Below are 57,265 nucleotides of genomic sequence, written 5' to 3'. Positions count from 1 at the left end.
GGAGTGGTACTGGTAGAAGGCGCGCCGGGCCGAGTCCATGGAGTCGTGGTTCTCCCACGCCTCCGGGATCATCATCAGCACGGAGTGGGGCAGCGAACGGCCGCCCAGGTGCAGGAGTTCGAGCACCTCGTCGAACGAGGCCGAGTCGGAGGCGTCCGGCGTGCAGACCGGGAAGACGCGCTCGATGTCGCGCTCCCCGAAGAGGTCGGACATCAGCTGGGACTCGCGGGCGCGCATCCAGTTGCGGTTGCCCTTGACGGTGTTGATCTCACCGTTGTGCGCGACGAAGCGGTACGGGTGCGCCAGCGGCCACGACGGGAAGGTGTTCGTGGAGAAGCGCGAGTGGACGAGCGCGACGGCCGACGCGAAGCGGCGGTCGGACAGGTCCGGGAAGAAGGGCTCCAGCTGACCGGTGGTCAGCATGCCCTTGTAGACGATCGTCCGCGCGGACAGCGACGGGAAGTAGACACCGGCCTCGCGCTCGGCGCGCTTGCGCAGCACGAAGGCCTTGCGGTCCAGCGCGATGCCCTCGCTGGCGCCGTCGGTGACGAAGATCTGCCGGAAGGCCGGCATGGTCGAACGGGCGGTGGCGCCGAGCAGTTCGGGCGCGACCGGGACCTCACGCCAGCCGAGGACCGTCAGGCCCTCCTCGCCGGCGATCGTCTCAATACGCGAGACGATGTCCTGGGTGCCCTCCTCCGGAAGGAAGGCGATGCCGACGGCGTAGGAGCCCGCCGCGGGGAGTTCGAATCCGGCCACCTCGCGGAAGAAGGCGTCCGGCACCTGCGAGAGAATGCCCGCGCCGTCGCCGGAGTCGGGCTCGGAGCCGGTGGCGCCGCGGTGCTCCAGGTTGCGCAGAACCGTGAGTGCCTGCTCGACCAGCGCGTGGCTCGCCTCGCCTGTGAGGGTGGCCACGAAGCCGACGCCACAGGCGTCGCGCTCGTTGCGGGGGTCGTACATACCCTGCGCAGCAGGGCGAGCATCCATGAACGACCAGTTCTGGCCATTCGCGGAATGCTGGGACGGCTGGCGCGGCGTACGCATCGGCTCTCCCGTCGTCGTCATGTGGCATGTGCTGGTGCCGAGGGACGACGTTGGCCCTCTGCGAAGTGCGAAATTTCGTGCAGGTTACATGATGGAGTGGTGCTCGGGAACCGGATACTCCGTTCCAACATGCGGACGCCAGGGGGTGCGGCGAGGGTGCCGCGCACGGGCGGCGGAAGTGTGTGGGGACCGAACGGACAGGATCGATCAGATCGGCGTCGTACGGCCCGAAGGGCGGCGGGGGAGGCGCCATCGCCCCTCCCGCGGGTGCGCGGCAGGCGTCATTGCCCGCAGCGCTTACGGCTCATGCCCATTGGTTAAGCATTCGAAACCAGTGAGTAACGGCTACTTATGCGGCCCAACGCATAGGTAGCGGTCGACCTATCCTACGGCCGTTCCGAACAGGCTGCCCAGGGCGTACGTCACACCGGCCGCGGCACCGCCGAGCGCGAGCTGCCGGAGCCCGCTGTACCACCAGCTGCGCGCCGTCACCTTGGCCACCACGGCACCGCAGCCGAACAGCCCGACGAGCGCCAGCAGCAGGGCGGGCCACAGGGCGGTCGCGCCCAGCAGATACGGCAGCACGGGCAGCAGCGCGCCCAGCGCGAAGGAACCGAACGACGACACGGCCGCGACCAGCGGCGACGGCAGCTCGCCGGGGTCGATGCCCAGCTCCTCGCGGGCGTGTATCTCCAGGGCCTGCTCGGGGTCCTTGGACAGCTGCCGGGCCACCTCACGGGCCAGCGCCGGCTCGACGCCACGGGCCTCGTACAGCGCGGCCAGCTCCTCCTGCTCGTCCTCCGGGTGCTTGCGCAGCTCCCGCCGCTCGACGTCGAGCTCCGCCTCGACGAGCTCACGCTGCGAGGCCACGGAGGTGTACTCGCCGGCCGCCATCGAGAAGGCACCGGCGGCAAGACCGGCGAGCCCGGTGATGACAATGGTCTGATGGCTCACGGAGCCGCCCGCGACACCGGTCAGCAGGGCGAGGTTGGAGACCAGGCCGTCCATGGCACCGAAGACGGCGGGGCGCAGCCAGCCGCCGTTCACATCCCGGTGCGTGTGGTTGTCGCGGTGCGCCACGTGCAGCGACGCCTCGGTGTCGATGATGGCCATACGGGCTCCCCCAATGAGCTTAGGCAAAGCTAACTTTTAGACTGGTTCTACTTTTCGATAACACTGAACCTACGCCTCGAATTTCCATTCCGCCAGCAAGGAAAGGCTGGGCTAACCTGCGGCTTTACCTCGAAACGCTCATCCGAGTTGGCATATGCACATATGTCGACCGGGTGATGCTGGGGCTCGAGAGGCTCAGATGAGCCGCTCAGGTGGCAGACATCCCCGCATGGCATCCATCGCCTGCATTCCCCCGGTCCCGGCGCCGGGGAGCGCCGCCGAACTCCGCGAACGGGCGCGCGGCGCGCTGCTCGGCCTGGCGGTCGGGGACGCGCTCGGCGCCCCGGCGGAGAACATGAAGCCCTCCGAGATCCGCGCCCGCTGGGGCCGTATCACCGGATACGTCGCCGAGAAGCCGTCCGGCACGGACGACACCGAGTACGCGATCTTCTCGGGGCTGCTGCTCGCCCGGCACGGCTCCGCGCTCACCCCGGCCCATGTCGAGGCGGCCTGGCACCAGTGGATCGCCGACCGCGACGAGGGCCCCTTCCGCGGCGCGGGCTTCAGCGAGCGCGGCACCCTGGAGAACCTCCGGCGGGGCCTGGCCGCGCCCATCTCGGCCCAGCACCGCCACGCCTGGAGCGACGGCCTCGCGATGCGGGCGGCCCCCTTCGGGGTGTTCGCGGCGGGCCGCCCCGCCGAGGCCGCCCGCCTGGTGGCCATCGATGGCTCGGTCAGCCACGACGGCGAGGGCATCTACGGCGGCCAGGCGGTGGCGGCCGGGGTCGCGGCGGCGATGGCGGGAGCCCCGCCGAGCGTGGTCGTCGCATCCGCCCTGGCGGTCGTCCCCGACGACTCGTGGACGGCCCGTTCGCTGCGCCGCGCGGTGGCGTCGGCCCACCGCGGGGAACGGGCGGTCCGCTCCGCCGTGGTCGTCGGCGGCTATCCCTGGACGGACCTGGCCCCCGAGGCGGTGGCCCTGGCCTTCGGGGCGTACGCGGCGGCCGACGGCGACTTCCGGGAGGCCGTCCTCACCGCGGTGAACATGGGCCGCGACGCCGACACCACGGCCGCGGTGGCGGGCGCCCTGGCCGGCGCGACCCAGGGCGTGGCCGTGATCCCGGCCGACTGGGCCGCGGCGATCGGCCCGGCCCGCGGCAGCTGCCTGCCCTCCATGGCGGGCCACCACGTGCTGGACGTGGCGGAACTGCTGGTGCCGGGCGAGGGCGGCAAGTGGGGCGCCGACGTGGTCGTACCGGACTATCTGCCGGGGGTGGTGCGCGATTACCTGCCGGAAGTGGTGCCGGACCATCCGTCGGGAGTGGTGCGGGAGCACCTGCCGGGAGTGGTACGGGATCAACTGCCGGAGGTGGCGCGGGATCACCCGCCGGGAGTGGTACGGGATCAACTGCCGGGGGTAGCGCGGGATCACCCGCCGGGAGTGGCGCGGGATCACCCGCCGGGAGTGGCGCGGGATCACCCGCCGGGGGTAGCGCGCGATCACCCGCCGGGAGTGGCGCGGGATCACCCGCCGGGGGTAGCGCGCGATCACCCGCCGGAAGTGGTACGGGATCAACTGCCGGAGGTGGCGCGCGATCACCCGCCGGGAGTGGTACGGGATCATCCGCCGGGAGTGCTGCCGGCCGGCGTCGACGAGGTCCTGCCGTGAGCCGCCGTGTCGAAGGCCTGCTGCTGGGCCTGGCCGCGGGCGACGCCGCCGGCTGGCCCGCCGCCCGGCACCGGGCCGCACGGATGCCCGAGTGGACCCGGCGCCTCACCCGCGAGCTGGACACCTTCGCCGAGCAGAACGCGACCACGACCCTGCCCGTCCCCATCGCGCTCAACCAGCCCCCCGAGCCGCTCCGCCTCGGCCCCTCCGACGACGCCGAGTGGGCGGTGTTCGCCGCGGAGGCGGTCCTGCGAGCCGGGGACGACACCGTGCTCGGGGACCTCAGCCGGGAGCGCAGGACCCGGGCCGCCATCGATCTCACCTGGAGCGCCGTCGCCTCCGAGGTGGCGGCGGCCGCCGACCGCGCCCCCGAGGTCGAGTCGGCGGTACTGCCCCTGCGCGCCCGCATCTCGGTGCGCGCCGGACTCGGCAACCTCGCCACCGGCCTGCGCCCGCCCGCCACCGGCCACGACAACCCCCACTACTTCGACGACGCGGCCTGTGTACGTGCCTGTGTCCTGGCCGTGGCCCACCCCGGCGACCCCCGCGGCGCAGCCGACCTCGCCGAGTTCGACGCCCGCTACACCCAGGACGGCGACGGGGTGCACGGCGCCCGGGCGATGGCGGCGGCACTCGCGCTGGCCCTCACCGGGGCGGACGCCGACGCGTGTGTGACGGCCGCGCTCGCCGAGCTGCCCCAGGAGACGGAGATCGGCCGCAACGCCCGGCAGGCACTGGCCCTCGCGCGGGAGACGGACACCGCCTTCGCCCTCATCCCGCTCCTCGAACACCAGATCGTCGACCACGTCTACAGCTATGGCATCGCCGCCGCCGAGACGGTCCCGGTCGCCCTCGCCCTGGCCACGGCGGCGCACGGCCGGATCGCCGAGGCCGTCCCCGCCGCGGCCTGTCTGTCCCGGGTCGCCGACTCGGCGCCCGCCCTCGCCGGTGCGCTGACCGGCGCCCTGGGCGGCGGCGAGTCGATCCCGCCCGCCTGGCGGGAGGCCTGCCGCACTCTCCCCGGCTGCACACTCCCCCGTCTCACCGGCACCGACCTGGTGGAACTCGCCGAACTCCTGGAAGCGGCACAACCGGCCCGACCAGGAGGATGATTCGGGGCATGACGCCCAAAGGAGAAGAAAACGGTGGGCCGGGCCTGGACGAACGGATCACCGGGGCACTCGTCGGAGCCGCCGTCGGCGACGCGCTCGGCGGTCCCGTCGAGGGCTACTCCCCCGACCAGATCCTCGAACGCCACGGCGGCCGCGTCACCGGCGTCGTCGGCCCCTGGAACGGCGACGCCTGGCGCACCGCCCGCCCCATCGCCCCGTACCACAAGGGCGACGGCCACGTCACCGACGACACCTTGATGACGCATGCACTGGTCCGGGTGTACGCGACGGTGCGTGACCATCTCGACGCGTACGCGATCGCCGACCACCTGGTCCCGGACCTCATGACCAACCCGCGCTGGATCCCCGAGCTGGAGGCCGAGGCACTTTTGCTCCAGCGCGTCTTCCTCGCGGAGAAATGGCTGGTGGCGAGGCTGGCCTACGGTCATGTGGACCCCCGCGAGGCCGGCACGGGCAACATCGTCAACTGCGGCGCGGCGATGTACATGGCCCCCGTCGGGCTGGTCAACGCCGCCAACCCCGCCGCCGCGTACGCAGAGGCCCTGGACGTCGCGGGCGCCCACCAGTCGTCGTACGGCCGTGAGGCGGCGGGCGTCTTCGCGGCGGCGGTCGCGGCCGCGTGCGCGCCGGGGGCGACACCGGAGTCGGTGGTGACGGCCTGTCTGTCGCTGGCGAAGGACGGCACGCGGGAGGCGATCGAGCGGGTCTGCGAAGTGGCGGCCGCGCACCGGGACTTCGAGTCGGCCCTGGTCCCGCTCCGGGAGGCGGTGGCGCCCTACGACACGGTCGGCCCCGACTACCGCGCACCCTCCCTCGCGGCCCGCCGCCCCTCCCGCCTCCACTCCATCGAGGAACTCCCCATCGCCCTGGGCATGCTGGTCGTCTCCGGCGGCGACCACCGCCGGGCGGTCCTGGGCGCGGTCAACTACGGCCGTGACTGCGACTCGATCGCGACGATGGCGGGGGCGCTGGCCGGGGCCCTGGGCTCACCGGTCCCGGACGACTGGTCGAAGACGGTCGCCGAGGCCAGCCGCCTGGACCTGTGGGAACCCGCGCGGACGCTCACCGAGGTGACCCGCGAGATCTTCGAGCGGGACGTACGGCGCCGGCGAGCGCACGAGCGGGCGATCGCCGAGCTCGGGGGCCCGCGTTGCTCCGACTGACCTGGGTCCAGCCGGAGGACCTGATCGGCCACGAACTCCGCCAGGCGAGCCAGGACGGCCGCGAGCCCTGGGCGATCGCGGCACGGTGGCGGGCGGCGGGAGGCACGGAGGCTCCGGCGCGGGCGGGCGCTTCGACGGGGCGGGCGTCGCGCTATCTCCGGCAGCTGGCGGAGGACTTGCTGGACGAACTCGCCGACCTGCCAAGCAGGTTGACGGACGAGGAACCAACAGACCTCACAGAGATCAAGGCGCTCTGTCCGGCTTGGCCCGCCCAGGCTGCGCAAGCGCGGGCGAGCGTCCCCACCCCCACGCCGGCCCCCGCCCCGCTCGGCCTGGAAGCCGCCTGGCTCGGCCGAGCCGCAGGGTGCCTCCTCGGCAAACCCGTGGAAAAGCTCCCCCTCGCCGGCATCCGGCAACTCGCCAAGGCCACCGGCAACTGGCCCCTGACCACCTGGTTCACCGCAAAGGGCGTCCCCGAGGAACTCCTCGCCGCGCACCCCTGGAACCGCCGCTCGGCCCCCACCTCCCTCGCCGAGAACATCGACGGAATGCCCGAGGACGACGACCTCAACTACCCCCTCCTCAACCTCCTCCTGCTCCGCCGCCACGGCCGCGCCTTCACCACCACGGACGTGGCCCGGCTCTGGCTCGACGAACTCCCCGCCGGCCGCACCTTCACCGCCGAGCGCATCGCCTACCGCAACCTCCTCACCGGCGTCGAACCCCCGCACACCGCCCGCCACCGCAACCCCTTCCGCGAGTGGATCGGCGCCCTGATCCGCGCGGACGTGCACGGCTGGACCAACCCGGGAGACCCGGCGGCCGCCGCAGAACAGGCCCACCGCGACGCCACCCTCACCCACACCGCGAACGGCGTGTACGCGGCGATGTTCATCGCGGCCGTCATCGCCACCGCGGCCACCGGCACCCATGACATCCACGCCTGCCTGCGCACCGGCCGCACGGTGATCCCGCCCCGCTCCCGGCTGGCCGCGGCAATCGACCACGCCATCGAATTGGCCGAATCCCACGAGGACTTCGACGCCGTCGTGGACGGACTCCACGCCGTCCACTCCCCCACCCACCACTGGGTCCATGCCGTCCCCAACACCGCCCTGATCGCCGCCGCCCTCACTCACGCGGACGGCGACTTCACCGGCTCCGTCTGCCGGGCGGTGTCGGGCGGCTGGGACACCGACTCCAACGGCGCCACGGCGGGGAGCATCGCCGGCCTCCTCGCCGGGAGCCCCACCGCCCTCCCCGACCGCTGGACGACGCCCCTGAAGAACCGGCTCGCCACGTCCGTCGCCGACTTCGACGGCACCGGTTTCGACACCCTGGCCCACCTCACCCACCTGGAGGCGACCCGCCCATGACCCATATCGCCGTACTCGGCAGCTTGAACATGGATCTCGTCGCGTACGTCGAGAAGGCCCCACAGCTAGGAGAGACCGTCACGGGACGGGAGTTCCGTACGATCCCCGGCGGCAAGGGCGCCAACCAGGCGATCGCCGCGGCCCGCGCGGGCGCCACCGTCTCGATGATCGGCGCGGTCGGCAACGACGTCTTCGGCACCCGGCTGCGCGACACCCTGGAGCACTCCGGCGTGGACACCGACGACCTGCGCACGATGGAGGGCTCGTCCGGCACCGCGCACATCGTGGTGGACGACGAGGGCGGCAACTCGATCGTGGTGGTCCCGGGCGCGAACGGCACCGTGGACCACCTCTCCCCAGGCGACGAGGGCGTGATCGCCTCCGCCGACGCGCTGCTCCTGCAACTGGAGATCCCCATGGCGGCGGTGCTCGCGGGCGCGGAGGCGGCCCGCAGACACGGCGTCCGTACGATCCTCACCCCCGCCCCCGCCCGGCCGCTGCCGGACGGACTCCTCGCCGCCACCGATCTGCTGGTCCCCAACGAGCACGAGGCGACCGCCCTCACCGGACGGCCCGACCCGCGCGAGGCGGCCGACGTCCTGCTCGACCAGGTGCCGGAGGTGGTCGTCACCCTGGGCGCGGTCGGCTGCCTGTACCTGACCCGGGGGGCCGAACCCCTCGTGGTTCCCGCCCCGAAGGTGACCGCCGTGGACTCGACGGGCGCGGGCGACACCTTCGTCGGCGCCCTCGCGGTGGCGCTCGGCGAGGAGCGGCCGATCCGGGAGGCGCTGACGTGGGCCGCCGCGGCGGCCGCCGTCTCCGTCCAGCGGGAGGGGGCGTCGGCGTCGATGCCGTACCGCCCGGAGATCGAGGCGCAGTACACCGCATGAACACCTCCACCCAACCCCTGACCGGCCTGCGCGTCCTCGATCTGGCCACCCTCTTCGCCGGCCCCCTCTGCGCCACCCTGCTCGGTGACTTCGGCGCCGAGGTGATCAAGGTCGAGCATCCCGCCAAGCCCGATCCCTGCCGGGGCCACGGTCCCTCGAAGCAGGGCGTCGGCCTGTGGTGGAAGCTGCTCGGCCGCAACAAGCGCACCATCACCCTCGATCTGTCCAGGCCCGGCGGCCGCACCACCCTGCTGCGCCTGGCCGCCACCGCCGATGTGATCGTCGAGAACTTCCGCCCCGGCACCCTGGAGAAGTGGGACCTGGGCTGGGCGGAGCTGTCGGCCGCCAACCCGCGGCTGGTCCTCGCCCGGGTCACCGCGTTCGGCCAGTTCGGCCCCTACGCGCACCGCCCCGGCTTCGGAACCCTGGCCGAGGCGATGAGCGGCTTCGCCGCGATCACCGGCGAGCCGGACGCACCCCCGACGCTCCCGCCCTTCGGTCTCGCCGACTCCATCGCGGGCCTGGCCACGGCGTACGCGGTGATGACGGCGCTCGCGGCCCGGGACCGCACCGGCGCGGGCCAGGTCGTGGACATGGCGATCATCGAGCCGATCCTGACCGTGCTCGGCCCGCAGCCCGTCTGGTACGACCAGCTGGGCCACGTCCAGCCGCGCACCGGCAACCGCTCCCAGAACAACGCCCCGCGCAACACATACCGCACGGCGGACGGCACCTGGGTCGCGGTCTCCACGTCCGCCCAGTCGATCGCCGAGCGCGTGATGCACCTGGTCGGCCGTCCGGAGCTGATCGACGAGCCGTGGTTCGCGACGGGCGCCGAGCGGGCCGCGCACGCCGACGTCCTCGACCAGGCGGTCGGCGCCTGGATCGCCGGCCGCACCCGGGACGAGGTCCTGGCGGCCTTCGAGAAGGCGGAGGCCGCCGCGGCGCCGATCCAGGACGTGCGGGACGTGATGGCGGACCCGCAGTACCAGGCCCTGGACACCATCACCGCCGTCGACGACCCGGAGCTGGGCCCCCTGCGCATGCAGAACGTCCTCTTCCGGCTCTCCGCCACCCCCGGCGCGATCCGCTGGGCGGGCCGCCCGCACGGCGCGGACACGGAGGCGGTCCTGACCGAGCTGGGCCTCACCCCGGCGGAACTCGGCTCGTTGCGCGCGGAGGGCGCCCTGTGACCCCCTTCCCGCTCACCTGGCTGTACGTCCCGGGCGACCGTCCGCACGTGGTGGCCAAGGCGCTGGCCTGCGGCGCGGACGTGGTGGTGATCGACCTGGAGGACGCGGTCGCCCCGGACCGCAAGGTGTACGCCCGCGAGGCGACCGCCGACCTGCTGTCCGAACCCCGGCCGGCCCGGGTCCACGTCCGGGTCAACGCCCTGGAGACGCCGTGGGCGGCCGCCGATCTGCGCGCGGTGACCGCGCTTCCGGGCGTGGCCGGGCTACGCCTCCCGAAGGTGGCGTACGCCGAGGAGGTGGTGCGGGTCGCGGAGGCCACCGGGCTCCCCGTCTACGCCCTCCTGGAGACGGCCCTGGGCATCGAGCACGCCTATGCCATCGCCTCCGCCCACCCGTCCCTGCGGGGCGTCTCCCTCGGCGAGGCGGATCTACGGGCCGACCTGGGCGTACGCGAGGACGCGGGGCTGGACTGGTGCCGGTCCCGGATCGTGGTCGCGGCGCGGGCGGCAGGGCTGGCCCCGCCGCCCCAGTCGGTGCACCCCGACATCCGCGATCTGACGGGACTGGCCGCCTCCTGCGCCCACGGCCGCTCCCTGGGCTTCCTCGGCCGGGCCGCCATCCACCCCCGTCAGCTCCCGGTCATCGAGCGGGCCTATCTGCCCACGGAGGAGGAGATCGAACAGGCCGAGACGATCGTCAAGGCCGCGACGGAGGAACAGGGCGCCCTGGCGCTGCCGGACGGCAGATTCGTCGACGCGGCGGTGGTGGCCGCGGCACAGCGCACGCTGTCGCTGGCCCACAGACCCTGAGACGCGACGAGGGCGCCCGGATCGGTCCGGGCGCCCTCGTCTTCATACTCCGTCACACGTCGCCGTACGTCGTCACACGACGTCGTACGGCCGAAGGTGTCAGCTCTTCTTCGACGCCGACTCGGCCTCGTCCTTCGTCTCCTCGGCCCTCTCCTCGGCGTCCGCGTCCTCGGCGGACCCGGTGGCGTCCGTCTCGGCCTCCACCCCCGACTCGGCCACGGCCTCGGCTTCCGGCTTGTCCGCGGACTTGTCCTCGGGCTCCGCCGTACCATCTTCCGCGGCCTCGCCCTCGGCGGCGCCGGGCTCGACCACGGTCTCGCGTCCCGGCCGCTTCTTCGACGACAAGACGATGTAGACCACCGCGAGCAGGAACACGATCACCGCGGTCCAGTCGTTGAGGCGGAGGCCCAGGATGTGGTGGGCGTCGTCGACGCGCATGTACTCGATCCAGCCGCGGCCCACGCAGTACGCGGCGACGTACAGGGCGAACGCCCGGCCGTGGCCCATCTGGAAGCGGCGGTCGGCCCAGATCACCAGGAGCGCGACGCCGATGCACCACAGGGACTCGTACAGGAACGTCGGGTGGTAGTAGCCCGGCACCCGGCCGCCCTCGGAGGAGGTGATGTGCAGCGCCCACGGAATGTGCGTCTCGCGGCCGTACAGCTCCTGGTTGAACCAGTTGCCCCAGCGGCCGATGGCCTGCGCCAGGGCGATACCGGGGGCGATGGCGTCGGCGTAGGCGGGCAGCGGGATGCCCCGGCGCCGGCAGCCGATCCACGCGCCGACCGCGCCGAGGGCGATCGCGCCCCAGATGCCGAGGCCGCCCTCCCACACCTTGAAGGCGTCCACCCAGTCGCGGCCCTCGCTGAAGTACAGCTCGTAGTCCGTGATCACGTGGTAGAGACGGCCACCGACCAGGCCGAAGGGCACGGCCCAGACCGCGATGTCGGCCACCGTGCCGGACCGGCCGCCGCGGGCGATCCAGCGCTTGTTGCCGAGCCAGACGGCTACGAAGACGCCGATGATGATGCAGAAAGCGTAGCCGCGCAGCGGAATCGGGCCGAGGTACAGGACCCCGCGCGACGGGCTGGGAATGTAGGCAAGTTCCATGGCAAGGTCGACGCTACCGTGCCGGGCCCGGCACACGGCAGGCAGCCCGGCTACGGGTCCATAACGGGGGTGTGAGAAACGCTTACCCCTGGTTGGCCGCCTCCACCATCTGCTTCAGCTTCTGCGGGGTCATCGTCCGGTCCTCGTAGATGTTCTTGCCGTCGAGCAGGACGGTCGGCGTGCCGCTGAAGTTGCCCGCCTTGAAGGCCGCCTGCGACTTGTCGACCCAGCTGTCGTGCTTCCCGTCGTTGACACAGGCCCGGAAGGCCGGGGTGTCGAGGCCCTGGACCTTGCCGGCCAGCTCGATCAGCTTGGCGTTGTCCGCGAAGGCGTCGTCCGTCTCCTTGGGCTGGTTCGCGTAGAGGACGTCGTGGTAGTCGCGGAACTTTCCGGCGTCCTGGGCGCAGGCCGCCGCGTTGGCCGCGCGCAGCGAGCCGGTGCCGCCGAGGTTGCCGTCGATCAGTCTGACCAGGTGGTACTCGACTCTGAGTTTTCCGGCGTCGGTGAGCTCGTGGAGCGTCGGGCGGTAGGCCGCCTCGAAGGCCTGGCAGGCCGGGCAGCGGAAGTCCTCCCACACCTGGAGCGTCGACCTGGCCCCGTCCTTGCCGACCGGGATCGCGAGGCTGTCCTTGCCCTGCGCGCCCGAGGGCGCCACCACCGGGCCCGAGCTCTGGCTGCCCTTGTTCTTGCCGGCGTTCGCGGCGATCACGCCGATCACCGCCGCGAGGCCGAGGACGCAGACGACGCTCGCGCCCACGATCAGCGCACGGCGTCGCTTCTCCGCGGCCTTCTGCTTCTCGCGCTCGACCGCAATCCGCTCCCGGGCGGTGCGCTTTCCGTCACGGTTCTTCTCGCTCACACCCCCAGAACGAACCGGGGAGGCGCAGCGCGCCTCCCCGGTCCCAGGTCCACCCGTTCGAGTGACCGAATATTCCGTTATGCCTGACGGGCGGTCCGTCGTGCCGGACGACTAGACCTTGCCGCGCACGCCCTTGGCCAGCTCACCGGCCAGTTCGCGGACCGCTTCGAGACCGGCCGCGTCGTCCGGCGCGTCCAGCATCCGCTTCACGAAGGCCGAGCCGACGATCACCCCGTCGGCGAAGCCGGCCACCTCGGCGGCCTGGGCGCGGTTGGAGACGCCGAGCCCGACACAGACCGGCAGGCCGGTGCCGGTGCCCCGGGTGCGCCGCACCAGGTCCTGCGCCTGCGCGCCGACCGACTCACGGGTGCCGGTGACGCCCATCAGGGAGGCGGCGTAGACGAAGCCGCTGCCCGCCGCGGTGATCTGGGCGAGCCGCTCGTCCTTGCTGCTGGGGGCGACCACGAAGACCGTCGCGAGCCCGTGCTTCTCGGCGTGCTCCCGCCACAGCGCCGACTCCTGGACCGGCAGGTCGGGCAGGATGCAGCCCGCCCCGCCCGCCTCGGCCAGCTCGGCGGTGAAGCGCTCGACGCCGTAGCGGTCGATGGGGTTCCAGTACGTCATCACGAGCACCGGCTTCCCGGTGGCCGCGTGGGCCTCGCGGACCGTGCGCATGACGTCCGCGATCTTCACACCGCCCCGCAGGGCGATGTCGTCGGCGGTCTGGATGACCGGACCGTCCAGGACGGGGTCGCTGTGCGGCAGCCCGACCTCCACGACGTCGGCGCCACCGTCGAGTACGGCCTTGATCGCCTCGATGCCGCCGTCCACGGACGGGAACCCGGCCGGGAGGTAGGCGATGAGCGCGGACCGTCCCTCGGCCTTCGCGGCCGCGAGGGTGTCGGTCAACAAGTTGATGTTCCCGCTCACTTGGCGTCCCCCTCGATCTCGGCGGTGTCGCTGTCGGCGTCGGCGGCGACCTCCGCGTCCACACCGCTGTCGTACAGACCGAAGTAACGGGCGGCCGTGTCCATGTCCTTGTCGCCGCGGCCGGACAGGTTGATCACGATCAGCCCGTCCCTGCCCAGCTCCTTGCCGACCTCCAGGGCTCCGGCGAGGGCGTGGGCGCTCTCGATGGCCGGGATGATGCCCTCCGTGCGCGACAGCAGGCGCAGGGCCTGCATGGCCGCGTCGTCGGTGACCGCGCGGTACTCGCCGCGGCCGCTGTCCTTGAGGTAGGAGTGCTCGGGCCCGATGCCCGGGTAGTCCAGACCGGCCGAGATCGAGTACGGCTCGGTGATCTGGCCCTCCTCGTCCTGCAGGACGTAGGACCGGGAGCCGTGCAGGACGCCGGGCTCGCCCGCGGTGAGGGTCGCCGCGTGCTCGCCCGTCTCCACGCCGTGCCCGGCCGGCTCGCAGCCGATGAGGCGGACGGAGGTGTCCGGGATGAAGGCGTGGAAGAGGCCGATGGCGTTGGAGCCGCCGCCGACACAGGCGACGGCCGCGTCGGGCAGGCGTCCGGCGCGCTCCAGGAGCTGACGGCGGGCCTCCACACCGATCACCCGGTGGAAGTCGCGGACCATGGCCGGGAAGGGGTGCGGACCGGCGACGGTACCGAAGAGGTAGTGGGTGTGGTCGACGTTGGCGACCCAGTCCCGGAAGGCCTCGTTGATGGCGTCCTTCAGGGTGCGGCTGCCGGACTTCACGGCGACGACCTCGGCACCGAGCATGCGCATGCGGGCCACGTTGAGGGCCTGTCGCTGGGTGTCGATCTCGCCCATGTAGACGGTGCATTCGAGGCCGAACAGCGCGCAGGCGGTGGCGGTGGCGACGCCGTGCTGGCCGGCGCCCGTCTCCGCGATGACGCGCGTCTTGCCCATCCGCTTGGTGAGCAGGGCCTGGCCGAGCACGTTGTTGATCTTGTGGGACCCGGTGTGGTTGAGGTCCTCGCGCTTGAGGAACACCCGGGCGCCACCGGCGTGTTCGGCGAACCGTGGCACCTCGGTGAGGGCGCTGGGCCGGCCGGTGTAGTTGACGAGCAGGTCGTCGAGCTCGCGGGCGAACTCGGGGTCGGCCTTCGCCTTGTCGTACTCGACGGCGACCTCGTCGACGGCGGCGACGAGCGCCTCCGGGATGAACTTGCCGCCGTACGCGCCGAAGTAGCCCTCGGCGCTGGGGACCTGACCCTCTGGATCAGGGATGAAGAACTCGCTGGGCATGCGGAAACCTCACGGTGAGTGGTGGAAGGTCACTAATCGCCGTGGGGGCGGGGATTTCAGTCGGCTGCAGGCCCGTTGTGGGTGCGCGCGCAGCTCCCCGCGCCCCTGTAGGTCGGCTGCTGCCATCGCATGCCGTTCACCTGCCCGGGTTCGTCACCGATGACGTACCGCACCCGGCGCCCGTGCACCCGGCGGGCGGGCGCGCGGCAGCCGCGGGGCCGGCAGCCGCGCGCGAGGCGGGCGTACGGGTCCCGGGGCATCGGGGCGGTCGAGAGCGTCATCGGGGCCAGCCTACCGGGAGTTCAGCCCCGGCCGTGCCGCAGCGCGGGATGCTCGCCCGCGGCGACCAGGTCGGCCACCGCCGCCTTGGGGTCGCGCCCGGTGACGAGGGACTCGCCGACCAGGACGGCGTCGGCGCCCGCGTTGGCGTACGCGATCAGGTCGTGCGGGCCGCGGACGCCGGACTCGGCGACCTTGACGATGCCGTCCGGGATCTCGGGCGCGACCCGCTCGAAGGTGCCGCGGTCGACCTCCAGCGTCTTCAGGTTGCGGGCGTTGACGCCGATCACCTTGGCGCCCGCGTCCACCGCGCGTTCGACCTCGTCCTCGTCGTGCACCTCGACGAGGGGGGTGAGGCCGATGGAGACGGCACGCTCGATCAGCGACTCGAGGGCCGGCTGGTCGAGGGCCGCGACGATCAGCAGCGCGAGGTCGGCGCCGTACGCGCGGGCCTCCCACAGCTGGTACGACGTGACGATGAAGTCCTTGCGCAGGACCGGGATGTCCACGCGGGCGCGGACCGCCTCCAGGTCTGCCAGCGAGCCGCCGAAGCGGCGCTGCTCGGTCAGGACCGAGATGACGGCCGCGCCGCCTGCCTCGTAGTCCGCGGCGAGCCCGGCCGGATCGGCGATCGCGGCCAGCGCGCCCTTGGACGGGCTGGAACGCTTGACCTCGCAGATCACCTTGACGCCTTCGCCGCGCAGTGCGGCGACGCCGTCCTTGGCCGCGGGCGCCTTCGCCGCGCGCTCCTTGAGCTCGTCGAGGCTGACGCGCGCCTGCCGCTCCGCGAGGTCGGCACGGACTCCGTCGATGATCTCGTCGAGCACACTCACGCGAGCGGCCCCCTTCCGAACGATCGAAAAACCCATGGTCACTGCGATGGTATCCGGAGGAAGGCGCAGGCCTCGCATCCGGATGACGTGCGGTCCCACTACCTGGACATTCGCCGGTCGATCAAGGATGCAGCCAGCCACCGAAGGGCAGGTTCCGGACAACCGTGAACGCCAGGACCAGCGCCCCCAGCCCCCAAAGCGGCAGCGGCCCGAGCTCGATCCGCAGCGGCCGTCCGCGCACCGCCCGGACGACCCAGACGGTCCACAGCACCGCGAAGCCCGCATAGGCGGCCACGGCCATCGCGTTGTCCTGGAGCGCGGTGAGGAAGTCCCCGTGCACGAAGGCGTGGGCGCTGCGCAGACCGCCGCAGCCGGGGCAGTAGACGCCCGCGTAGCGCAGCAGCGGGCACACCGGGTAGTGGCCGGGTTCGTTGGGGTCGACGGCGCCGACGTAGGCGAAGGCCCCGACGACGGCCGCGAGGATCCCGGCGGGGGCGGCCAGCCGTCCCGGCAGGGTGGCGGGCGGCCCGGTCCGCCGGTCGATGCCCGGGGCGCTGTGGCTGTCGGCGTTCACGCCTCGCATTGTGCCGCGCACGGGCCGCACGCGCGCGAGGGGCGGCCCGCACCTCGTCGGTGCGGGCCGCCCCTCGGGCAGGAACTGCGGGTCAGCTCTCGACGCCGGCCGGCTCCGGCGTCACCGCGGCCCGGGGCTGCGGCTGGGGCAGCGCGTGGACGTTCTTCGGCTGGCCGAGGCCCATGGAGCGCATGACGCCGCCGACGACACCGCCGAGCGCCACGATCGCCATACCGGCCCAGAAGCCCAGCGGCTGGGCCATCACCATGAACGCGCCCGCGACGCAGAACCCGAAGAAGGCGATAGTGACACCGGTCCAGGCGGCCGGGGTGTGTCCGTGGCTGCTGCCCGCCATTGCTTGCTCCTCGTTGCTGGTTGCGTGCTCGTTTGCTTGGTGCGTGTGAGCCGGACGTGCTTGGTGCGTGTGAGCCGGACGCTCACGGTCCATTGTCCCGTACCCGGGTGGCCGCCGTGAGCTCGGGTGGCGTCTGTTTCGCCACATCGGGACCGGGGGCCCGCGACCGGCGGCCGGCGGCTACGCCCCCGTCGGGTCCTCACCACGGTCCAGGGCCTTCCACAGGTCCTCGGGGCGGTCGGGGTCCGCGGCCGGGGCCGTGCGGCGGGGGCGGGCGGTGCCACGCTCGTAGCGGCCGGACATGGCGGGCCACAGGCGTCCGTAGCGCAGGGCGAGGAGCCCGGCGAGCAGCAGCAGGAGCCCGCCGGCGGCCGCGACATAGGGCCAGCCGGTGTGGGTGAGCGCGGCCACGCTCGCGGAGGTGTCTCCGGTGGCCTCGGCGGCCTTCTCGTCGAGCGCCGAGCTGTCCGAGGCGCCGACCAGGGCCGCGGCGATCGTGCCGGCGCCGGAGAGTGCGAGGAGCCCGGCGACCAGCAGGCGGCCGGCCCGGCGGACGGCGAAGACGGCGACGAGCGCGGCGAGGCCCACTATGGCGAGGGCCGCGGGGACGCCCGTGACGTCGCTGCCCCTGGCGGTCAGCGGAAAGGCACCGCCGGCCACGGTCGCGGTGCCCTCCGCCCAGCGCTGCCGGGTGGCCAGCAGCGCCACGGCAGCGCCGAGCGCACCGCACATGAGGGCGACGGCGAGGCTGCGGCGGCCGGAGCGTGCGGGTCCGGCGGCTTCGGGACGGGGGTGAGGTACGGCAGTCACGTAGTCCACTATCGCCTGAACCCCGGGCGAACCGTCACCCGGGGTTCACGTGATACGCGCCCCACTGTGCGGTAAGCGCCCTACTTGCCCAGCCGGTTGGCCGTGTGCACCGCCCGCAGGACCGCCGCCGCCTTGTTGCGGCACTCCTGGTCCTCGGCGACCGGGTCGGAGTCGGCGACGATGCCGGCGCCCGCCTGGACGTACGCGGTGCCGTCACGCAGCAGGGCCGTACGGATGGCGATGGCCGTGTCGGAGTCGCCCGCGAAGTCGAGGTAGCCGACACAGCCGCCGTACAGCCCGCGGCGGGACGGTTCCAGCTCGTCGATGATCTGCATCGCGCGCGGCTTGGGGGCTCCCGACAGGGTGCCGGCCGGGAAGCAGGCCGTCAGGACGTCGAAGGCCGTACGGCCCTCGGCCACCTGTCCGGTCACCGTCGAGACGATGTGCATCACATGGGAGTACCGCTCGACGGACATGAAGTCGACCACCTCGACCGAGCCGGGTGCGCAGACCCGCCCCAGGTCGTTGCGGCCGAGGTCGACGAGCATCAGGTGCTCGGCGCGCTCCTTGGGGTCGGCGAGCAGTTCGTCGGCGAGGGCCTGGTCCTCCTGCGGGGTGGCGCCCCGGTGCCGGGTGCCGGCGATGGGGTGGACCATGGCCCGCCCGTCCTCGACCTTCACCAGGGCCTCCGGGCTGGAGCCCACGACGTCGAAGGCGCCGTTGTCCCCGTCGGGGAATCGGAACAGGTACATGTACGGCGAGGGGTTGGTCGCCCTGAGGACCCGGTACACGTCCAACGCGCTTGCCGTGCACGGCGTTTCGAAGCGCTGCGAGGGTACGACCTGGAAGGCCTCGCCCGCGCGGATGCGCTCCTTGACGTCCTCGACGGCCTCCTGGAAATCCGGGCCGCCCCACAGTGCGGTGTACTCGGGCAGCTCCGAGGGCGGCAGGAGGGCCGGGGGCTGGGCGACGGGGCGCGAGAGGTCGGCCTCCATGGCGTCGAGGCGGGCCACGGCGTCCGTGTAGGCCTCGTCGACGCCGGTGTCGAGGTCGTTGTGGTTGATCGCGTTGGCGATCAGCAGGACGGAGCCCTCCCAGTGGTCCATGACCGCGAGGTCGCTGGTGAGGAGCATGGTGAGCTCGGGGAGTCGCAGGTCGTCCCGCTCGCCGGGGCCGATCTTCTCCAGGCGGCGGACGATGTCGTAGCCGAGGTAGCCGACCATGCCGCCGGTGAAGGGTGGCATGCCCTCCTGGTGGGGCGTGTGCAGGGCCTCGATGGTGGCGCGCAGGGCGGCCAGCGGGTCGCCCTCGACGGGGACGCCGACGGGCGGGACGCCGAGCCAGTGGACCTGGCCGTCGCGCTCGGTCAGGGTCGCCGCGGAGCGCACGCCCACGAAGGAGTAGCGGGACCAGGAGCGGCCGTTCTCCGCGGACTCCAGCAGGAACGTGCCGGGGCGCTCGGCGGCGAGCTTGCGGTAGAGCCCGACCGGGGTGTCGCCGTCGGCGAGGAGCTTGCGGGTGACCGGGATGACGCGGCGGTCGGTGGCCAGCTTGCGGAACGTCTCTAGGTCCATGGCGGCTGACCTTACTGATCCGAGACGGGTACGCCGGAATCGGCGTCCTTGAGCAGTACGTCGGCGTCGAAGCAGGTGCGGGCGCCGGTGTGGCAGGCGGCGCCGACCTGGTCCACCTGGACCAGCACGGTGTCGGCGTCGCAGTCGAGGGCGACGGACTTGACCCACTGGAAGTGGCCGGAGGTGTCGCCCTTGACCCAGTACTCCCGGCGGCTGCGCGACCAGTAGGTGCAGCGGCCGGTGGTCAGCGTGCGGTGCAGCGCCTCGTCGTCCATCCAGCCGAGCATCAGCACCTCTCCGGTGTCGTACTGCTGGGCGATGGCGGGGACGAGACCGTCGGCGCTGCGCTTGAGGCGCGCGGCGATCTCGGGGTCGAGGCTGCTGGGCCCGGGCGTACCGGTCGTACTGGTCATGCGGCCATTGTGCCGCGCCGCACGGACAGTGACGGTCCGTGTCCAGTGGACGGACCCGCACGCGCGCGTGCGGGTCCGTCCACTGGGCCGGCCCCGTGGCTGGTCGTAGGCTGGCTGTATGTCGACCTTCGCCAAGCGTGAACGGCTCCTGCTCGCCGACCTCTTGGAAACCGCCGGTCCGGAGGCACCGACCCTCTGCGAGGGCTGGCAGACCCGCGATCTGGCCGCGCACGTGGTGGTGCGCGAGCGCCGGCCGGACGCCGCCGGGGGCACGCTGATCAAGCCCCTCGCGCCGCGTCTGGAAAAGGTGATGCAGGAGTACGCGGCGAAGCCGTACGAGGAGCTCATCCAGCTGATCCGCACCGGCCCGCCGCGGTTCTCGCCGTTCCAGCTCAAGCAGATCGACGAAGCGGCGAACACGGTGGAGTTCTACGTCCACACGGAGGACGTCCGCCGTGCCCACCCCGACTGGACGCCGCGCGAGCTCGACCCGGTCTTCCAGGACGCGCTGTGGTCCCGGCTGGAGCGCACCGCCCGGCTGCTGGGCCGGGGTGCGCCGACCGGCCTGGTGCTGCGGCGGCCGGACGGCCAGACGGCGGTCGCGCACCGGGGCTCGCCGGTGGTGACGGTGACGGGCGAGCCGTCGGAGCTGCTCCTGTTCACGTTCGGCCGGCAGAGCGCCGCCAAGGTCGAGCTGGACGGCGACGAGAACGCGATCGCCAAGCTGCACGAGTCGAAGCAGCTCGGCATCTGAGAGGACCCCTCATGATCAAGGTCGCGATGACCAGCGTGTTCGTCGACGACGTGACCAAGGCCCACGCCTTCTACACGGATGTCCTCGGCTTCGAGACGCGCACCAACCTGGATCTGGGCGGCGGCACGCTGTTCATCACGGTCGGCGCGCCGGACGGGGGCCAGCCGGATCTCCAGCTGCTGCTGGAGCCCGGCGACAGCCCCATCGCCGAGCCGTACCGCCGGGCCCTGTACGAGGCCGGGATTCCCGCCATCGTCTTCTCCGTGGACGACATCGCGGCGCAGTACGAGCGGCTGCGCGGCCTCGGTGTGCGGTTCACGCACGAGCCGCAGCAGCAGGGACCGGTGCTCGCGGCCGTGCTCGACGACACGGTCGGCAACTATGTGCAGCTGACACAGCCGTTGCGGCGGCCGGGCGGCTGAACCTCAGCGGGGCAGTTCGGCGCGGCGCAGGCCCGGGACGGCGAGGGCGACGACTCCGCCGAGCCCGCACACGGCGGCGCTGACGACGTACACCGGGCCAAGGCCCCAGGCGCCGATCGCGGCGGCCGCGAGGGGCATGCCCAGCGGGGCGAGGCCGAGGCTGACCAGGCCGGAGACCGCGGTGACGCGGCCCAGGCGGGCGGGGTCGGCGACGGTCTGCAGCAGGGCACCGCACAGGGCACCGCTGAGCCCGGCCACCGGCCAGGAGCCCCACCAGCAGGGCCACCGCGACGGAGTCGGCGAGGATCGCGCACCCGGTGACCAGCCCCGCGCGCGGCAGTCGCCCCCGGACGGTCAGCCGCAGGGAGGCCGCACCGGCGCCGACACCGATCCCGCGAGCACCGTGCCCGTCCCGGCCAGCATCAGGGGAGCCAGGACACGATGGCGCCGGATGTGGTCCAGCCCGGCCCTCAGGTCCCACCAGGCGGTGTCCCGCCGCGCCCCGGCCGTGTCGTCGGCCGACAGCTCCCGGACCCGTACGGCTCCAGCAGGGGCACTTGAGCGTGCCGACATCGGTGATCCGCCACGAAGAGGCCCCGGCGGCAGTCCGCCGGGGCCGGTGTGGGCGTATGTGGGTGCGCTAACGGACGGGGTGGCCCGCCTCGCGCAGGGTCTGCTTCACCTCGGCGATGCGCAGGTCGCCGAAGTGGAAGACCGAAGCGGCCAGGACCGCGTCCGCGCCCGCCTCGATGGCCGGCGGGAAGTGGGCGAGCCGGCCGGCGCCGCCGGAGGCGATGACCGGGACCGTGACGTGCTTGCGCACGGCCGCGATCATCTCCAGGTCGTAGCCGTCCTTCGTGCCGTCCGCGTCCATCGAGTTGAGCAGGATCTCCCCCGCGCCCAGCTCGGCGGCCCGGTGCGCCCACTCGACGGCGTCGATGCCGGTGCCCTTGCGGCCGCCGTGCGTCGTCACCTCGAAGGAGCCGCTCTGCGTGCGGCGCGCGTCCACCGACAGCACCAGCACCTGCCGGCCGAACCGCTCGGCGATCTCGCGGATCAGCTCGGGCCGGGCGATCGCGGCCGTGTTCACGCCGACCTTGTCCGCGCCCGCGCGGAGCAGCTTGTCGACGTCCTCGGCCGTGCGCACACCGCCGCCGACCGTGAGCGGGATGAACACCTGCTCGGCGGTGCGGCGCACCACGTCGTACGTCGTCTCACGGTTGCCCGAGGACGCGGTGATGTCCAGGAACGTCAGCTCGTCGGCGCCCTCGGCGTCGTACACCTTCGCCATCTCGACGGGGTCGCCCGCGTCGCGCAGGTTCTGGAAGTTGACGCCCTTGACGACCCGGCCGTTGTCCACGTCCAGGCACGGGATCACGCGTACGGCCAGGGTCATGAGGACACTCCTCGGAACGCCTCCACCTCGATCTCGACGACCAGGCTGGGGTCCACGAAGCCGGAGACGATGATCATCGTTGCCACGGGCCGGACGGTGTCGAACAGCTCCTTGTGCGCCCGTCCGACCTCGTCCACGTCACGCGCGTGCGTGATGTACATGCGCGTCCGTACGACGTCGTCACGCCCGAGTCCCACCTGCCGCAGCGCGGACAGCGCGACGTCGAAGGCGTTGACCGCCTGTTCGTACGGGCCACCGCCGACGATCTGACCATCTACGACGGACGTGCAGCCGGCTACCAGCACCAGACCGTTCGGCAGCTCCACCGCGCGGGAGTAACCGAACTGCTCCTCCCAGGGCGCACCCGTGGACACACGTCGTACGTCGCTCACCGGGACACCGCCTCCAGGGCCTCTTCCAGGGTGAATGCCTTCGCGTACAGGGCCTTCCCGACGATGGCGCCCTCGACACCGAGAGGCACCAAGTCGGCGATGGCCCGCAGGTCGTCCAGGGACGACACGCCGCCCGAGGCCACGACCGGCCGGTCGGTCGCCGCGCACACGTTCTTCAGCAGCTCCAGGTTCGGGCCCTGGAGGGTGCCGTCCTTGGCGATGTCCGTGACGACGTAGCGGGCGCAGCCCTCCTTGTCGAGACGCTCCAGCGTCTCGTAGAGGTCGCCGCCGTCGCGGGTCCAGCCGCGGCCGCGCAGGGTCGTGCCCCGCACGTCCAGACCGACCGCGATCTTGTCACCGTGCTCGGCGATGACCTCGGCGACCCACTCCGGAGTCTCCAGCGCGGCGGTGCCGAGGTTCACCCGGGTGCAGCCGGTGGCGAGCGCGGCGGCGAGGGTGTCGTCGTCACGGATACCGCCGGACAGCTCCACCTTGATGTCCATCGCCTTCGCGACCTCGGCGATCAGCGCACGGTTGTCGCCGGTGCCGAACGCGGCGTCCAGGTCGACGAGGTGGAGCCACTCGGCACCCGAGCGCTGCCAGGCGAGCGCGGCCTCCAGAGGGGATCCGTAGGAGGTCTCGGTCCCGGACTCGCCGTGCACAAGGCGGACGGCCTGTCCGTCCCGGACGTCGACGGCGGGGAGGAGTTCGAGCTTGCTCACAGTGTTCCGATCCAGTTGGTGAGGAGCTGGGCTCCGGCATCGCCGGACTTCTCGGGGTGGAACTGCGTGGCCCACAGGGCGCCGTTCTCCACGGCGGCCACGAAGGGCTTGCCGTGCGTCGACCAGGTCACCCTGGGGGCGTGCATCGCCGCGTTGTGCGTCTCCAGGGACCAGCCGTGGACGGCGTAGGAGTGCACGAAGTAGAAGCGCGCGTCCGCGTCCAGGCCGGCGAACAGCTCGGAGTCGGCGGGCGCCTCGACGGTGTTCCAGCCCATGTGGGGCACGATCTCGGCCTGGAGCGGCTCGACCGAGCCGGGCCACTCGTCCAGGCCCTCGGTCTCCACGCCGTGCTCGATGCCGCGCGCGAACAGGATCTGCATGCCGACGCAGATGCCCATCACCGGCCGCCCGCCGGACAGCCGACGGTCGATGATCCAGTCCCCGCGGGCCTCACGCAGGCCCTGCATACAGGCGGCGAAGGCACCGACGCCCGGCACCAGCAGGCCGTCGGCGTTCATGGCCGCGTCGAAGTCGCGCGTTATCTCCACGTCGGCCCCCGCGCGCGCGAGGGCACGCTCGGCGGAGCGGACGTTGCCGAAGCCGTAGTCGAAGACCACGACCTTCTTCGGCGCGCTCATCAGTTCCACACCTCCAGCCGCAGCACACCCGCGACCAGACACATCGCCGCACCGATCGAGAGCAGCACGATCAGGCTCGTGGGCATCTTCTGCTTGACGAAGGAGATGATGCCGCCGACCAGGAAGAGGCCGACGACGATCAGGACGGTGGACAGACCGTTCATGGTTTACAGCGCACCCTTCGTGGACGGCAGAATGCCCGCCGCGCGCGGGTCACGCTCGCTGGCGTAGCGCAGTGCCCGCGCCAGCGCCTTGAACTGGCACTCCACGATGTGGTGTGCGTTGCGCCCGTAGGGCACGTGCACATGGAGTGCGATCTGTGCCTGGGCGACGAAGGACTCCAGGATGTGCCGGGTCATCGTCGTGTCGTACTCGCCGATCATCGGCGCCATGTTCTCGGGCTCGGTGTGCACGAGGTACGGGCGGCCGGACAGGTCGACGGTGACCTGGGCGAGGGACTCGTCCAGCGGCACCGTGCAGTTGCCGAAGCGGTAGATCCCCACCTTGTCGCCGAGCGCCTGCTTGAAGGCGGCGCCCAGCGCGAGGGCGGTGTCCTCGATGGTGTGGTGCGAGTCGATGTGCAGGTCGCCGTCGGTCTTCACGGTCAGGTCGAACAGACCGTGCCGGCCGAGCTGGTCGAGCATGTGGTCGTAGAAGCCGACGCCCGTCGCGATGTCGGTCCTCCCGGTGCCGTCGAGGTCTATCTCGACGAGGACCGACGTCTCCTTGGTGGTCCGCTCCACGCGTCCAACGCGGCTCATGCGTCCAGCTCCTTCAGGGGGGTGGGGGTGTCCCCCACGAAACACTTCAAGTCACGTACCGCGTCGAGGAACGCGTCGTTCTCCTCCGGGGTTCCGGCGGACACCCGCAGCCACCCCGGTACGCCGTTGTCCCGGACCAGGACACCCCGGTCGAGGATCTGCTGCCAGGCGGCGTGGGTGTCCTCGAACCGGCCGAACTGCACGAAGTTCGCGTCGGACTCCGTGACGGCGTAACCGATCGCCCGCAGCTCGCTCACCAGCCGGTCCCGCTCGGACTTGAGCTGCTCGACGTACTTGAGCAGCGTGTCGGTGTGCTCCAGGGCGGCCAGGGCGGTCGCCTGGGTGACCGAAGACAGGTGGTACGGCAGTCGTACGAGCTGTACGGCGTCCACCACCGCCGGGTGCGCGGCGAGGTAGCCGAGCCGCAGACCCGCCGCGCCGAAGGCCTTCGACATGGTCCGCGACACGACGAGATGCGGCCGGCCTTCGAGCAGCGGCAGCAGCGAGTCGCCGTGGCTGAACTCGATGTAGGCCTCGTCCACGATCACCATGGACGGCTTGGCCGCCTGCGCCGCGTCGTGGAGCGCGAGCACCGTCTCGGGCGGGACGGCGTTGCCCGTGGGGTTGTTGGGGGTGGTGATGAAGATGACGTCGGGCCGGTGCTCGGCGATGGCCCGCTCGGCCGCCGCGACGTCGATGGTGAAGTCCTCGCGCCGGGGACCGGAGATCCAGCCGGTGCCCGTGCCGCGCGCGATGAGGGGGTGCATCGAGTACGACGGCTCGAAGCCGATCGCCGTACGGCCCGGTCCGCCGAAGGTCTGCAGCAGTTGCTGGATGACCTCGTTGGAGCCGTTGGCCGCCCAGACGTTCGCCATGCCGAGCGGGTACTTGCCCGTCCTCGTCAGGTAGGCCGCCAGCTCGGTGCGCAGCTGGACCGCGTCCCGGTCGGGGTAGCGGTTCAGGTTGCGGGCGGCCTCGCGCACCCGCTCCGCGATCCGCTCGACCAGCGGCTCGGGCAGCGGGTACGGGTTCTCGTTCGTGTTCAGCCGTACGGGGACGTCCAGCTGGGGCGCGCCGTAGGGGGACTTGCCGCGCAGCTCGTCCCGTACGGGGAGATCGTCGATTCCGAAGCTCACTTGCTCGTCGGTACCTTCCACCCGAACCTTGCCTTGATCGCCGCGCCGTGCGCGGGCAGGTCCTCCGCCTCCGCGAGCGTCACCACGTGGTGCGCGACCTCGGCCAGCGCGTCCTTCGTGTAGTCGACGATGTGGATGCCGCGCAGGAAGGACTGGACGGACAGGCCCGAGGAGTGGCAGGCGCAGCCGCCGGTGGGCAGGACGTGGTTGGAGCCTGCCGCGTAGTCGCCCAGCGAGACGGGCGCCCAGGGGCCGATGAAGATCGCGCCGGCGTTCCTGACCCGGTCGGCGACCGCGGCCGCGTCCGCCGTCTGGATCTCCAGGTGCTCGGCGCCGTACGCGTCGACCACCCGAAGGCCCTCTTCGACGCCGTCGACCAGCACGATCGCGGACTGCCTGCCGCGCAGCGCGGGGACGATCCGGTCGTCGACGTGCCGGGTGGCCGCGATCTGCGGCTCCAGTTCCTTCTCCACCGCGTCGGCCAGCGCGACGGAGTCGGTGACCAGCACGGCCGCCGCGAGCGGGTCGTGCTCGGCCTGGCTGATCAGGTCGGCCGCCACGTGCGCCGGGTCGGCGGTGTCGTCCGCGAGGACGGCGATCTCGGTGGGGCCGGCCTCCGCGTCGATGCCGATCCTGCCGGTGAAGAAGCGCTTGGCGGCGGCGACCCAGATGTTGCCGGGGCCGGTGACCATGTTGGCGGGGGCGCAGGACTCGGTGCCGTACGCGAACATCGCGACGGCGGTGGCGCCGCCCGCGGCGTAGACCTCGTCGACGCCGAGCAGCGCGCACGCGGCGAGGATCGTCGGGTGCGGCAGGCCGCCGAAGTCCGCCTGGGCCGGTGAGGCCAGCGCGACCGATCCGACGCCCGCCTCCTGCGCGGGCACCACGTTCATGATCACGGAGGAGGGGTAGACGGAACGACCGCCGGGCGCGTACAGGCCGACGCGCTCCACGGGCACCCACTTCTCGGTCACCGAGCCGCCGGGCACGACCTGGGTCGTGTGGGTCGTACGGCGCTGGGCGCGGTGCACGAGGCGGGTCCGGCGGATGGACTCCTCCAGGGCCGCCCGTACGGCCGGGTCGAGGGACTCCAGGGCGTCGGCGAGCGCCTGCGCCGGGACCCGTACGGATTCGAGCCGTACGCCGTCGAACTTCTCGGCGAAGTCGATCAGCGCCGCGTCGCCCCGATGATGCACGGCTTCGCAGATCGGACGCACCTTCTCAAGGGCGGCCTGAACGTCGAAGTCGGCTCGGGGCAGCAGGTCGCGCAGGGCGGGTCCCTCGGGAAGGGCGTCGCCGCGCAGATCGATTCGGGAGATCACAGCCCCAATTCTCGCAGACCGGCGTCGGCGGTCGTCCGCGCGTATCAATGGCTGATACAGAACCTGGCCGGGAACCCGGAAGATCCGCTTCACGTCTCGCGTTCGGGACGTCACTCAGCGGGCATGAACGGTTGTACACAGTTGCGACTCGCGAGTAGTTGAGAAAGTCGCGAGTAGGTGAGAAAGAAGGAAAAGCAGTGACCGAGGGGGCCGGCCTGCGCGCCGGGGACCTGCCGGACGATCTGACCGCCGCCGAGGCCGGCATGTGGCAGGCCTTCCGCAACGGCAGTGTGTACGACCTGAGCAGCGGGGACGCCGTCGTGGACGACCCGCACGGCGGTCACCCCTGGGGACCGGAGCGGACCGTGCGGGCGAGGATCGTGTGCTGGCTGCTGCTGGACGGTCCGCCCGCGCTGGCCGGCCGCGTGTCCTCGCTGAAGCTCGTCGGTGTGCGCGTCACCGGCGCACTCGACCTGGCGGGCGGCACGGTCATGCCGTATCTGGAGCTGCGGGACTGCCGTTTCGACCAGGAGGTCCTGCTGCCGGAGGCCCGCTTCACGACCGCGCGGTTCGTGAACTGCTCGGTGCCCCGGCTGGAGGCGGCCCGGGTGCACACCGAGGGGGATCTGCATCTGCCGCGCTGCCGCTTCCACAACGGCGTCCGGCTGACCGACGCGCACATCGGCACGGATCTGCTGCTCAACCAGGCGATCGTGTACCGGGACCGCAGCGGCCGCTCGATCGCCGGGGACGGGATGACCGTCGGCCAGGACTTACAGGCGGAGCTCCTGGAGTCGCACGGCGAGCTGAGCCTGCGCGGCGCCAAGATCGGGGTCTCGCTGAGCCTGCGCGGTGCCCGGCTGCTCAACCCGTACTCGCGGCTCGCCCTGAACGCGCCCCAGCTGACGGTCGAGCGCACGCTGTATCTGACCCCGGCCGGTGTGGGCAGCCCGCTGCTGAGCGGCACGACGCCCGCGCGCGGGACACGGATCCAGCGGTTCGAGTGCCAGGGCGGGGTGCGGCTGGACGACGGGCGGTTCGGCGACGCGGTCGACCTGGAGCGGGCGCGGTTCACCTTCACCGACGACCAGGAGCTGTCGCTGCGCCGGGTGCAGACGCCCGAGCTGCGCTTCCTCGGGGACGCGCCGCAGCGCGGCAAGGTGGTGCTGTCGGGCGCGCGGACCGTCAACCTCGTGGACCGCGCGGCCGGCTGGCCGGGGCCGGGCAATCTGCACATGGGCGGCTTCGCGTACGAGAACCTGGTGCCGCAGGGCCCGTTCCCGCTGAACCGGCGGCTGGACTGGGTGGCGGCGGCGACCGCCGAGTACAACCCGGAGCCGTACGAGCGGCTCGCCACCGTGCTGCGCGCCGCCGGCGAGGACGAGGACGCCCGCGAGGTGCTGCTCGCCAAGCAGCGCCGGCGCCGCGAGACGCTGCCGCTGGCCGCCAAGCTGTGGGGGTACGCCCAGGACTGGACGGTGGCCTACGGCTACCGGCCGGGCCGGGCGGCCGTGTGGATGGCGGTGCTGTGGGCGGCGGGCACACTGGCCTTCGCGCACGCCGGCCATCCGCCGATGAACCCCGGCGGGCACCCGGTCTGGAACCCGGCGCTGTTCGCCCTCGATCTGCTGCTGCCGGTGATAGACCTCGGCCAGGTGGGCCAGTGGCAGCTGCGCGGCGGCTGGCAGTGGCTGTCCGCGGCGATGATCCTGCTGGGCTGGATCCTGGCGACGACGGTGGCGGCGGGGGCGACACGACTGCTCAGACGCGGGTAGGTCCCTGTCGGAACCGGCTGGTACCCCGTCGGAACCGGCTGTGTGACAGGTGTTCCTTGTGACAGGTGCGCCTTGTGGCAGGTACCTAACAGGAATGGAACAGTCACCTTTTACCCGGCCTTGACCGGTGCGCGTACAACTTTCCTCGGGTTGGGCATACCCCCTGGCGCGTCCGGGACCTGCGGACCTTCAATGGTCGACACCATGGCTCTGCTGCCCGCTTTCATCCGCCCCACCCGGATGAGGAGGATCGCCTCGCTCCCGGCCGGTCCACCGGTCGATGACGAGGTGCTGCTCGACGCGCCCGACGACCGCCTCGGCCCCGCTCTCGTCGCGGCCGGCAGGGGCGATTTCCGTGCCGCCGCCGAGCTGCTGGCCGCCACCCGCGCGGCCGCCGAGTGGGAGAACCGCGACCGGTACACGCGGCGCCTGGCCGCCTTCGCCCGCTCGCGTGCCGAGTGGTTCGAGGAGTGGCGCAGACAAGCCCCGGACGACCCCGGCGGGCTGCTGGTCGGAGCCCAGCTGGCGGTGGACCGCGCCTGGCCGTCACCGGCCCGCGCCGAGCTGCTGCGCAACGTCAGCCCGCTGATCACGGCCGCCGCGCGCGCCGACGACCGCGACCCGGTGCCGTGGCGGATCGCGCTGGACCACGCGCGCGGCTCGCACGCCGGGCCCAAGTACTTCGAGGAGCTGTGGGGCGCCGCGGTCCGGCGTGCCCCGCACCACTCCGGCTGTCATACGGCGGCCCTGCGCTATCTGGCCGCCTCCTGGCGTGGTTCTCACCGCGAGTGCTTCGACTTCGCCGACCTGGCCGCGCAGGACGCCCCGCCGGACTCACTGGTCCAGGCGCTGCCCGTGCGGGCGGCCCTCGGCTATCTGACCGACGACTGCGGGGCCGAGGTGGCACGGGAGCGGCTGGACGCGGCGGCCGACCGGGCGATCGCCCTGTCCGCCCAGTTCCCCGCGGCGGACCCCTGGCCGGCCGAGATCCGCAACAAACTGATGTGCGTCCTCGTCACGCTGGACCGCCGGCAGGACGCCCTGGCCCAGCTGCGCCTGATCGGCCCGTATGCCACGTCCTTCCCCTGGGACCGGCTGTCGGACGACCCTCTGGGCCACTTCCTGCGGCTGCGCGCCGAACTCCTGACGACCGCCCGCCCGGCGCCCACGGACCGGGCACGGCGGACATGCCCACGCCGGTGACCATTAGGGTGGCGCCGTGACCACCGTCCGTCTCCCCCTCTTCCCACTGAACTCGGTGCTGTTCCCGGGGCTCGTGCTCCCTCTGAACGTCTTCGAGGAGCGCTATCGCGCCATGATGCGCGAACTGCTGAAGACCCCCGAGGACGAGCCGCGCCGGTTCGCCGTCGTGGCGATCCGCGACGGCCACGAGGTGGCGCCGAGCGCACCGGGCATGCCGGACCCGACGGCCGTGCCCGAGCTCGGCCCGGCGGCGGGCTTCGGCGCCGACCCGGCCAAGGCCTTCAACGCGGTGGGCTGCGTGGCCGACGCGGCGACCATCCGGGAGCGGTCGGGCGGCACCTTCGAGGTGCTGGCGACCGGCACGACCCGGGTGCGGCTGCTGTCGGTGGACTCCTCGGGCGCGTTCCTGACGGCCGAGCTGGAGGAGCTGCCGGAGGAGCCGGGCGACGAGGCGGGCGCGCTGGCGGAGGGGGTACTGCGCGCGTTCCGGCAGTACCAGAAGCGCCTGGCGGGCGCGCGGGAACGCTCCTTGTCCACGAGCGCGGAACTCCCGGACGAACCGGCGGTGGTCTCCTATCTCGTGGCGGCGGCGATGATGCTGGACACCCCGACGAAGCAGCGCCTGCTCCAGGCCCCGGACACCGCCTCTCGGCTGCGGGACGAGCTGAAACTCCTTCGCTCGGAGACGGCCATCATCCGTAACCTGCCGTCGTTGCCGGCGTCGGACCTGACGCGCGGCCGGACGAGTCTGAACTGAGGCCGGAACCTCGATGGCGAAGAAGTCGAAGAAGCAGCAGTCCGGGGGCACCCCCGCCACGGTGGCGCTGACGGCCGCGGGCGTGGACTACACGGTCCACTCCTACGACCACGACCCCGGCCACCCCTCCTACGGCGAGGAGGCGGCCGAGGCGATGGGCGTCTCCCCCGACCGGGTCTTCAAGACACTGGTGGCGGACGTGGACGGGAGCCTGACGGTGGCCGTGGTCCCCGTGGCGGGCTCCCTGGACCTCAAGGCCCTGGCGACGGCCGTCGGGGGCAAGCGGGCGGCGATGGCGGACCCGGTCCTCGCCGAGCGCACGACGGGCTACGTCCGCGGTGGCATCTCCCCACTCGGCCAGCGCAAGAAGCTCCCCACGGTCCTGGACGAGTCGGCCTCGGCGCACACCACGATCTGCGTCTCGGCGGGCCGCCGCGGCCTGGAGGTCGAACTGTCCCCCGCGGACCTCGCCGGCCTCACCGGGGCGACGCTGGCCCCCATCGGGCGCGTTTGACCTCTCGACGGGCGCCCTTTCCTCGGTTAAGTACGAGGGACATGTCGAAGAAAACCCGGAAACGCAAGTGGCGCATCAAGAAGGGCCGCTCGAACCACGGGAGGCGCCCGGCATAGAAGCCACCCCCTCAGCGCCGGCCGACACACCCGAGCCCGTCCGGCGCTGAGGGACGAGACGACCCGGCCCGAAACGGGGACTTCCGGAACGGGGCACCTGAGCGCCCTCAGCGGGCGACGCAGCGTACGGTCCCTACGGGTACGGGTCCGGAACCCACGAACGCCGTGAGCCCGACGCACGCCACCGGCACGGCCCCGGGGCCGAAACGCGCGCCCCCGGAACGGGGCGCCTGAACGCCCTGGGCGGGCGGCACCGCTTACGGCCCTGCCGGTACGGGTCCGGTCCCACGGACCCCGTGAGCCCGACGCACACCACCGGCACGGCCCCCGGCCACGCCGGCCATGCGCCCTTCAGCCCCAGCCTCAGCGGCGCCGGCCCGCGCGACCCAGCCCGTCCGGCACTCGTAGACAAGACCCTTCGCGCCGAAACGCGCGCCCCCGGAGCGAAACGCCCCAGCCCCCTACGCAGGCGGCGCCGCGTACGGTCCCTGGGGGTACGGGCCCTCCTCGTACGGGTCCGGGTCCCTCGGGCCGAACAGGGCCGTGAGGCCGAGGTGTACCACCAGTGCGGCCACCGGCCAGGCCAGTAGCGCGCCCTTCGCTCCCAGTTTCAGCGGTGCCGAGAAGGTCACGCCCTTGCCGACCTCCTTGGCGTGGGCGAGGACGTTCTGGGCGGGCCCCAGCCACACCCCGAGCCGCCAGGCGAGGAGCGCCCCGAGCAGGCTCCCGACGGTCAGCGCCACCACCAGCGGCACACCGCCGCGCCGCCGGAGCAGGAAGACGACAATCGCGCTGACCGCTCCGAAGGCGAGGGCGAGCAGCGTGAACGTTCCGTCCACCCCGATCGCCTGCTCCCCCTCGGTGTCCTTGATGTAGACGACCCAGCCCCGGCCCACCTGGTCCCCGACCAGCGGCACGTGCGGAGCCAGCCACAGCCACAGCAGACCGAGCGCCACTCCGCCGAGCGCCACCGCCAGCGTGATCACGACCGCGTCGCGCACTTCGGTCTTCATTCCGGGACCGTCCTGTTCGTACACGCCTCCCACCGCCCCGGCGGGCGGCGGCGCCTGCCAGGCCTGGTGCGAGGACTGGTCGTGCGGCGGCGGAGGCGGCGTCAGCGGTGCGGTCACCCTGACATCGTGCCAGGTCGGCCCGTGCGGCGCGTCATCGGACGGCAGCCCGCCGGTACGCCCAGGTGGCGACGGCCAGCGAGACGACCCCGACGGCGGCGCACACGCCCAGGTCAGCGACGACGAACGCCCAGTCGGGATGCGCCCCGAAGGTCCGCGCGTAGGCCTCCACGCCGTACGTGGAGGGCAGCAGGTCCCGGGCCAGCCGCACGAGCTCCGGCATCCGGTCGGGCGGCAGCACCCCGAGCAGCAGCGCCGCCGACATGCCCAACTGACCGAGCAGTGTGGCCAGTTCGGGCCGTGACGAGAGCAGCCCGAAGGCGGCGCCGAGCCCGGCGAGCGCGGCGCCCGCGAGCGGGATCACGGCCGCCAGGATCCAGAGGTTGGTCAGCGGCAGCCCGAAGAGCACACAGCCGAACCCGGCCGTCACCAGCGTTCCCGGCACGGTGAAGGACGCGTACGCCCCCGCCGCTCCGAGCACCACCGCCGCGGGTGGCACCGGCAGCGTCGCGTAGTGGTCGAGCCCGCCGCCGGCCCGCAGCTGTCCGAAGTACTGGGCGAGCAGGTTCAGCGCGACGTACGCCACGACCACGACCGACGCGCCCGCCACCACGGACTGGGCCTCGACGCGGTTGTCCACCACCCCGCGCATCATGATCATGATGCCGACCGACTGGAAGGTCGCCACGAACAGCAGCGGGATCCGCGCCACCCGCGCGCGGGACAGCTGCGCCCGGTACACGGCCGCCAGTGACGGCCACAGCCGGGCGGCCGGCGCGAGTTCGGCCGCGCCCTTCGCCGTGTCCTTCACGGCCACGGCACTGCCCTGCAGAACCTCGGCGGGTACGACACTCACCTGGAACCGCTCCTCTCCGCCATGGATCTCACGCCGTCCCATCCGCATACGGCTCTCCACCGCTCACGCCTTCACCAGCCCCTGCCGTGCGGCGCCACCGAGCGCCAGATACACGTCCTCCAGGCTGGGCGTGGCGAGCGTGAAGTCGTCCAGGGCGGCGAACGCGGCCCCGCCGGTCACCGTGGCGACGGCGGCGCGAGCCTCCTCGGGAGCCAGCCGCAGCGTCCAGCGGCGGCCGGCCTCCACGGCCCGCTCCCGCAGCCGGGCGACCTCGGGCACCTCCAGGGGCGCCCGCTCCCGCCACACCAGCTCGACGCGCACCTCGCCGTCGACCCGCTCCTTGAGCCCGGCCGGGGTGTCGCAGGCGATGACCCGGCCCCTGTCGAGGACGGCGACCCGGTCGAGCACGGTCTCGGCCTCGATGACGTTGTGGGTGACCAGCAGCACGGTCGTACCGCGCTCGGCGCGCCGCCGGTCGACGGCCGTCCACACGGCGCGCCGGGCCACCGGGTCCATGCCGGTGGTCGGCTCGTCGAGCACGAGCAGCGGCCGCTCCCCGACCAGCGCGGTGGCGAAGCAGGCGAGCCGCCGCTGCCCGCCGGACAGCTTCTTCAGCGCCCGCCCGGCGATCGGGGTGAGCCCCAGCTCGTCGAGCACGGCGTCCCGCTCGGCCCGCGCCCGCCCGAGGTCCAGTCCGCGCAGCCGTGCGGTGGTCTCCACGGCGAGGGAGACCGTCAGCTCGTCGAGGGCGGTGGATTCCTGGCCGAGGTAGGCGAGGATGCGCGAGGCCCGCTCCGGGTGGCGCACGATGTCGTGGCCGAGGATCTCGACGCTGCCGGCGTCGGGCCGCATCAGCCCGGTCAGCTGGCGTACGAGGGTGGACTTGCCGGCCCCGTTCGGCCCGAGCAGTCCGAAGATTTCACCGCGCCGGACGTCCAGCTCCACCCCGTCGGTGGCCCGCACCTCGGGTGCGTCCGGCGCCCCGCGCCGTCCGCGTACGGCCGCGTAGGTCTTGGTCAGCCCGCGCACCGCGCACACGACGTCACCGGAATGCCGTGGAGCCTGTGCCGAGCGCGTGTTCACAAAGCACGAGAGTACGGGGTCCGGGACCTCTACTCGCCCTTGGGGCCTCCTACCTCCATTCATTCTCCAGCGGGCGCATGCTCCGCGGCCGTGGGGACGTCGATCTCCCGCCAGAAGCCCGCCCGGATGGCGTAACGGTCGTGCTCGTCGATCTGGTCGTCCTTGTGGGCCAGCAGCCCGAAGCGGGCGGCGTAGCGCAGCAGCTCGCCGTCGATGCGGTGCGGGATGCGCGGATACATGCCGGACAGCTTCTGCAGATGGCTCTGGTCGCTCAGCCGGGAGATCCACCGCCGGGCGAAGACCTGTCCCACCTCGTACGGGTCGCCGCCGACCGTGGTGATGTCCTCCTCCCGGTCGGCCCACCGCTGCTCGGCGGTGGTCAGCTGGGCCAGCATCGGCATGGAGGCGGCCTCGGCCGGCTCCGCGGCCACGCCCGGCCGGTCCACCCAGCCCTTGTCGGAGGACCAGCGCAGGGTCGCGGTCGCCGGGTGCTGAGCGGGCTGGGCGCCGGGAGCGCGCAGCGCGGCGAGGTCCTTGGGGGTGGGCACGCCCTTGGCCGGCACCCGCTCCTGGCTGCCGTTCTCCGAGACCGCGGCGGCGGGCGCGTGTTCGCCCTCCTCCGGTGGCCGCTCGGCAGCCGGAGCGAGGGAGGACTCGGGCAGCGGCGCGGAGAGGATCGCGGCGATCTCGGGGCGGGGCGCGGGCGGCGGCGCGCAGATACCGGTGAGCTCCTTGGCGCGTACGGCCTTGGTGATCCACGTACGGTCCAGGACACGCCGTTCGTCGGCCTCGGCGACCAGGTCCTCGGACTGGTTGTAGTCGCCGTCGGCGGCCTGTACGGCCCACAGATGGACGGCGACGCCGTGCTCCTTGGCTGCCATCATGCCGGGCAGCAGGTCGCCGTCGCCGGTGACGAGGACGACGTCGGAGCAGGCGCGGTTGCGGGCCAGTTCGGTCAGCTCGGCGTGCATGGCGGCGTCCACGCCCTTCTGCGCCCAGCGTCCGTCGCTGCGGGTCAGGGCGCCGAGCCGGACGGTGACCCGGGGCATCACGCGCAGCCTGCGGTGCTCCGGCTGGGGGACGCGGTCGGGGGCGCCGTCGAACCAGTAGATGCGCAGCAGCGGCCGCTCGGTGTCGGCCTCGGCGCGCTCGCGCAGCGCCTGGATGAGCGCGGTGTGGTCGACGGTGATGCGGGAGCGGGAGGGTTCTCCGGCGAGGAGGCTGGCTGCGGCCCCCAGCAGATACCCGGCGTCCACCAGGACGATGCATCGGTCCACACGACTCACCCTCTTCCCCGGAGGTTTGCTTCGGGCCTGATTCGAGTCTGCCCGACTGCGCGGGGGTTAACGGCCCGAACTCGATCTTCGGCGTGGCGTTTCGGGGCCTCGTTCGCCGACCAACCCTGTTACAGACGGTAATTATCCGACATGCGCCTCTTGTCAGGCTATGTGAATCTGATTCCGGCCCTGGCCCCTAGATCCCCCACAGGAGGCAGATCACCATGGCCAAGAACAAGAACCGCAAGCAGGGCGGCCAGCAGACCCGCGCGTCGCAGGCAGAGCAGGCCCGCGAGCAGGCGCAGCGGACGTCGACGGAGGCGCACGAGTCCCCGGCGGCGAACATCCAGGGCAGCCCCGCTGATGTTGCCCGTAAGCAGAAGAAGAGCTTCGGCCACAACTGAATCAAGGGCTGTTGAGCCCAGGTACTGACGAGGGGCGTACCCGCTGCCGGGTACGCCCCTCCGTCATGTCTGTCCCGGGCCGGACGCTCAGCCCGCCAGACAGGACGGGCCGAGCAGCACCTTCAGGTCCCCGAACAGGGCCGGATCGGGCTTCACCCGGTGCCGGTCGAGGCGCAGGACCGTCGTCTTGCGCGGGCCCTGGAGCCTGATGCGGACCTCGCTGTCGCCCTTGTGGTGACTGAGGATCTCACCGAGGCGGCTGACCATGGGCGGGGTGACCCTGGTGGCCGGGATGGTCAGGATCACGGGGGCGTTGGTGCCCGCGTTGGACAGGTCCGGGACCATCAGCTCCATCGCGACGAGCCGTGGCACGTCCTCCCGCTTGTCGAGCCGGCCCTTGACGAACACGACCGCGTCCTCGACAAGTTGGGTCGAGATGAGCTGGTACGTCGCCGGGAAGAACATGCACTCGATGGAACCCGCGAGGTCCTCCACCGTGGCGATCGCCCAGGCGTTGCCCTGCTTGGTCATCTTGCGCTGCAGGCCCGAGATGATGCCGCCGATGGTGACGACCGCGCCGTCCGCGTGCTCACCTCCGGTGAGCTGGGCGATGCCCGCGTCGGCCTTGTCGGACAGCACGTGCTCCAGGCCGAAGAGCGGGTGGTCGGAGACGTACAGACCGAGCATCTCCCGCTCCTGGGCGAGCAGATAGGTCTTGTCCCACTCCTCGTCGGTGAACTGCACGTCGAGTCCGAAGCCGGGCTCGCTGCTCTCCTCCTCGCCCATCCCTCCGAAGAGGTCGAACTGCCCCTCGGCCTCCTTGCGCTTGACCGCGACCACGTTGTCGATCATCGGCTCGTACTGCGCGGTGAGGCCCTTGCGGGTGTGTCCCATGGTGTCGAAGGCGCCGGCCTTGATCAGGGATTCCGTGGTGCGCTTGTTGCACGCGACCGCCTCGACCTTGTCGAGGTAGTCGGGGAAGGAGGCGTACTTGCCCTTCGCCTTGCGGCTCTTGATGATCGACTCGACCACGTTGGTGCCGACGTTGCGCACCGCTTCGAGGCCGAAGAGGATCACGTCGTCGCCCTGGGCCGCGAAGTTGTGCACCGACTCGTTGACGTTCGGCGGGAGCACCTTGATGCCCATGCGGCGGCACTCGTTGAGGTAGATCGCCGACTTGTCCTTGTCGTCCTTGACGGAGGTGAGGAGCGCGGCCATGTACTCGGCGGGGTGGTTCGCCTTGAGGTAGGCGGTCCAGTAGGAGACGAGGCCGTACGCGGCCGAGTGCGCCTTGTTGAAGGCGTAGCCGGCGAACGGGACCAGCACGTCCCACAGGGCCTGGATGGCCTCGTCGCTGTAGCCGTTCTTCTGGGCGCCGGCCTGGAAGATGGTGAAGTTCTTGGCCAGTTCGTCGGGCTTCTTCTTGCCCATCACGCGGCGGAGGATGTCGGCCTCGCCGAGGGAGTAGCCGGCGATGATCTGGGCGGCCTTCTGCACCTGCTCCTGGTAGACGATCAGGCCGTAGGTGACGGCCAGGACCTCTTCGAGGGGCTCCTCCAGCTCCTTGTGGATCGGGGTGATCTCCTGGAGCTTGTTCTTGCGCAGCGCGTAGTTGGTGTGCGAGTCCATGCCCATCGGGCCCGGGCGGTACAGCGCCGACACGGCGGAGATGTCTTCGAAGTTGTCGGGCTTCATCAGGCGCAGCAGGGAGCGCATGGGGCCGCCGTCGAACTGGAAGACGCCGAGGGTGTCGCCGCGCTGGAGCAGCTCGAAGGTCGTGGGGTCGTCGAGCGGGAGGCTCAGGAGGTCGATGTCGACCCCCTTGTTGGACTTCACCATCTTGACGGCGTCGTCCATGATCGTGAGGTTGCGCAGGCCCAGGAAGTCCATCTTCAGCAGGCCGAGCGACTCACAGCTCGGGTAGTCCCACTGCGTGATGGTCACGCCGTCGGTGTGCCGCACCCACACGGGGACGTGCTCGGTGATGGTCTCGCTGGACATGATCACGCCGGCCGCGTGCACACCCATCTGCCGGACCAGGCCCTCGACGCCCTTGGCGGTGTCGATGACCTTCTTCACGTCCGGCTCGTTCTCGTACATCCCGCGGATCTCGCCCGCCTCGCTGTAGCGCGGGTGCGAGGGGTCGGTGATGCCGTTCAGATCGATTCCCTTGCCGAGGACGTCGGCGGGCATCGCCTTGGTGAGCCGGTCGCCCATGGCGTACGGGTAGCCCAGCACGCGCGCGGAGTCCTTGATCGCGTTCTTGGCCTTGATCTTGCCGTAGGTGCCGATCATGGCGACTTTGTCGGCGCCGTACTTCTCGGTCACGTACCTGATCACCTCGACGCGCCTGCGCTCGTCGAAGTCGATGTCGACATCGGGCATGGAGACGCGCTCGGGGTTGAGGAACCGCTCGAAGATCAGGCCGTGCGGGATCGGGTCGAGGTCGGTGATGCCCATGGCGTAGGCGACGATCGAGCCGGCCGCGGAGCCTCGGCCGGGGCCCACCGCGATGCCGTTGTTCTTGGCCCACATGATGAAGTCGGCGACCACGAGGAAGTAGCCCGGGAACCCCATCTGGATGATGACGTCCATCTCGTACTCGACCTGCTTCTGCCGGTCCTCCGGGACGCCGCCGGGGAAACGGCGGTCCATGCCCCGGCGGACCTCCTCCTTGAACCAGGTGACCTCGGTGTACCCGTCCGGGATGTCGAACTTCGGCATGAGGTTCCTGGCCTCGAACATGCCGGTGGTGTCGACCATCTCGGCCACGAGGAGCGTGTTGGCGCAGCCCTCCTGCCAGGCGTCCGAGGAGTCGATGGCGTACATCTCGTCCGTGGACTTCAGGTAGTAGCCGGTGCCGTCGAACTTGAAGCGGTCAGGGTCGGAGAGGTTCTTGCCGGTCTGGATGCACAGCAGGGCGTCGTGGGCGGTCGCCTCGTGCGCGTACGTGTAGTGCGAGTCGTTCGTCACCAGCGGCGGGATGCCGAGCTTCTTGCCGATGTCGAGGAGGCCGTCGCGGACCCGGTGCTCGATCTCGATGCCGTGGTCCATCAGCTCCAGGAAGTAGCGGTCCTTGCCGAAGATGTCCTGGTAGTCGGCGGCGGCCTTCAGTGCCTCGTCGTACTGCCCGAGGCGCAGCCGCGTCTGGAGCTCGCCGGAGGGGCAGCCGGTGGAGGCCACGATCCCCTCGGACCACTGGGCGATGGTCTCCTTGTCCATCCGGGGCCACTTCTGGAGCCAGCCCTCTGCGTAGGCGTCCGAGGAGAGCCGGAAGAGGTTGTGCAGACCCGTGCTGTTCACGGCCCACATCGTCTTGTGGGTGTAACCACCGGAACCGGAGACGTCGTCGCGCTTCTGGTGCGGCTGGCCCCACTGGATCTTGCGCTTGTTGCGCCGGGACTCGGGCGCGACATAGGCCTCGATCCCGATGATCGGGGTGACTCCGGCCTTCTTCGCGCTGTGGAAGAAGTCGTACGCCCCGTGGAGGTTGCCGTGGTCGGACATGGCGATGTGCGTCATGCCCATCTCGTTGCAGGCGTTGAACATGTCCTTGAGCCGCGCGGCACCGTCCAGCAGCGAGTACTGGGTGTGGACGTGCAGGTGCGTGAAGGGCGGCTTTGACACGGTTTCGGCCTCCGAGGAAAACAGGCGTCGACGATCTTCCGACCGGCTGCGGACAGTCTGGGGGACAGCGTCGAAGTCTATGCCCCGGCACTGACACAGGATGGGCACTCCCGCGTACCTTCGTCCGTTGGGACAGTTCGGAAGGCCCACCCGGACGGATGTCCCGTCCGCCCCATACGTCACGCATCACCTGTACCAGGAGGCACCCAGCGATGTCGGTACCCCAGCTCAACGACGAGCAGCGCGGCGAGGAGATCCTCGCCGTCTTCGACACCGCCTTCGGCCAGCTCCTGGCCGCCGACCCGGCCGCGTTCCGCGTGAAGTTCCGGAAGATGGCGGCCTCGGCCTTCGCGTTCTACCGGGGCACGGCGGCCCTCTTCTACCACGACCTCGACGCGGAGAAGCGCGGCGGTCCGTACCTGGACGAGCGCACCTCGCGCGTGTGGATCCACGGCGACCTGCACGCGGAGAACTTCGGCACGTACATGGACTCGAACGGCCGCCTGGTCTTCAACGTCAACGACTTCGACGAGGCGTACGTCGGCCCCTTCACCTGGGACCTGAAGCGCTTCGCCGCCTCCATCGCGCTGATCGGCTACGCGAAGGCGCTCAGCGACGAGCAGATCACCGAGCTGGTGCAGGTGTACGCGGGCGCGTACCGCGAGCGCGTCCACGCGCTGGCGACCGGCGCCAAGCGCGACGAGGTGCCGCCGTTCACGCTGGACACCGCGCAGGGTCCCCTCCTCGACGCGCTGCGTGACGCCCGCTCGCTGACCCGCTTCGGGCTGCTTGACTCGATGACCGAGATCCGCGACTTCGAGCGCCGCTTCGCGCCGGGCGGCGGCTCCATCGAACTGGACGCGGCCACCCGCTACAAGGTGCTCGCCGCGTTCGACGGCTATCTGGAGACGCTGCCGGAGACGTCCCTGGACCGCCCGGACTCCTACCGGGTCAAGGACGTCGTGGGCCGCCGCGGCATCGGCATCGGCTCGGCCGGGCTGCCGTCGTACAACATCCTCCTGGAGGGCCACAGCGACGCCCTGGAGAACGACGTCGTGATCTACATCAAGCAGGCCCAGACCCCGGCCGTCTCCCGGCACATCACGGACCCGGCGATCGCGGAGTACTTCCAGCACGAGGGCCACCGCACGGTGATCTCGCAGCGCGCCCTGCAGGCGCACGCGGACCCATGGCTGGGCTGGACCGAGCTGGACGGCGCGGGCCAGCTGGTCGCCGAGGTCTCGCCGTACGCCGTGGACCTGGACTGGGGCGACATCGACGACCCGGAGGAGATCGCGGCCGTGGTCGCCGACCTGGGCCGGGCCACCGCCACCATGCACGCGGCGGCGGACGACACCTCCGGCGAGTCCCTGGTGCCGTTCTCCACGGAGCGGGCCATCGACGCGGCGATCGCGGCCGACGAGGAGGGCTTCGCGGGCCTGCTGTCGGACTTCGCGCACAGCTACGGCGCACGCGCGCGTGCCGATCACCAGATCTTCGTGGACCTGTTCCGCAACGGCCGGATTCCGGGCCTGTAACCTTCCCGGATCCACAGGCCCCCTTTAGGGGTCTCTTACCTCAGTACGTGACAGACTCTCCAGCGCTATGGACATATCCGGGACTCAGCTCAGAGCCGTGCGCGCGGCGCTGTTCACGGCCTTCGTCGTGACGCTCAGCACCGCGTCGCACGTCCTGCTGTCCCGGGCCCCGCTGCCGCTGACGACCGTGGCGGCGGTCGCCGCCGGAGTGTTCCTCACCGCGTACACGCTGGCGGGCCGCGAGCGCGGCTTCGGCCGCATCGCGGCGCTGCTGGTCCCGCTGGAACTGGCCGCCGACACGGTGTTCACCACCGGCCAGCACGAGTGCTACGGCAGGGCGGGCGGCCCGGTCGCCGGGCCGCTGCGCGCGGTCGGCCTGGACGTGCTGTGTGGTGGCGGCGCCGTGGGCACGCCGCTGGCCCAGGTGACCGGCGGCCCCGGCCACGCCTCCGCGCTGCTCGCGCACGCCGACCCGGCCGCGGCCTGGCTGCTGCTCGCGGCGCACATCGGCGTCGGCCTCCTGGCCGCCGCCTGGCTGCGACGGGGCGAGCGGGCTCTGACCCAGCTCCTGCGCGCGGTGGCCGCGACCACCTTCCGGCCGCTGCTGCTGGCGGTGGCCGCGGTGACGGTACGGCCGGCCGCGGTACGCCGGCTGCCGCGCCCCGCGCCGCGCAGGGCCACCGCCCGCGATCTGCTCCTCGTGCACTCCCTGGGACGGCGCGGACCGCCGTGCTCCTGCTCCCGCTCACTGGCCCTCGCCTGAGCGACGGCAGTTGAGCACAAGCAGTCCCCCACACGTATCCCGCGCACGACACATGCGCGTCCCATATGGAGATCACCAACATGAGCAAGCGGAACAGCCAGGCGGCGAAGAACGCGGCCCGGGAGCGGCTGCGTCTGGAGCGCGAGAAGCAGGCCAAGCGCGCCAAGGTCAAGCGGCAGGTCATCGTGGCCTGCTCGGTGGTGGCCGTACTGGCCGCGGCGGGCGGCATAGGCTACGCCGTCGTCCAGGGCAACAAGCCCAGCTACTGGGAGGGCATGAAGGACGCCAAGGTCGTCGCCCCCGCCAACACCACGGGCACGAACGGCACCACGGTCCTCATCGGCAAGGACACCGCCAAGAAGACCCTCAAGGTCTACGAGGACCCGCGCTGCCCGGTGTGTGCCTCGTTCGAGCAGGCCGTCGGTTCGACCGTGAAGAAGGACATCGACGACGGCAAGTTCAAGCTCCAGTTCATCAGCGGCACGTTCCTCGACGGGCACGACAACGGCGTGGGCTCCAAGAACGCGCTCAGCGCACTGGGTGCCGCGCTCAACGTCAGCCCCGAGGCGTTCCTCGAGTACAAGACCGCGATGTACTCCGCGAAGTGGCACCCGGAGGAGACGACCGACAAGTTCAAGGACGACAGCTACCTCATCAAGATCGCCGACACCGTGCCGGCGCTGAAGGGCAACGCGAAGTTCCAGGACGCGGTCAAGAAGGGCACCTACGACGCCTGGGCGATGGCCATGTCGAAGACCTTCGACGACAACAAGGACGGCGTGTCGGGCACCCCGAGCTTCGTCATGGACGGCAAGAAGCTCACCGCCGACAACCAGGGCAACCCGCCCATGTCGGTGGCCGATTTCAACAGGGTGGTGGACGCGGCCCTGAAGGGCTGACGATCTTCCTGACGATCCGTCGGAACCTAATCACCGCATGAAGAGCGGGCGAACTTTGGAAGTTCGCCCGCTCTTGCGCGTACCGATCAGTAACCTGATCGGTCGTGACTAGTCCATACAAGCCATCCGAGGCGGCCAAGCGCCTCAACTCCCTCTCGCCCCGCCGCCGTACGGTCGTCAAGGCCGCGGCGGCGACCGCTGTCCTGGCCGGACCGCTCGCCGCCGCCCTGCCGGCGCGCGCCGCCACGGACGCCCCCGCCTTCCTGCACGGCGTCGCCTCCGGTGACCCGCTGCCCGACGGCATCCTGCTGTGGACCCGTGTGACCCCCACCGCCGACGCGGTACCCGGCTCCGGGCTCGGCCCGGACACCGGGGTGAGCTGGGTCGTCGCCACCGACAAGTCGCTCACGAACATCGTCGCCAGGGGCTCCACCACCGCGACCGCCGCCTCCGACCACACCGTCAAGGCGGACATACGCGGCCTGGCCCCGGCCACCGACTACTGGTTCCGTTTCACGGCGGGCGGTACCGACTCCCCGGTGGCGCGCACCCGCACCGCGCCGGCGGCGGACGCGGCCGTGCCGGGCCTGCGCTTCGGCGTGGTCTCCTGCGCCAACTGGGAGGCGGGCTACTTCTCCGCGTACCGCCACCTGGCCGCCCGCAACGACCTCGACGCCTGGATGCACCTGGGCGACTACATCTACGAGTACAAGTCCGGCGAGTACGCCGCCCGCGGCACCGTCGTCCGCCCGCACGCGCCGGCGAACGAGATCCTCACCCTGGCCGACTACCGCACCCGGCACGGCAAGTACAAGACCGACCCGGATCTGCAGGCCCTGCACCTCAAGGCGCCGGTCGTCGCGATCTGGGACGACCACGAGTTCGCCGACAACGCCTGGTCGGGCGGCGCGGTCAACCACACCGAGGGCGCCGAGGGCGCCTGGACCGACCGTCAGAAGGCCGCCAAGCAGGCCTACTTCGAGTGGATGCCGGTCCGCCCCGCCATCGCGGGCACCACCTACCGCCGGCTGCGCTTCGGCAAGCTCGCCGACCTGTCCCTGCTCGACCTGCGCTCCTTCCGCTCGCAGCAGGCGACCACGGCCAGCGGCTCGGTCGACGACCCCGACCGCACCATCACTGGCCGCGCACAGCTCGACTGGCTGAAGGCCGGTCTGAAGGCCTCCGACACCACGTGGCGGCTGGTCGGCAACTCGGTGATGATCTCGCCGTTCTCCTTCGGCTCCCTCTCCGCCGACCTGCTCAAGCCGCTCGCCAAGCTGCTCGGGCTGCCGCAGGAGGGCATCGCCGCCAACACCGACCAGTGGGACGGCTACACCGACGACCGCCGCGAGCTGCTGGCCCACCTGCGCTCCAACGCCATCCGCAACACCGTCTTCCTGACCGGTGACATCCACATGGCGTGGGCCAACGATGTGCCGGTGGACGCGGGCACCTACCCGCTGTCGGCCTCGGCCGCCACGGAGTTCGTGGTCACCTCGGTCACCTCCGACAACCTCGACGACATCGTCAAGGTCCCCGAGGGCACCGTCTCCGCGATCGCCTCGCCGATCATCCGCGCCGCCAACCGGCACGTCCACTGGGTCGACACCGACCGCCACGGCTACGGCGTCCTGGACATCACCGCCGACCGCGCGCAGATGGACTACTACGTCCTGTCCGACCGCACCAACGCCAACGCCACCTCGTCCTGGGTGCGTTCGTACCGGACACGCACCGGCACACAGAAGGTCGAGCGGACCTACGACCCGGTGTAACGGCCCGCTAGAGCGACGCGAGGAAGCCGAGCGCCACCCGCCAGGTGGCCTCGGCGGCCTCCTCGTCGTAGTCCGGGAGGTCCGGGTCGGTGTAGAGATGGCCCGCCCCGGCGTATCTGTAGACCTCCACATCGGCACCCGCCCTGCCCATCTGCAGATACCAGGCGCTCAGCCAGTCGTCCGTCTCGAACGGGTCCGGCTCGGCCACGTGCAACTGGACCGGCAGCTCGTCCACCGAGGCGTTCGGCGCGATGTCCGACGTGCCGTGCAGGAGCAGCAGTCCGCGCGCCTTGTCGTCGCCGAGGGCCAGGGTCTGGGCGACGGAGGCGCCCAGCGAGAACCCGGCGTACACCAGCCCCCGCTCCGAGTAGGGCGCCGCCGCCAGGACGGCCCGCTTCAGCAACTCGTCCTTGCCGATCTCCTCCTTGAAGGCCATGCCCTCCTCGACCGTCCGAAACGTGCGCCCCTCGAAGAGGTCCGGCGTCCACACCTCGTGCCCCGCGGCCCGCAGACGGTCCGCCGCCGCGCGCACCGCGGGCCCAAGGCCATAGGTCGAGTGAAAGAGCATGATGTTCATGAGGCCATCGTGCCAGCCGACCGCGACAGCCCCGGACCACGGCCCTTCCCGTCCAGCTCCCGAACACACATGTTCGTGACCGCCCGGTGCCGGTTACGTTCGGAGGCATGGAGAACGTACTGCGCCCTCTGATCGTGGTCGGCGGCGCCGTCGTCCTGACCGTGCTGATCGGGTGGGCCACGGATCTGCTGCTGCGCAAGGCCGACGAACGGCACAGCGAGACGCCTCTGTGGGGTCTGCTGCGCCGCGCCCGCGTCCCCTACCAACTGGTGCTGTGCGCGGCCCTGCTCAGAGGCTCCTACGACCAGGCGGAACTGCTTCTGGCGCACCGCGTCGGCATCGGCCGGGCGCTGACCCTGGTGCTGATCGGGTCGGCGGCCTGGCTGGTGGTGCGCATCACGGCGGCGATCGTCGAAACCTCCTACAGCCGCTACGCCCGCGCGCACCGCGACCCGGCCCGGCTGCGCCGGGTCCGTACCCAGGTGTCGCTGATCATGCGTGTGGTCTCGGCGGTCGTCGGGGTGGTCGCCGTGGCCGCGATGCTGCTGACGTTCCCCGCGATGCGCGCGGCCGGTGCCTCGCTGCTGGCCTCCGCCGGCATCCTGGGCATCGTCGCCGGTGTCGCCGCACAGTCCACGCTCGCCAACATGTTCGCGGGGCTGCAGATCGCCTTCGGCGACATGGTGCGGCTCGGCGACACCGTCGTGGTGGACGGCGAGTGGGGCACGGTCGAGGAGATCACGCTGACCTTCCTGACCGTACGCACCTGGGACGAGCGCCGGATCACCATGCCCGTGTCGTACTTCACCTCCAAACCCTTCGAGAACTGGTCCCGCGGCACCCCGCAGATGACCGGGATCGTCTTCTGGCACCTCGACCACTCGGCGCCCGTCGAGGCGATGCGCGAGAAGCTCCGGGACCTGCTGCGCGAGTGCCCGGCCTGGGACGGCCGTGACTACGGGCTCGCGGTCACCGACTCCACACCGAACACCCTGCAGGTACGCGCGCTGGTGACGGCCAAGGACGCGGACGACGTGTGGACCGTGCGGGTCACGGTCCGCGAGCAGATGATCCGCTGGCTGTGCGCGGAGCATCCGTACGCGCTGCCCCGGGTCAACACCGCGGACGCGGTCCTGCCGCCGGGTGGTGTGCCCTCCCCCGACGGCTCGGCGCGCCGGGCGCACGAGCCGCCGCGGACCGGCCGGGGGTGACCCCACGGTGAACCCCGGTGAACCCCTCCTTCATCGGATCCGCTGCTGTCAGTGACCTCGTTCGGCACCCCCGTTGACCTGGATGATCTGCGAGGTGATGTGCCCGGCCAGCGGGGAGGCCAGCCAGTGCAGGGTGGCGGCGACGTCCCCGGGGGTGCCGGCCCGGCCGGTGGACGTCTCGGCGACGAGCCGCTCCCGTCGCGCCTCCTCGATCGGCCCGCCGAAGAAGTCGGTGTCCTCGACATAGCCCGGCGCCACCACGTTCACGGTGACACCGCGCGGCCCCAGCTCCCGGGCCAGGTCATGGGCGTAGGGGTGGAGGGCGGCCTTGGATGCGGCGTAGGCCCCGCTGCCCGAGCCGCGGAAGGCGGCTATGGAGCTCAGGAACAGCACCCGGCCTCCCGGGTCGGCCAGCCGGTCCTTGAGCGCCTCCGTGAGCAGCACGGCGGTGAGGGTGTTGAGCCGGAAGTTGATGCCCCAGGCGTGTGCGAGGGCGTCGAGCGGATCGTCGGTCCCAGGCCCCGGTTCCAGTCCCCCGTTGCCCCCGGCGCTGTGCACGAGCACGTCCACGGTGCCCAGTTCGTCGGCGACGAACCGGGCCACGCCCCGCACGTCCGCCGGGTCGCCGAGGTCGGCCGCACGGGTGAGTGCCCCGGGCACCCCGGCCTTCTCCAGCACCTCCGCGCGCCGCCCGAGCAGCAGCACCCGGTCCCCGTCCGCCGCGAAGACCCGTGCCGTCGCGAGCCCGATCCCCGTACCGCCACCACTGATCACAATGTTGCGAGCCATGATCCGAGAGTAAGAGCGGCGCGACGACTCGGCCTCCGGATGTCCACAGTCGCCGTGTGTTCGTATGACCGCCGTCGCGTCTGACCGCCATCGCGTCGTGTGTGCGGCCGTCACATGGACGCCTCGCGTCGTGCGCCCTCAGCGCAGGCTTCGCACATCCAGATGCCGAAGCACCCGGTCCACGATCTCCGGATCCGCCCCCGGCTCGCTGCGCGCCGCCAGCACCTCGTGCCGCGCCGCGCTCAGCATCTCCCCCTGGATCCGCCGCACCCGCTTCAGCCGCCGGACCCGCTGCTGGTGGGCCTCCCGCCGCTCCTCCTCACCCATGTCCGGGCTGATCCGCGCCCCGATGTCGAAGGCGCTGCGCAGCATCTGCTCCGACAGGTCCTCCGAAAGGTCCTCGACCTGCTCGATCTCCCGGAGCCGGCGTTTGGCCGCCTTCGCCGCCCGTACGGCCAGCTGCTTCTCGAACTCCTTCTCCCGCTCGCTGTCGGCCCGCACGCCCAGCCGCTTCACCAGCCACGGCAGGGTCAGCCCCTGCAGCACCAGCGTCGCCATGATCACCCCGAACGCGATGAACACGATCTCGTCCCGGTCGGGGAAGGCGGAGCCGTCATCGGTCTTCAGCGGGATGGCCAGCGCAAGGGCCACCGTCGCCACCCCGCGCATCCCCGACCACCACATGACGACCGTCTCCCGCCAGCTCATCGGGATGTCCTCGTCGTAGTCCCGCTTGGCGTGCAGCCGCTTGGTCAGCCAGGTGGCGGGGAGCAGCCACACCAGCCGTACGAACACCACCACGGCCACGACGGTGCCCGCCCAGCCCAGCATCTCGCCCCACCGCCCGGACGCGGTCCGGATCGCGTTGTGCAGCTCCAGGCCGATCAGCCCGAACGCCACGCCGGTGACGAGCGTGTCCACGATGTCCCAGAACGTGTGCCCGGCGAGCCGTGTCATCACGTCGTCGGCGCCCAGGGCGTACTCGGCGAGGAACAGCGCGGTGGTGAGCACGGCGAGCACCCCGGACCCGTGCAGTTCCTCCGCGAGCACATAGGACGCGTACGGCACCAGCAGGGTCAGGCCGATCTGCAGGGTCGGGTCCCCCAGCAGGTCGAACAGCTGGTTCGCGCCCCAGCCCAGCGCGAGCCCCACGGCCACGGCGACCACCGCGGACAGCACGAGGTCGAGACCGGCCCGCCACGGCGAGAAGCTGCCGCTGACGACGGCGGCGATCGCCACGTGGTAGAGCACGATCGCCGTGACGTCGTTGAACAGCCCCTCGCCCTCCAGCATCGACACCAGTCGGCGCGGCAGCCCGAGCTGCCCCGCGACGGCGGTGGCGGCGACCGGGTCGGGCGGGGCCACCAGCGCGCCCAGCGCCACGGCGGCGGCCATCGACAGCCCCGGCACGATCGCCCCGGCGACGGCGGCCACGCTCGCCGTGGTGACGAACACGAGGGCCACGGCCAGCAGGAAGATCGGCCGTTTGTTGGCCGCGAACTGCCGCCACGAGGTCCGTCTCACCGCCGCGTACAGCAGGGGCGGCAGCAGCAGTGGCAGGATCAGCTCGGGCGGGAAGTCCACGTTCGGCACGAAGTCGGCCACGGCGAGGGCGATGCCGAGCAGCGTCATGAGCACCGGAGCGGGCAGTCCCAGCCGGTCCCCCACCGGCACGCTCACCAGGGCCCCCAGCAGCAACACGAACAACAGGGCCAACTGATCCACGGGCGGCGCTCCGGGAGTCGACGATCACGCGGCAGGCCTCAAGCCTGCCACGGCCGCCTCGGCACCGGCCTGTCGGCGGCCCGGCCGCTACAGGGAGCGCCGCATCGCCCGGTGCGGGATCCCCGCCTCCGGGTACTCCGGGCCGTACGCCTCGTACCCCAGCCGCTCGTAGAAGCCCAGCGCGTGCGTCTGGGCGTGCAGGTCCAGCGCCGTCAGGCCACGCGCGCGTGCCGCCTCCTCGATGGCCCGTACGAGCGCGACGCCGACGCCCAGCCCGCGCGCCTCCCGCGCGACCGCGAGCCGTCCCAGGGAGCCCACCGACGGGTCGCCGCCGGTCTTCGAAGCGGCCGCCTCGCCGAACAGCAGCCGCCCGGTGCCGAGCGGCACGCCGTCCTCCCGGACCGCCAGCACATGCACGGCCACGGCGTCGTACTCGTCGTACTCGATGTCCTGCGGGACGCGCTGCTCGACGACGAAGACCTCCTTGCGCACCGCGAAGCACGCCTCGCGGTCGGTGAGGTCCTCGGCGATCCGCACGGTGTAGGGGGCGCTCATGCCCAGGTCTCCTCGCGGACCTGGTCCAGGGCCTGCTGAAGGTCCTCGGGGTAGTCGCACTCGAACTCGACCCACTGCCCGTCCCCGGGGTGCTCGAAGCCGAGCCGGACGGCGTGCAGCCACTGGCGGGTGAGGCGCAGACGCTTGGCGAGGGTCGGGTCGGCGCCGTAGGTCAGATCGCCGACGCAGGGGTGGCGGTGGGCGGCCATGTGGACGCGGATCTGATGGGTGCGGCCGGTCTCCAGCTTCACGTCGAGCAGGGAGGCGGCACGGAAGGCCTCGATGAGGTCGTAGTGGGTCACGGAGGGCTTGCCGTCGGCCGTGACCGCCCACTTGTAGTCGTGGTGGGGGTGGCGGCCGATGGGGGCGTCGATGGTGCCGCTGGTCGGGTCGGGGTGGCCCTGGACGAGCGTGTGGTAGCGCTTGTCGACCGTGCGCTCCTTGAACTGGCGCTTGAGCGACGTGTACGCGTACTCGGACTTGGCGACCACCATCAGGCCGGAGGTGCCGACGTCGAGGCGGTGCACGATGCCCTGGCGCTCCGCGGCGCCCGAGGTGGAGATCCGGTAGCCGGCGGCGGCCAGGCCGCCGATCACGGTCGGTCCGCTCCAGCCCGGCGACGGGTGCGCGGCGACGCCGACCGGCTTGACGATCACGACCACGTCATCGTCGTCGTGCACGATCTCCATGCCCTCGACCGGCTCGGCCACGACCTGCACCGGTGCGGGCGCCTGCGGCATCTCGACCTCCAGCCAGGCGCCGCCGCGCACCCGCTCGGACTTGCCGACCACCGAGCCGTCGACCTGCACCTTGCCTGCCGCGGCGAGCTCCGCCGCCTTCGTACGGGAGAAGCCGAACATGCGGGAGATGGCGGCGTCGACGCGCTCGCCCTCCAGGCCGTCGGGCACGGGCAGGGTACGGATCTCGGGAATCGTGCTCACCCGTCGAGTATGCCGGACGGGTGAGACAGCCCCGTACGAGAGTCCCGCGGCCTCAGTCCTTGTGGACGGTGCCGTCCGGGTCCAGACCGCGGAAGGACAGCAGCACGATCAGGATGCCGCCGCAGACGATCGCCGAGTCGGCCAGGTTGAAGACCGCGAAGCCCTTCGGCGCGATGAAGTCGACGACCTCGCCCTCGAAGAGTCCCGGCGAACGGAAGATCCGGTCGGTGAGGTTGCCGAGCGCACCGCCGAGCAGCAGACCGAGCGCGATCGCCCAGGGCAGGCTGTAGAGCTTGCGGGCGAGACGGATGATCACCACGATCACGGCGGCCGCGATCACCGTGAAGATGATCGTGAAGGCCTGCCCGACGCCGAAGGCCGCGCCGGGGTTGCGCAGGGCGTTGAGCTCCAGCCAGTCACCGACGAGCTTGATCGGCGCGTGGTGCTCCAGCCTCGCGACCACGAGCATCTTGCTGGCCAGGTCGAGGGCGTACGCGAAGGCGGCCACCGCGAACAGCACGGCGATCCGGCGCTTGCCCCGGGGCCGCTCGGCCACGGTCCCCCGCTCGTCCGCGCCGGACGCACCGGGGACTGCGGGCGCGTCGGCCGCTGCCGCCTGCTCGCCTCCGTCGTCCGGGGTGTCCGGCGTACCGATGATGCGCTCCGCCTCTGCCACGTGAGTCCCTCAACCTAGGTGCCTGACTGAGGACGAGACTACGGCACGCCTCGGACGACCCCCGCGCTCAGTAGCGGCGTTCCTGCTTCTGCTTGCACTCCACGCACAGGGTGGCGCGCGGGAAGGCCTGCATCCGGGCCTTGCCGATGGGGTTGCCGCAGTTCTCGCACAGGCCGTAGGTGCCCGCGTCCAGGCGTTCCAGGGCGCGCTCGGTCTGGACGAGCATCTCGCGCGCGTTGGCGGCCAGGGCCATCTCGTGCTCACGCGTGATGTTCTTGGTGCCGGTGTCCGCCTGGTCGTCGCCCGCGCCGTCACCGGAGTCCCGCATCAGGCCGACGATCGACTCCTCGGAGTTGGTGATCTCGGCGCGCAGCCGCGCCTCCTCGGACAGCAGCTCGGCGCGTGCCTCCTCGACCTCCTCCTTCGTCCAGGGGTCCTCGCCCGGGCGCACCGCGAGCTCGCCGGGCTCCACCGCGGCAACCCGCGCCTTGGGGACGGCGGTCTTCGCCGCCGTGGCCGTGCCAGGAGTCTTCTTCGCAACCACTGTCGTGGCTCCCGTCTGCTTCGCGGCCCGCGCCGCGCCCGCCTTCTTGGCCGTGCTCTTCTTGGCCGCCCCCTTGGCGACAGCCTTTCCGGAGTCGGCGGCCTTCCCGGCACCCGCCTTCCCCGCGACCGCCTTCTTCCCGACGGTCTTCTTGGCGGCCCCCTTCTTCTCCGCCTTCTCTGCGGTCTTCTTCTCGGCGACCTTCTTCTCCGCGGCCGTCTTCCCGGCGGCCTTCTTCTTCGAGGTGGCGGCCCTCTTGGCTGCCGTCCTCGTGCCGGCGCCGGTCGTCTCCTCAGCAGCCGTCTGTTCCGCAATCGACGTCTTCACGGTCACCTTCTTGGCAGCGGGCTTCTTCGCGGCAGACTTCTTAGCGGCGGCCTTCTTGGAGGCGGCCTGCTTCGAAGCAGCCTTCTTGGTCGCCCCCTGCTCGGTGACCGCCGTCCCGGTCGCCGCCTTCTTGCCCGCTCGTCTCCCGCCCCCCTCCCCCTCGACCGCCTTCTTCACGACGGTCTCCTCGGCACCGGCCGACCGCACGGCCTTGACCGGCTTCACCGGCTTCACGGAGTTCGCGGTCCGCGCAGCGGTGCCCTTCTGCGTGCTCTTCTTCCCCCCTATGCCCTTGGCCGTACCGCCGGAGGCATCCGCGCTGCCGGAGGCCGCCGCGCCCCTGGACCTGCCGGACGCCGACTGCTGTACGGCGGTCTGTTTCACCACCATGGCCGCGGCCCCTTCACATTTTGTGATCTTGCACGCGAATCGTGCTGGGACGATAAATCGACTTGAGTCCCGCGGCAACGGGGCACGCCGCCCGATTCGCCCGCCCCGCGCCCCCCGCGCAGCAGGTCTGCATGCGTTGTGCCCAGCTCCCCGCCAGGTAATCCGCCGAGCCGGGCATACCGGGATCCGAACACGCGCGCCTCGCCATTCGGGTCAACTCGCCGCCGGCCGGGAGGCCTGACCGGCGCCCCGGCAGGGCCTCCCGGCCCCGGAGCTGGAAATCCGGTCGGCCGCTGTCCGCGCGGCGCCGTACACTGGGCGGAGCGAAAAGCGTGGATGGGGACGAGTAGCGACGTACGCAGCCCAGAGCGACCCGGGGACGGTGGAAGCCCGGGGGCGAGCGCGACGTGAAGATCACCCCGGAGCCGCCGGAAGAAAGCCCCAGCGCAGACCCAGGGGCCGGTAGAACCGGCATCGCGACCCCAATGAGGGGGCTCACCGGCGCATACGGCGCACGGGGAGCCAAGGAGGGTGGTACCGCGGGAGCGCGCCGCACACGGCGTACGTAGCACATACGGCTCTCGTCCCTCCGACGGAAGGCAGCAAGTCCGTTGGAGGAAGCTCGCAGATGACAGCGCCGACGTACCGCCAGGTACCCGCCCAGGTCGACCTGCCCGCGCTTGAGCACGCGGTGCTCGACTTCTGGCGCGAGCAGAAGATCTTCGCCAAGAGCCTGGAGCAGTCCGAGGGCCGCCCCGAGTGGGTGTTCTACGAGGGTCCGCCCACCGCTAACGGCATGCCCGGCGCCCACCACATCGAGGCGCGCGTCTTCAAGGACGTCTTCCCCCGCTTCCGCACCATGCGCGGCTACCACGTGGCCCGCAAGGCCGGCTGGGACTGCCACGGCCTGCCCGTGGAGCTCGCGGTCGAGAAGGAGCTCGGCTTCTCCGGCAAGCAGGACATCGAGGCGTACGGCATCGCCGAGTTCAACGCCAAGTGCCGTGACTCCGTGCTCCGCCACACCGACGCCTTCACCCAGCTCACGACCCGCATGGGCTACTGGGTCGACCTCGACGACGCCTACGTCACGATGGACCCCGAGTACATCGAGTCGGTCTGGTGGTCGCTGAAGGAGATCTTCAACAAGGGTCTGCTGGTCCAGGACCACCGCGTCGCCCCCTGGTGCCCACGCTGCGGCACCGGCCTGTCGGACCACGAGCTGGCGCAGGGCTACGAGACGGTCGTCGACCCGTCCGTGTACGTCCGTTTCCCGCTCACCTCCGGTCCGCTCGCCGGCCAGGCCGCGCTCCTGGTGTGGACGACCACCCCCTGGACCCTGGTCTCCAACACGGCGGTCGCCGCCCACCCCGAGGTCACCTACGTCGTCGCGACGAACGGTGAGGAGAAGCTCGTCGTCGCCGAGCCGCTCGTCGAGAAGGCGCTCGGCGAGGGCTGGGAGTCCACGGGCCAGACCTTCACGGGCGCCGAGATGGAGCGCTGGACGTATCAACGTCCCTTCGAACTGGTGGAGTTCCCGGAGCCCGCCCACTACGTGGTGAACGCCGAGTACGTCACGACCGAGGACGGTACGGGTCTGGTCCACCAGTCGCCCGCCTTCGGTGAGGACGACCTCCGGGTCTGCCGCGCGTACGGCCTGCCCGTCGTGAACCCGGTCCGCCCGGACGGCACCTTCGAGGAGGACGTCCCGCTGGTCGGCGGTGTCTTCTTCAAGAAGGCCGACGAAAAGCTCACCGACGACCTCCAGCAGCGCGGTCTGCTCTTCAAGCACATCCCGTACGAGCACAGCTACCCGCACTGCTGGCGCTGCCACACCGCGCTGCTGTACTACGCGCAGCCGTCCTGGTACATCCGCACGACGGCCGTCAAGGACCGTCTCCTCGAAGAGAACGAGAAGACCAACTGGTACCCGGAGACGGTCAAGCACGGCCGCTTCGGCGACTGGCTGAACAACAACATCGACTGGGCGCTGTCCCGCAACCGCTACTGGGGCACCCCGCTGCCCGTCTGGCGCTGCGAGGACGACCACCTCACCGTCGTCGGGTCCCGCGCCGAGCTCAGCGAGCTGACCGGCACGGACCAGTCCCAGCTCGACCCGCACCGCCCGTTCATCGACGGCGTCACCTTCGGCTGCCCGCAGTGCGCCAAGACGGCCACACGCGTACCGGAGGTCATCGACGCCTGGTACGACTCGGGTTCGATGCCGTTCGCGCAGTGGGGCTACCCGTACAAGAACAAGGAGCTGTTCGAGAGCCGCTACCCGGCGCAGTTCATCTCCGAGGCGATCGACCAGACCCGCGGCTGGTTCTACACGCTGATGGCCGTCGGCACGCTGGTCTTCGACAAGTCGTCGTACGAGAACGTGGTCTGCCTGGGCCACATCCTCGCCGAGGACGGCCGCAAGATGTCCAAGCACCTGGGCAACATCCTGCAGCCGATCCCGCTCATGGACCAGCACGGCGCGGACGCGGTGCGCTGGTTCATGGCGGCCGGCGGCTCCCCGTGGGCGGCCCGCCGGGTCGGTCACGGCACCATCCAGGAGGTCGTCCGCAAGACGCTCCTCACGTACTGGAACACGGTCGCCTTCCAGGCGCTGTACGCCCGTACGTCGAACTGGGCGCCCAGCGCGGCCGATCCGGCCCCGGCCGACCGCCCGGTGCTGGACCGCTGGCTGCTGTCCGAGCTGCACGCGCTCACCGACCAGGTGACGCAGGCGCTGGAGGCGTACGACACCCAGCGCGCCGGCAAGCTGCTGTCAGCGTTCGTCGACGACCTGTCGAACTGGTACGTCCGCCGCTCGCGTCGCCGCTTCTGGCAGGGCGACAAGGCCGCGCTGCGCACCCTGCACGAGGTCGTCGAGACGGTCACCAAGCTGATGGCCCCGCTGACCCCGTTCATCACCGAGCGGGTCTGGCAGGACCTGGTGGTACCGGTGACCCCGGGCGCTCCGGAGTCGGTGCATCTGGCGGCCTGGCCGGAGGCGGACCTGTCCGCGATCGACCCGGAGCTGTCGAGGCAGATGGTCCTGGTCCGCCGCCTGGTGGAGCTGGGCCGCGCCACGCGCGCGGAGTCGGGCGTCAAGACCCGTCAGCCGCTGTCCCGTGCCCTGGTGGCGGTCGCGGGCTTCGAGTCCCTCGACCCGGAGCTGCACGCGCAGATCACCGAGGAACTGAACGTCAGTTCCCTGGCCTCACTGTCCGAGGTCGGCGGTTCCCTGGTGGACACCACCGCCAAGGCGAACTTCCGGACCCTGGGCAAGCGCTTCGGCAAGCGGGTCCAGGACGTGGCCAAGGCCGTCGCGAACGCCGACGCGGCGGCGCTGTCCCTCGCCCTGCGCGAGGGCACGGCGTCGGTGGAGGTCGACGGGGAGACGGTCACCCTCGCCCCCGACGAGGTGATCATCACGGAGACCCCGCGCGAGGGCTGGTCGGTCGCCTCCGACTCCGGCGCCACGGTCGCCCTCGACCTGGAGATCACCGAGGAGCTGCGGCAGGCGGGCCTCGCCCGTGACGCGATCCGGCTGATCCAGGAGGCCCGCAAGAACAGCGGCCTCGACGTGGCCGACCGCATCGCGCTGCGCTGGACGTCCACGGACCCGGCGGTCATCGCGGCCCTGGGCGAGCACGCCGAACTGATCGCGGACGAGGTCCTGGCGACCGACTTCGCCCAGGGCGAGGCGGACGACACCTACGGCGAGCCGTTCACCGACGAGGGCCTGTCGCTCACCTTCCGCCTGCGCAAGGCCTGAGCCACACGCCTACTCGGGGCCCGGTCCTCCCACCGGAGCCGGGCCCCGACCCATGCCGGGCACCCCCCCACGGCACGGTGCACGCAAAATCGTTCGGGCCTTCACCGACCACTGACCCGGCGATCCCACGCGAGCCCTGAGCCACACCCCTACCTGGGAACCGGCCCTCCCACCGGAGCCGAACCCCGCCCCACGCCGAGCACTCCCCCGCAGCACGGTGCCTCCAGGCCCAGCGACTCCAGCAGTCGCCGACGTGGAGGGCCGATCACATACACCGCGCCCTCCGCAAAATCGTTCGGGCTGTCACCGATGTCGAAGCCGCCCGCGGTGAGGACGGCGCGGATCGCCTCCGTCATCGCCGAGTCGATCGCACCTATGTGCCCGAGCACCGGGTCCTCGGGCCGCTGCTCCACGGCACAGCGCATCGCGGCCACGCGCAGCACCGGTGCCGGGCGCCAACTGACGTAGACCCCGCCCGCCTCGTCCGCTCCCGGGTCGACCTCCACGACGGCGCCGGCTCCCACGGCCGGGTCCAGTCCGTGCGGTTCCACGGGCAGCCCCGCCGCCGCCAACTGCGTACGGGCCTCGCTCGCCCACGCCTCCCAGCGCCGCAACGTCTCGGCGTCGGCCTGCCGGTACCCGGCGAACTCCTGATCGTCCACGGTGCGCACGCTACAACCCCCACCGACATCACCGTCAACACGCGTAAACAGGGCGGGGCCCCGGATCGAAATCCGGGGCCCCGCCCTGTTGAACGCCGCCGACGCCTAAGGCGTACTACTGACCGTGCCGGCCGTCAGTTGTCGTCCTCGTCGATCAGGAACCCACGCATCGGCGAGGGAGCCTGGCCCATCGGGCCCGGGCCCTGCGGACGGACGGGAGCCATCGGCTGGGTCATCGCCGGGGACATCTGCTGCTGGCCGCCGTAGGACGGGGCAGGAGGCGCCGGGGGACCACCCATGGGCTGGTTGCCGCCGTAGGACGGGGCACTCGCGCCGGCCGGAGCCATGGAAGGCGCCGGGGACGGCGGCAGGGAGGCCGCGGCCGGGGTACGCGGCGGGGCGAGCGAGTCGTCGGCCTGGGTCTCC

54 protein-coding genes and 2 pseudogenes (2 of these 56 cut by a window edge) are annotated in these 57,265 nt (G+C 71.6%); 20 read left to right on the top strand and 36 right to left on the bottom strand.

Annotated features, from left to right (window positions below):
- Both gltB and AB0I54_RS18800 read right to left on the bottom strand, forming a co-directional pair.
- Positions 1-1,044 carry the beginning of a glutamate synthase large subunit gene (gene gltB / locus AB0I54_RS18805; protein ID WP_363297429.1) on the bottom strand. The gene continues 3,549 nt to the left of window position 1, outside the view, so the window shows 1,044 of its 4,593 coding nt (coding positions 1-1,044); it begins with the start codon at positions 1,042-1,044; its stop codon lies beyond the left edge, outside the window.
- Positions 1,045-1,425: 381 nt separating this feature from the next.
- A complete protein-coding gene (locus AB0I54_RS18800) occupies positions 1,426-2,157 on the bottom strand; it encodes a VIT1/CCC1 transporter family protein (protein ID WP_363297105.1) in 732 nt (243 codons plus the stop codon).
- Positions 2,158-2,386: 229 nt separating this feature from the next.
- Between AB0I54_RS18800 and AB0I54_RS18795 the strand changes: the two are divergent.
- From AB0I54_RS18795 to AB0I54_RS18765, 7 genes and pseudogenes are all read left to right on the top strand, one after another.
- Positions 2,387-3,388 (top strand): annotated as a pseudogene (locus AB0I54_RS18795) (ADP-ribosylglycohydrolase family protein); the annotation flags it as partial.
- A 434-nt stretch (positions 3,389-3,822) separates the two neighbouring features.
- Entirely contained in the window at positions 3,823-4,938 is a 1,116-nt protein-coding gene (locus AB0I54_RS18790; RefSeq protein ID WP_363297104.1) for an ADP-ribosylglycohydrolase family protein, read from the top strand.
- Positions 4,939-4,946: 8 nt separating this feature from the next.
- Positions 4,947-6,122, top strand: a complete 1,176-nt coding sequence (locus tag AB0I54_RS18785; RefSeq protein WP_363297103.1) for an ADP-ribosylglycohydrolase family protein — start codon at positions 4,947-4,949, stop codon at positions 6,120-6,122.
- Positions 6,110-7,498, top strand: coding sequence for an ADP-ribosylglycohydrolase family protein (locus tag AB0I54_RS18780; RefSeq protein WP_363297102.1), 1,389 nt, complete (start codon positions 6,110-6,112; stop codon positions 7,496-7,498). Before AB0I54_RS18785 ends, AB0I54_RS18780 begins: the two co-directional genes overlap by 13 nt.
- A complete protein-coding gene (gene rbsK, locus AB0I54_RS18775; RefSeq protein ID WP_363297101.1) occupies positions 7,495-8,388 on the top strand; it encodes a ribokinase in 894 nt (297 codons plus the stop codon). Before AB0I54_RS18780 ends, rbsK begins: the two co-directional genes overlap by 4 nt.
- A complete protein-coding gene (locus AB0I54_RS18770; RefSeq protein WP_363297099.1) occupies positions 8,385-9,581 on the top strand; it encodes a CoA transferase in 1,197 nt (398 codons plus the stop codon). The genes rbsK and AB0I54_RS18770 overlap by 4 nt, the downstream gene beginning before the upstream one ends.
- Positions 9,578-10,390, top strand: coding sequence for a CoA ester lyase (locus AB0I54_RS18765; protein ID WP_363297098.1), 813 nt, complete (start codon positions 9,578-9,580; stop codon positions 10,388-10,390). The genes AB0I54_RS18770 and AB0I54_RS18765 overlap by 4 nt, the downstream gene beginning before the upstream one ends.
- 99 nt (positions 10,391-10,489) lie before the next feature.
- Here AB0I54_RS18765 and lgt read toward each other — a convergent pair whose 3' ends face one another.
- From lgt to hisI, 11 genes are all read right to left on the bottom strand, one after another.
- Positions 10,490-11,500 (bottom strand): prolipoprotein diacylglyceryl transferase, encoded by a 1,011-nt coding sequence (lgt, locus tag AB0I54_RS18760; RefSeq protein WP_363297097.1) that lies wholly within the window; start codon positions 11,498-11,500, stop codon positions 10,490-10,492.
- Positions 11,501-11,582: 82 nt separating this feature from the next.
- Positions 11,583-12,359, bottom strand: coding sequence for a thioredoxin domain-containing protein (locus AB0I54_RS18755; protein WP_363297096.1), 777 nt, complete (start codon positions 12,357-12,359; stop codon positions 11,583-11,585).
- Between the two features lie 111 nt (positions 12,360-12,470).
- Entirely contained in the window at positions 12,471-13,289 is an 819-nt protein-coding gene (gene trpA / locus AB0I54_RS18750; RefSeq protein WP_363297095.1) for a tryptophan synthase subunit alpha, read from the bottom strand.
- On the bottom strand, positions 13,286-14,578 hold the full coding sequence (gene trpB, locus AB0I54_RS18745; protein ID WP_363297094.1) for a tryptophan synthase subunit beta: 1,293 nt from the start codon (positions 14,576-14,578) through the stop codon (positions 13,286-13,288). Before trpB ends, trpA begins: the two co-directional genes overlap by 4 nt.
- A gap of 56 nt (positions 14,579-14,634) precedes the next feature.
- A complete protein-coding gene (locus AB0I54_RS18740) occupies positions 14,635-14,859 on the bottom strand; it encodes a hypothetical protein (protein ID WP_363297093.1) in 225 nt (74 codons plus the stop codon).
- Between the two features lie 21 nt (positions 14,860-14,880).
- Positions 14,881-15,690, bottom strand: coding sequence for an indole-3-glycerol phosphate synthase TrpC (trpC, locus tag AB0I54_RS18735; protein ID WP_263207667.1), 810 nt, complete (start codon positions 15,688-15,690; stop codon positions 14,881-14,883).
- A 121-nt stretch (positions 15,691-15,811) separates the two neighbouring features.
- The gene (locus tag AB0I54_RS18730; RefSeq protein WP_363297428.1) at positions 15,812-16,273 is read right to left on the bottom strand and encodes a DUF2752 domain-containing protein; all 462 of its coding nucleotides are present in this window, start codon (positions 16,271-16,273) and stop codon (positions 15,812-15,814) included.
- Between the two features lie 82 nt (positions 16,274-16,355).
- Positions 16,356-16,619: an HGxxPAAW family protein gene (locus AB0I54_RS18725; RefSeq protein ID WP_363297092.1), complete on the bottom strand. Its 264-nt coding sequence runs from the start codon at positions 16,617-16,619 to the stop codon at positions 16,356-16,358.
- 180 nt (positions 16,620-16,799) lie between these two features.
- The gene (locus AB0I54_RS18720) at positions 16,800-17,438 is read right to left on the bottom strand and encodes a TIGR02234 family membrane protein (RefSeq protein WP_363297091.1); all 639 of its coding nucleotides are present in this window, start codon (positions 17,436-17,438) and stop codon (positions 16,800-16,802) included.
- Between the two features lie 71 nt (positions 17,439-17,509).
- A complete protein-coding gene (locus tag AB0I54_RS18715; protein WP_363297090.1) occupies positions 17,510-19,003 on the bottom strand; it encodes an anthranilate synthase component I in 1,494 nt (497 codons plus the stop codon).
- Positions 19,004-19,014: 11 nt separating this feature from the next.
- A complete protein-coding gene (gene hisI / locus AB0I54_RS18710; RefSeq protein WP_363297089.1) occupies positions 19,015-19,416 on the bottom strand; it encodes a phosphoribosyl-AMP cyclohydrolase in 402 nt (133 codons plus the stop codon).
- Between the two features lie 118 nt (positions 19,417-19,534).
- On the opposite strand from hisI, the gene AB0I54_RS18705 reads away from it, so the two are divergent.
- Positions 19,535-20,170: a TIGR03085 family metal-binding protein gene (locus AB0I54_RS18705; RefSeq protein ID WP_363297088.1), complete on the top strand. Its 636-nt coding sequence runs from the start codon at positions 19,535-19,537 to the stop codon at positions 20,168-20,170.
- A gap of 11 nt (positions 20,171-20,181) precedes the next feature.
- Positions 20,182-20,592, top strand: coding sequence for a VOC family protein (locus AB0I54_RS18700; protein ID WP_363297087.1), 411 nt, complete (start codon positions 20,182-20,184; stop codon positions 20,590-20,592).
- A gap of 3 nt (positions 20,593-20,595) precedes the next feature.
- Here the strand turns inward: AB0I54_RS18700 and AB0I54_RS18695 are convergent.
- From AB0I54_RS18695 to hisD, 9 genes and pseudogenes are all read right to left on the bottom strand, one after another.
- A pseudogene (locus AB0I54_RS18695) lies at positions 20,596-21,081 on the bottom strand (MFS transporter); the annotation flags it as partial.
- A 151-nt stretch (positions 21,082-21,232) separates the two neighbouring features.
- Positions 21,233-21,988 carry an imidazole glycerol phosphate synthase subunit HisF gene (gene hisF / locus AB0I54_RS18690; protein ID WP_363297086.1) on the bottom strand — a complete coding sequence of 252 codons (756 nt, stop codon included), beginning with the start codon at positions 21,986-21,988 and terminating at the stop codon, positions 21,233-21,235.
- Complete coding sequence (locus AB0I54_RS18685) at positions 21,985-22,380, bottom strand: RidA family protein (RefSeq protein ID WP_363297085.1); 396 nt, start codon at positions 22,378-22,380, stop codon at positions 21,985-21,987. Before AB0I54_RS18685 ends, hisF begins: the two co-directional genes overlap by 4 nt.
- Positions 22,377-23,102 carry a bifunctional 1-(5-phosphoribosyl)-5-((5-phosphoribosylamino)methylideneamino)imidazole-4-carboxamide isomerase/phosphoribosylanthranilate isomerase PriA gene (gene priA / locus AB0I54_RS18680; protein WP_363297084.1) on the bottom strand — a complete coding sequence of 242 codons (726 nt, stop codon included), beginning with the start codon at positions 23,100-23,102 and terminating at the stop codon, positions 22,377-22,379. Before priA ends, AB0I54_RS18685 begins: the two co-directional genes overlap by 4 nt.
- On the bottom strand, positions 23,099-23,740 hold the full coding sequence (gene hisH / locus AB0I54_RS18675) for an imidazole glycerol phosphate synthase subunit HisH (protein ID WP_363297083.1): 642 nt from the start codon (positions 23,738-23,740) through the stop codon (positions 23,099-23,101). Before hisH ends, priA begins: the two co-directional genes overlap by 4 nt.
- Positions 23,740-23,904, bottom strand: a complete 165-nt coding sequence (locus AB0I54_RS18670; protein WP_316753704.1) for a hypothetical protein — start codon at positions 23,902-23,904, stop codon at positions 23,740-23,742. Before AB0I54_RS18670 ends, hisH begins: the two co-directional genes overlap by 1 nt.
- 3 nt (positions 23,905-23,907) lie before the next feature.
- Positions 23,908-24,501, bottom strand: a complete 594-nt coding sequence (hisB, locus tag AB0I54_RS18665; RefSeq protein ID WP_030783530.1) for an imidazoleglycerol-phosphate dehydratase HisB — start codon at positions 24,499-24,501, stop codon at positions 23,908-23,910.
- A complete protein-coding gene (locus tag AB0I54_RS18660; protein ID WP_363297082.1) occupies positions 24,498-25,637 on the bottom strand; it encodes a histidinol-phosphate transaminase in 1,140 nt (379 codons plus the stop codon). Before AB0I54_RS18660 ends, hisB begins: the two co-directional genes overlap by 4 nt.
- Positions 25,634-26,959 (bottom strand): histidinol dehydrogenase, encoded by a 1,326-nt coding sequence (hisD, locus tag AB0I54_RS18655; protein WP_363297081.1) that lies wholly within the window; start codon positions 26,957-26,959, stop codon positions 25,634-25,636. The genes AB0I54_RS18660 and hisD overlap by 4 nt, the downstream gene beginning before the upstream one ends.
- Positions 26,960-27,156: 197 nt before the next feature.
- On the opposite strand from hisD, the gene AB0I54_RS18650 reads away from it, so the two are divergent.
- From AB0I54_RS18650 to ybaK, 4 genes are all read left to right on the top strand, one after another.
- Positions 27,157-28,734, top strand: coding sequence for an oxidoreductase (locus AB0I54_RS18650; RefSeq protein WP_363297080.1), 1,578 nt, complete (start codon positions 27,157-27,159; stop codon positions 28,732-28,734).
- A gap of 204 nt (positions 28,735-28,938) precedes the next feature.
- A complete protein-coding gene (locus AB0I54_RS18645; RefSeq protein ID WP_363297079.1) occupies positions 28,939-29,937 on the top strand; it encodes a hypothetical protein in 999 nt (332 codons plus the stop codon).
- A 16-nt stretch (positions 29,938-29,953) separates the two neighbouring features.
- Positions 29,954-30,694 carry an LON peptidase substrate-binding domain-containing protein gene (locus AB0I54_RS18640; RefSeq protein ID WP_363297078.1) on the top strand — a complete coding sequence of 247 codons (741 nt, stop codon included), beginning with the start codon at positions 29,954-29,956 and terminating at the stop codon, positions 30,692-30,694.
- Positions 30,695-30,707: 13 nt separating this feature from the next.
- A complete protein-coding gene (gene ybaK / locus AB0I54_RS18635) occupies positions 30,708-31,208 on the top strand; it encodes a Cys-tRNA(Pro) deacylase (RefSeq protein WP_363297077.1) in 501 nt (166 codons plus the stop codon).
- A 577-nt stretch (positions 31,209-31,785) separates the two neighbouring features.
- Here the strand turns inward: ybaK and AB0I54_RS18630 are convergent.
- The 4 genes from AB0I54_RS18630 to AB0I54_RS18615 form a co-directional block, all read right to left on the bottom strand.
- Entirely contained in the window at positions 31,786-32,454 is a 669-nt protein-coding gene (locus AB0I54_RS18630) for an AAA family ATPase (RefSeq protein ID WP_363297076.1), read from the bottom strand.
- A gap of 34 nt (positions 32,455-32,488) precedes the next feature.
- Positions 32,489-33,310, bottom strand: a complete 822-nt coding sequence (locus tag AB0I54_RS18625) for an ABC transporter permease (RefSeq protein WP_363297075.1) — start codon at positions 33,308-33,310, stop codon at positions 32,489-32,491.
- A gap of 63 nt (positions 33,311-33,373) precedes the next feature.
- Positions 33,374-34,348 carry an ABC transporter ATP-binding protein gene (locus AB0I54_RS18620; protein ID WP_363297427.1) on the bottom strand — a complete coding sequence of 325 codons (975 nt, stop codon included), beginning with the start codon at positions 34,346-34,348 and terminating at the stop codon, positions 33,374-33,376.
- A 104-nt stretch (positions 34,349-34,452) separates the two neighbouring features.
- Positions 34,453-35,670 (bottom strand): NYN domain-containing protein, encoded by a 1,218-nt coding sequence (locus tag AB0I54_RS18615; protein ID WP_363297074.1) that lies wholly within the window; start codon positions 35,668-35,670, stop codon positions 34,453-34,455.
- Positions 35,671-35,894: 224 nt separating this feature from the next.
- Here AB0I54_RS18615 and AB0I54_RS18610 point away from each other — a divergent pair, with 224 nt between their 5' ends.
- A complete protein-coding gene (locus AB0I54_RS18610) occupies positions 35,895-36,074 on the top strand; it encodes a hypothetical protein (RefSeq protein ID WP_316753730.1) in 180 nt (59 codons plus the stop codon).
- A gap of 87 nt (positions 36,075-36,161) precedes the next feature.
- Here AB0I54_RS18610 and dnaE read toward each other — a convergent pair whose 3' ends face one another.
- Positions 36,162-39,701, bottom strand: coding sequence for a DNA polymerase III subunit alpha (dnaE, locus tag AB0I54_RS18605; protein WP_363297073.1), 3,540 nt, complete (start codon positions 39,699-39,701; stop codon positions 36,162-36,164).
- Between the two features lie 212 nt (positions 39,702-39,913).
- Here dnaE and AB0I54_RS18600 point away from each other — a divergent pair, with 212 nt between their 5' ends.
- The 4 genes from AB0I54_RS18600 to AB0I54_RS18585 all read left to right on the top strand — a co-directional run bounded on the left by AB0I54_RS18600 (position 39,914) and on the right by AB0I54_RS18585 (position 44,676).
- Positions 39,914-41,239 carry a DUF2252 domain-containing protein gene (locus tag AB0I54_RS18600; protein WP_363297071.1) on the top strand — a complete coding sequence of 442 codons (1,326 nt, stop codon included), beginning with the start codon at positions 39,914-39,916 and terminating at the stop codon, positions 41,237-41,239.
- A 67-nt stretch (positions 41,240-41,306) separates the two neighbouring features.
- Positions 41,307-42,002 carry a hypothetical protein gene (locus tag AB0I54_RS18595; RefSeq protein ID WP_363297070.1) on the top strand — a complete coding sequence of 232 codons (696 nt, stop codon included), beginning with the start codon at positions 41,307-41,309 and terminating at the stop codon, positions 42,000-42,002.
- 80 nt (positions 42,003-42,082) lie between these two features.
- Positions 42,083-42,901: a thioredoxin domain-containing protein gene (locus AB0I54_RS18590; RefSeq protein WP_363297069.1), complete on the top strand. Its 819-nt coding sequence runs from the start codon at positions 42,083-42,085 to the stop codon at positions 42,899-42,901.
- Between the two features lie 104 nt (positions 42,902-43,005).
- Positions 43,006-44,676 (top strand): alkaline phosphatase D family protein, encoded by a 1,671-nt coding sequence (locus tag AB0I54_RS18585; protein WP_363297068.1) that lies wholly within the window; start codon positions 43,006-43,008, stop codon positions 44,674-44,676.
- A gap of 7 nt (positions 44,677-44,683) precedes the next feature.
- Here the strand turns inward: AB0I54_RS18585 and AB0I54_RS18580 are convergent, their stop codons facing one another.
- Positions 44,684-45,253, bottom strand: coding sequence for a dienelactone hydrolase family protein (locus tag AB0I54_RS18580; protein WP_363297067.1), 570 nt, complete (start codon positions 45,251-45,253; stop codon positions 44,684-44,686).
- Positions 45,254-45,360: 107 nt separating this feature from the next.
- On the opposite strand from AB0I54_RS18580, the gene AB0I54_RS18575 reads away from it, so the two are divergent.
- Positions 45,361-46,464 carry a mechanosensitive ion channel domain-containing protein gene (locus AB0I54_RS18575; RefSeq protein WP_363297066.1) on the top strand — a complete coding sequence of 368 codons (1,104 nt, stop codon included), beginning with the start codon at positions 45,361-45,363 and terminating at the stop codon, positions 46,462-46,464.
- Between the two features lie 48 nt (positions 46,465-46,512).
- On the opposite strand, the gene AB0I54_RS18570 is transcribed toward AB0I54_RS18575, so the two are convergent.
- The 6 genes from AB0I54_RS18570 to AB0I54_RS18545 all read right to left on the bottom strand — a co-directional run bounded on the left by AB0I54_RS18570 (position 46,513) and on the right by AB0I54_RS18545 (position 52,411).
- Positions 46,513-47,253 carry an SDR family oxidoreductase gene (locus AB0I54_RS18570; RefSeq protein WP_363297065.1) on the bottom strand — a complete coding sequence of 247 codons (741 nt, stop codon included), beginning with the start codon at positions 47,251-47,253 and terminating at the stop codon, positions 46,513-46,515.
- A gap of 138 nt (positions 47,254-47,391) precedes the next feature.
- Positions 47,392-48,978 carry a Na+/H+ antiporter gene (locus AB0I54_RS18565; RefSeq protein WP_363297064.1) on the bottom strand — a complete coding sequence of 529 codons (1,587 nt, stop codon included), beginning with the start codon at positions 48,976-48,978 and terminating at the stop codon, positions 47,392-47,394.
- A gap of 87 nt (positions 48,979-49,065) precedes the next feature.
- Complete coding sequence (locus AB0I54_RS18560; protein WP_363297063.1) at positions 49,066-49,533, bottom strand: GNAT family N-acetyltransferase; 468 nt, start codon at positions 49,531-49,533, stop codon at positions 49,066-49,068.
- Positions 49,530-50,474 carry an RluA family pseudouridine synthase gene (locus tag AB0I54_RS18555; RefSeq protein ID WP_363297062.1) on the bottom strand — a complete coding sequence of 315 codons (945 nt, stop codon included), beginning with the start codon at positions 50,472-50,474 and terminating at the stop codon, positions 49,530-49,532. The genes AB0I54_RS18560 and AB0I54_RS18555 overlap by 4 nt, the downstream gene beginning before the upstream one ends.
- 52 nt (positions 50,475-50,526) lie before the next feature.
- Positions 50,527-51,150, bottom strand: coding sequence for a signal peptidase II (gene lspA, locus AB0I54_RS18550; RefSeq protein WP_363297061.1), 624 nt, complete (start codon positions 51,148-51,150; stop codon positions 50,527-50,529).
- 67 nt (positions 51,151-51,217) lie between these two features.
- Positions 51,218-52,411: a TraR/DksA family transcriptional regulator gene (locus AB0I54_RS18545; protein ID WP_363297060.1), complete on the bottom strand. Its 1,194-nt coding sequence runs from the start codon at positions 52,409-52,411 to the stop codon at positions 51,218-51,220.
- 628 nt (positions 52,412-53,039) lie between these two features.
- Here AB0I54_RS18545 and ileS point away from each other — a divergent pair.
- Positions 53,040-56,177, top strand: coding sequence for an isoleucine--tRNA ligase (gene ileS, locus AB0I54_RS18540; protein WP_363297059.1), 3,138 nt, complete (start codon positions 53,040-53,042; stop codon positions 56,175-56,177).
- 149 nt (positions 56,178-56,326) lie between these two features.
- Here ileS and AB0I54_RS18535 read toward each other — a convergent pair whose 3' ends face one another.
- Positions 56,327-56,839, bottom strand: a complete 513-nt coding sequence (locus AB0I54_RS18535) for a hypothetical protein (RefSeq protein WP_363297058.1) — start codon at positions 56,837-56,839, stop codon at positions 56,327-56,329.
- Between the two features lie 134 nt (positions 56,840-56,973).
- Positions 56,974-57,265: the end of a DivIVA domain-containing protein gene (locus AB0I54_RS18530; protein ID WP_363297057.1), read on the bottom strand. It continues 881 nt past the right edge of the window; the window shows 292 of its 1,173 coding nt (coding positions 882-1,173); the start codon falls outside the window, past its right edge; it ends in the stop codon at positions 56,974-56,976.

The organism is Streptomyces sp. NPDC050625 (assembly GCF_040654755.1).
In the GTDB taxonomy this organism is placed as follows: Bacteria; Actinomycetota; Actinomycetes; order Streptomycetales; family Streptomycetaceae; genus Streptomyces.
The sequence above is the reverse complement of the archived record's forward strand: the minus strand, read 5'-3'. Positions and strand labels throughout refer to the sequence as shown.

Coding starts and splice junctions, on each gene's coding strand:
- hisF (WP_363297086.1), bottom strand. CDS start 21,988: ATGACCCTGGCCGTACGCGTGATCCCGTGCCTGGACGTGGACAACGGC.
- AB0I54_RS18670 (WP_316753704.1), bottom strand. CDS start 23,904: ATGAACGGTCTGTCCACCGTCCTGATCGTCGTCGGCCTCTTCCTGGTC.
- AB0I54_RS18700 (WP_363297087.1), top strand. CDS start 20,182: ATGATCAAGGTCGCGATGACCAGCGTGTTCGTCGACGACGTGACCAAG.
- AB0I54_RS18770 (WP_363297099.1), top strand. CDS start 8,385: ATGAACACCTCCACCCAACCCCTGACCGGCCTGCGCGTCCTCGATCTG.
- rbsK (WP_363297101.1), top strand. CDS start 7,495: ATGACCCATATCGCCGTACTCGGCAGCTTGAACATGGATCTCGTCGCG.
- hisI (WP_363297089.1), bottom strand. CDS start 19,416: ATGACCAGTACGACCGGTACGCCCGGGCCCAGCAGCCTCGACCCCGAG.
- AB0I54_RS18580 (WP_363297067.1), bottom strand. CDS start 45,253: ATGAACATCATGCTCTTTCACTCGACCTATGGCCTTGGGCCCGCGGTG.
- AB0I54_RS18645 (WP_363297079.1), top strand. CDS start 28,939: ATGGCTCTGCTGCCCGCTTTCATCCGCCCCACCCGGATGAGGAGGATC.
- AB0I54_RS18590 (WP_363297069.1), top strand. CDS start 42,083: ATGAGCAAGCGGAACAGCCAGGCGGCGAAGAACGCGGCCCGGGAGCGG.
- ybaK (WP_363297077.1), top strand. CDS start 30,708: ATGGCGAAGAAGTCGAAGAAGCAGCAGTCCGGGGGCACCCCCGCCACG.
- AB0I54_RS18610 (WP_316753730.1), top strand. CDS start 35,895: ATGGCCAAGAACAAGAACCGCAAGCAGGGCGGCCAGCAGACCCGCGCG.
- ileS (WP_363297059.1), top strand. CDS start 53,040: ATGACAGCGCCGACGTACCGCCAGGTACCCGCCCAGGTCGACCTGCCC.
- AB0I54_RS18560 (WP_363297063.1), bottom strand. CDS start 49,533: ATGAGCGCCCCCTACACCGTGCGGATCGCCGAGGACCTCACCGACCGC.
- AB0I54_RS18785 (WP_363297103.1), top strand. CDS start 4,947: ATGACGCCCAAAGGAGAAGAAAACGGTGGGCCGGGCCTGGACGAACGG.
- lgt (WP_363297097.1), bottom strand. CDS start 11,500: ATGGAACTTGCCTACATTCCCAGCCCGTCGCGCGGGGTCCTGTACCTC.
- AB0I54_RS18600 (WP_363297071.1), top strand. CDS start 39,914: ATGTCGGTACCCCAGCTCAACGACGAGCAGCGCGGCGAGGAGATCCTC.
- AB0I54_RS18730 (WP_363297428.1), bottom strand. CDS start 16,273: ATGCGAGGCGTGAACGCCGACAGCCACAGCGCCCCGGGCATCGACCGG.
- hisB (WP_030783530.1), bottom strand. CDS start 24,501: ATGAGCCGCGTTGGACGCGTGGAGCGGACCACCAAGGAGACGTCGGTC.
- AB0I54_RS18570 (WP_363297065.1), bottom strand. CDS start 47,253: ATGGCTCGCAACATTGTGATCAGTGGTGGCGGTACGGGGATCGGGCTC.
- AB0I54_RS18545 (WP_363297060.1), bottom strand. CDS start 52,411: ATGGTGGTGAAACAGACCGCCGTACAGCAGTCGGCGTCCGGCAGGTCC.
- AB0I54_RS18715 (WP_363297090.1), bottom strand. CDS start 19,003: ATGGACCTAGAGACGTTCCGCAAGCTGGCCACCGACCGCCGCGTCATC.
- AB0I54_RS18575 (WP_363297066.1), top strand. CDS start 45,361: ATGGAGAACGTACTGCGCCCTCTGATCGTGGTCGGCGGCGCCGTCGTC.
- AB0I54_RS18725 (WP_363297092.1), bottom strand. CDS start 16,619: ATGGCGGGCAGCAGCCACGGACACACCCCGGCCGCCTGGACCGGTGTC.
- trpB (WP_363297094.1), bottom strand. CDS start 14,578: ATGCCCAGCGAGTTCTTCATCCCTGATCCAGAGGGTCAGGTCCCCAGC.
- hisH (WP_363297083.1), bottom strand. CDS start 23,740: ATGAGCGCGCCGAAGAAGGTCGTGGTCTTCGACTACGGCTTCGGCAAC.
- AB0I54_RS18800 (WP_363297105.1), bottom strand. CDS start 2,157: ATGGCCATCATCGACACCGAGGCGTCGCTGCACGTGGCGCACCGCGAC.
- AB0I54_RS18740 (WP_363297093.1), bottom strand. CDS start 14,859: ATGACGCTCTCGACCGCCCCGATGCCCCGGGACCCGTACGCCCGCCTC.
- AB0I54_RS18595 (WP_363297070.1), top strand. CDS start 41,307: ATGGACATATCCGGGACTCAGCTCAGAGCCGTGCGCGCGGCGCTGTTC.
- AB0I54_RS18705 (WP_363297088.1), top strand. CDS start 19,535: ATGTCGACCTTCGCCAAGCGTGAACGGCTCCTGCTCGCCGACCTCTTG.